The organism is Microbacterium sp. LWH10-1.2 (genome assembly GCF_038397765.1).
GTDB lineage: Bacteria > Actinomycetota > Actinomycetes > Actinomycetales > Microbacteriaceae > Microbacterium > Microbacterium natoriense.
On sequence record NZ_CP151638.1, the window covers coordinates 3,547,555 to 3,604,735 of the forward strand.

Sequence of the window (57,181 nt, forward strand, 5' to 3'; positions counted from 1 at the left end):
ATCGGAAACGACCTGTCGGTCATCCGGTCGTACGACGACAGCGAGTTCGGTCGGGCAGTCGACGCGAGCGTGGCCGATCAGGTCACCGCCGCCATGGTGGCGAGCGTCGCTACGGGAGCGGCACAGGGTGCAAGAATAGACGGGATCGACGTGGCCGGTAAGACCGGTACCGCAGAGAACGGAAACAAGCCGCACACGTTGTGGTTCACCGGCTTCGCGCCGGCGGACGACCCCGCGGTGGCAGTTGCGGTCGTCGTCGAAGACGGCGGCGGAAAAGGGCAGTCCGGAAGCGGTGACACCATCGCCGCTCCGATTGCGAAGAAGGTCATAGAGGCGGTGCTGGGCAGATGAGACCGACGCAGGGTGTGTCGTTCGGTGGTCGCTACGAGCTGCAGTCGCGTATTGCGATCGGCGGCATGGGCGAGGTGTGGGAGGCGACGGATCACGTCATCGGACGCACCGTCGCGATCAAGATCCTCAAGGACGAGTACATGGGGGACCCCGGGTTCCTCGAGCGGTTCCGCGCGGAGGCGCGCCACGCCGCTCTCGTCAACCACGAGGGCATCGCGAGCGTCTTCGACTACGGCGAGGAGAACGGCAGCGCCTACCTCGTCATGGAGCTCGTGCCCGGCGAGGCTCTGTCGACCATCCTCGAACGCGACGGCGCGCTGAGCGCCGACAAGACGCTCGACATCGTCGCGCAGACGGCATCCGCTCTGCAGGCCGCGCACGCGGCCGGCCTCGTGCACCGCGACATCAAGCCGGGAAACCTGCTGATCACGCCAGACGGCCGTGTCAAGATCACCGACTTCGGCATCGCGCGCATCGCCGACCAGGTGCCGCTCACCGCCACGGGCCAGGTCATGGGCACCGTGCAGTACCTCTCTCCGGAGCAGGCCTCCGGCCACCCGGCGTCTCCGGCGACCGACACCTACTCGCTCGGCATCGTCGCGTACGAGTGCCTCGCGGGCAAGCGTCCCTTCACGGGCGAGTCGCAGGTCGCGATCGCGATGGCGCAGATCAACGAGCAGCCCCCGCCGCTGCCGCCGACCGTGCCGATCCCCGTGCAGAACCTCGTCATGGCGATGATCGCGAAGAAGCCGGCGGATCGCCCGTCGTCCTCCGCGACCGTCGCCCGCGCCGCACAGGCGCTGCGACGGGGCGACCTGAACTCGGCCGCCATCGCCGTTCCCGCCATCGCGAACGGCGGCATCGCCGACGACGCGACCCGGATGCTGACGGCATCCGGAGACGACGGCACGACGCGCATCCTGCCCACCACGGCGACCCTCCCCACCGGCGACGAGGTTGCCGAGGAGGAGGAGGGGAAGAAGAAACGCAGCCCCTGGACGTGGCCGCTGATCGCGCTCATCGCACTGCTCGTCATCGTCCTCGGTGGTGGACTCTGGGCGCTGTTCGGCCCGAAGGGCGGCGGAGACGCCGACCCGTCGAAGTCGCCTTCGACCTCGGCGAGCCAGACGCCGAAGCCCACGAAGACGCCGCCGACACCGACGCCCACGACGGCCCCGGTCGACGTCGCCTCTCTGGGCCTCATCGGTTTGAGCTGCGACGAGGCGATCGGGATCGCCACACAAGCGGGACTCGTCCCGTCGTGCGACGTGGGGACGACCCCCGCTCCCACTGCTGAACAGGTCGGCACGGTCGAGCAGGTCAGCCCCAGAGGTCTGCTGGAGCCCGGATCCGCGATCAGCATGACCGCGTACGCAGACCAGACGCCGATCGGCCAGCCCAAGAACGCTCCGACGTTCTCGGCCGCGACGACGATCATCGAGGGCGGCACGGCCACGCTGAACTGGACGAACTTCACGTGCCCGTCCGGCACCCCGAACCTGTCGTCCTACGAGGTCACCCTCACGAACGGCACGTTCACGGGCGGCAAGACGACGAGCAGCTTCGACCAGAACACGCGCAGCACCACGTTCACGGTCGACACCGGCAAGGCCGGTCAGGTCGTGACCGCGACGTATCGCGCGTTCTGCGGAGACCGTCCCTCCGACGTCTCGCCGCAGGGCCAGTCCACCGTGATCCTGCCCGCGGCGGAGACCGGCGGCAGCGATTCAGCAGGTTGACGGCTAGCGCATCGTAGGCTGAGAGCAGTTTCATCAGGTCGTATCAGGGGGTCAGTACGTGTCCACAGAGCCACGTGTTCTCGCGGGTCGGTACCGCGTCGACGAGCTCATCGGGCACGGCGGCATGGCCAAGGTGTACCGCGGCTATGACCTGACGCTCGGTCGCGACGTCGCGATCAAGATCCTCGACCCCGAGCTGGCGCGCGACACGGCGTTCCGCACGCGGTTCCGGCTCGAGGCTCAGGCCGCATCGCGCATGTCGCACCCGTCGATCGTGCGCGTGTACGACGCCGGAGACGAGACCGAGGGCGACGGCTCGCTCGTCGTGCCGTACATCGTCATGGAGCTCATCAGCGGCACGCTGCTGAAGGACATCATCTCCGCAGGCCCTGTGCCCGTGGACGACGCGGTGCGCTACGCCGACGGCATCCTCGAGGCCCTGGACTACTCGCACCGCGCCGGTGTCGTGCACCGCGACATCAAGCCGGGCAACGTCATGGTCACCGACAAGGGCCAGGTCAAGGTCATGGACTTCGGCATCGCGAGGGCCGTATCCGACTCCTCGTCGACCGTCGCCGAGACCACGCAGATCATCGGCACCGCCGCCTACTTCTCGCCGGAGCAGGCCAAGGGCGAGCCCGTCGACGCCCGTGCCGACCTGTACTCGACCGGCGTCGTGCTCTACGAGCTGCTCACCGGACGTCAGCCGTTCCGCGGTGAGTCCCCCGTGGCCGTCGCCTATCAGCACGTCAGCGAGACCCCCGTGCCGCCGACCGAGGTGAACGAGGACTCCCCCGGCGCCCTCGACCCGATCGTGCTCCGCGCCCTCGCGAAGGACCCGTATCAGCGCTACCCGGATGCCGCGCACTTCCGTGCCGCGCTCGACGCCGCCGTCGCGGGCCGTGCCCCGAGCCGCAAGGAACTCGGCGCGCTGACCAGCGAGCTGTACGGACCGAGCCCGAAGCAGGCGCAGGAGACCGCGCGTTCGCTCCGCCAGCTCAGCACCGACACCACGATGGCCCGCACGCAGTCCGGACCGCCGGTCGCGTGGATCTGGGCCGGGGTCGCGCTGCTCGCCGTGCTCCTGGCATCCATCCTGTTCTGGGTGATCACGATCAGCCGCACCGACGACACCCCTGTGACGGCGCGCACCGTGCCGAACCTCATCGATGTGGCCTCGGAGCGCGCTCAGGATGCACTGAGCGATCTCGATCTGACAGCCAAGGTCGTGCTCGAATCGAGTTCCGAGATCGCCGAGGGCAACGTCATCCGCACCGATCCCAAGGCGGGAGTGGCCGTCGCCGAGGGCGACGAGATCACGCTCTACGTCTCGTCCGGCAAGGAGACGGTCGTCGTGCCGACCCTGAAGGGCCTGTCGCTCGCGGCCGCGAAAGACGCCCTGTCCGCTGCCGGCCTGCAACTCGGCACGGTGATCCAGCGCAACGACAAGAGCCTCGCCGCCGACACGGTGATGGAGGCCAGCGAGAAGGCCGAGTCGGAAGTGGCCCCCAAGACCGTCGTGAACCTCGTGGTCGCGAGCGGTCGGGTCACGCTCACCGATGTCACCGGCTGGACCCTGGATGCCGCGAAGACGCAGCTCGAGCAGATCGGACTGACCCCGACGGGCGTCGAGCTCTCCGACTGCCCCGCGACGGATCCGCCGACGGTCGTCTCGATGTCCTCCGCGCCCGGTGACGTGGCCGTCGGCTCGCCGATCGAACTGCGCTACTGCACGGGCTCCGCGGGCTGATCGCGCTGCCATGACCGGTCGCTGAGCGAGCACACCTGCAGACGCGGCGCCTCAGCGCGAGGACTGCGGATGCAGCAGTTCGGCGCTGGCGACGGCATCCGCGTCGCCGAGCGAGGAGAGCCAGTTCGCGAGCAGCCGGTAGCCGCCCTCGGTGAGCACGCTCTCGGGGTGGAACTGCACGCCGACGATCGGCAGCGCGACATGGGCGATCGCCATGACCGTCCCCGAATCGGCGTGCGCCATCGCCCGCAGTTCACGGGGCAGTGCGGACTCCGCCACGGCGAGCGAGTGATAGCGCCCGACGTCGAACGGAGAGCGGATGCCGTCGAACAGCGCCGAGCCGTCGTGCACGACCGGCGACACCATGCCGTGCATGAGCTCCGGGGCCTCCGTGACCGGCGCACCGAAGGCCTCGGCGATGCACTGGTGCCCGAGGCAGACGCCGAGCAGCGGCATCCCCGTCTTCGCGGCGATGCGCACGGCGTCGATCGAGGCGCCGGCGTCGGCGGGCGCACCGGGCCCGGGGGAGAGCATCACCCCGTCGAACGCGAGCATGAGCGACTCGAGCCCTGCCGCGTCGACCGCGTCGGCCTCGATCATCTCGACGTCGGCGCCGAGCTCTCGCAGGTAGCCGACGAGGGTGTGCACGAAGCTGTCGTGATTGTCCACGACGAGCACGCGCGTCATTCGACGTCGACCTCGCCCGGGGTGATGAAGGGGCTGACCCACGGGAACACGAACCAGAACAGCGCGTACAGGACGGCCGCGACGAGCACGAGCAGGATGAAGAGCCTCAGCCACCACGGACCGGGCAGCAGGCGCCAGAGTGCGGCGTACATGATTCCTCTCGTTCCCTACACCGACGGCGCGGCCGGGGGCGGCGGCGGATCGGTCAGAGCCTTGGGCGGACCCTCGGCGCGCGGCTGGAAGCTCTCGAAGACACCGTAGGCGACGATGCGCTCGGCGAGCGAGTACAGAGGGGAGCAGGCGGTCAGCGTGATGTACTGCTCTCCGGTCTCGACGCCGGGCACCTGCGGCACGTCGAGCAGCACGTCCGTCTGCGTCGGCTTGACGTACTCGAGCGTGCGGAAGCGGTAGGTGAACCAGCCGTCGGGCGTCTCGACGACGATCGCGTCGTTCAGCTGCAGCTTGTCGAGCTGGTTGAAGGGCTTGCCCCACGTGGTGCGGTGCGCGGCCATTGCGAAGTTGCCGATCTCACCCGGCATCTTCGAGTCGGTGTAGACGCCGATGCCGAGCTTGTCGAGGGTTCCCGCGCGGGTGGTGCCGCCGTAGATGCCCTTGTTGTAGTCGGCGCCGAAGCGCGGGATGTGCATCTGACCGAGCTGCTCGGTGTTCGCAGGCTTCGCGGGTACGACAGGCGCGTAGACGGTCGTGCCGTCATCCTTCTCCACGAGCGGCGGAAGCTCGGGAGCCGGCGCCTCCGCCCATTCCTTGGAGATCGCCGCGCCCTGATCGTTCTTCTCCGCGCTGATGATGATGTCGCCGATCCACATCTGCCAGGCGACGAAGAGCAGCACGAGGACGCCTGCGGTGAGCAGCAGCTCACCGAGCACGCTCGTGAACGTGGCGCGCGAGCGGGGACGGCGATGACGCCTGCGTCGCTCCCCCGAGACGACGGATGCACTCATGCCGCTGATACTATCCGTGATTCCTGTGCGGATGCCGCGCTCTCGCCCCCCGGATTCTCGGCGCTGCGAGGAGTCGTGGGTAGAATGACGGCATGGCACGAGACCGCAAGACAGAAGAACCCGAAGTGACGCGCGCCGAAGGCGACGCTGCGCCCAACGCGGTGTGGTTCAAGCCCGTGATGATCGGCTTCATGCTGCTGGGTCTGGCCTGGATCCTCGTGTTCTACATCTCCGGCATGGCGTTCCCGATCCCCGGTCTCGGCAACTGGAACCTGGCCATCGGCCTCGGCATCGCGCTGATCGGCTTCCTCATGACCACGCGGTGGCGCTGACCGCATCCTCTTCCTGAGAAGAAGGCCCCCTCGATGACGAGGGGGCCTTCTTCGTTTCCGCCCGACCGCCCGAGCACGCAGCGCCGCCCGCATGCGTGTGCGTACCGACGCTGAGGAGTCACAAACTGCCGCATCCCGGCACCTAGACCCGACACTTCACGACCCCTCACCCGATCTCCCCACGCGAGCAGGCGAAGCGATGCGTCCCCAGCGAGCGAGTGCAGCGATGCGGCGTAAGGGCGCAGGGATGTTCCCGGAGCGAGCATCGGGAGGGGCCCGCCAGGCGGGAGGGATCCCGCTCTGCGAGCGAAGGGAACATCCCTGCGCCCGTCCCCCGCAGAACTCAGGAGTGAGAGTTATCCACAGATCTCTCCACAGCTGGGGAGAATTACACCGGTGTTATTCACAGGGGTTAACAACCCTGTTAACAACTCTCGATCAGGCCAAAAGCACGAGCGGTGGAACGATGAACACCACAACGATCAACAGAATGGTGATAACTGCGAGCAGAACGATCTGCCATACGCGCTGCTCGCGGCGACGCGTCCGCGTGTACACGAACGCGACGAGAGCGCCGATGATCGCGCCGCCCAGGTGCGCCTGCCACGCGATGCCGCCGACGAAGAAGCCGAAGGCGAAGTTGACTCCGAGGATGATCAGAATGCCGGTGACGTTGGCGCCGATGTGGCGCCCGACGATGAGCAATGCGGCCATGAGGCCGAAGATCGCTCCCGAGGCACCGACGGTATAGATGCCGGGTGCGATGACCGCGACAGCGACCGAACCGCCGAGTCCGCTGATCAGGTACAGCGCCAGATAGCGCGCTCTGCCGAGCATCGGCTCGAGGATCTGCCCGAGCATCCACAGCGCGAGCATGTTCAGCGCCAGATGGATGAAGCCGCCGTGGGCGAAGACCGCGGTGAGCAGACGCCAGGGCTCGAAGGGGAAGACCGACAGGTTCGGGTAGAGGTAGACCGCGTTGAACCGCAGGGCCTCGGTGATCTGGGGACCGAGGCCCGGGATGAGCTGCAGCAGCCCGATGAACGACGTGACCGCGAGGAGCGCGTAGGTCACGACCGGCCTGCCGCTGCGGGTGGCGGTCGCGATCGCGCCGCCTCCGCCCCAGCGCCGCGCAGCCTTCTTCTGCGCGGGGGTGCGGTTCTTGCGATCCTCTTTCATGCACTCGGGGCAGATGACCCCGACCGCGGCCTGGGTCTGGCACTCGGGGCAGACCGTGCGCATGCACCGCTGGCAGAGCACGAAGCTCTGCCGATCCGGATGCCGATAGCAGTAGTTGTCGCGATTGCTCGTGAACTCGGAGCTCGTCATCCGGATCGGCTCGCTCGGCGTCAGGCCGCGACGATGTCGATCGACTGCAGCACGACCGGCTCGATCGGGCGGTCGCCCGCTGCTGTCGGCACGGCGGCGATCGCGTCGACGACGGCCTTGGAGGCGTCATCGGCGACCTCGCCGAAGATCGTGTGCTTGCCCTGCAGCCACGGCGTCGGGTCGGTGGTGATGAAGAACTGCGAGCCGTTGGTGCCCTCGACCTCGCCGGTGATGGCGTTGCGGCGCAGGCCGGCGTTGGCCATCGCGAGGATGTAGGGCTCGTTGAAGTTGAGCTCGCCGTTGATCTCGTCGTTGAAGTTGTAGCCGGGACCGCCGACGCCCTGACCGAGCGGGTCGCCGCCCTGGATCATGAAGTTCGGGATGATGCGGTGGAAGATGACGTCCTTGTAGAGGGGACCCTCGCCCGGCTTGCCGGTGGCGGGGTGCGTCCAGTCCTGGGTGCCGTCGGCGAGGCCGACGAAGTTCTTGACCGTCTTCGGAGCGTGGTCGCCGAAGAGGTTGATGACGATGTCACCGTGGTTGGTGTGGAGGGTTGCGACATGAGAAGCGTGAGCCATGCCCATATTCTCGCAGAGCTTCCGGTGAGTTTGCCCGGGTTTCATGCCGCTTCCAGCATGGCGTGGCAAGATGGTGAACCCGTACTCCAAACGACAGGAGAGCATCGTGAGCCTCAGCCGCAAGCGGAAGAAGGAACTGCGTCGTCTTCAGAACGACGCGAACCAGCTCTGGGAGAACCAGCAGGTGCTCGTCGGCCACGCCGCCGACGTCGCCCGTGAGGCCGGTCGTCAGCTCGGCAACTTCAATCGCGAGCAGGTGGTCCCCGTCGTTCAGGACACGTACAACCGTCGCGTCGCACCGGTCGTCGACCAGGGTGTGCGCTTCGGCAAGCACGTCGTCGACGACAAGGTCGTCCCGATCGTCGGCGGAGTCGTCGGCACCGCTCTGAGCGCCTGGGATGTCGCGAACGCGAAGCGTCACGGCCTGAGCGCCCCGCGCGGCCGCGCCGTCGTCGTCACCGAGAAGAAGGGCCCGGGTCTCGGCTCGGTCGTCGCCCTGATCCTCGGCGCCGCAGCAGCCGTCGGCGTGCTCTACGCCGCATGGCAGGCGCTGCGCGCAGACGACGAGCTGTGGGTCGCCGACGACCCGCTGTCCGCTCCCGACGCGTGACTCGGACAGGTCGTTGAGCGAGGACGCCGCAGGCGACCGAGACGAAACGCCCCATTCCCGGGTGCGGGATGCCGCGGCATCCCGCGGTCTCGACATCGAGATCCGTGAGCGCCCGCAGGCGAAGAGCCTGTTCGAGGCTGCGGAGCTGCTCGGACTCGACCCTTCGGGGATCGTGAAGACGCTGGTCGTGAAGCGGTCGGACGACACCTACCTCTTCGCCCTGGTGCCCGGCGGCCGGTCGATCTCGTGGCCGAAGCTGCGCGCCGTCGTGGGCGTCAACAAGCTGCGACTGCCGGAGCCCGAACTGGCTCTGGCCGCCACCGGATACGAGCGCGGCACGATCGTGCCCATCGGCAGCACCACGGACTGGCCGATCTACGCGGACGAGTCGATCGTCGGCCGACGCATCGCGATGGGTGCGGGCGCCCACGGCTACAGCCTGTTCGTCGAGGCTGATGACCTCATCTCCGCGTACGGCGCGACGGTCGCCGACATCACCGTGCCGGAGGAGCCGCGCGGCTGATCGGCGCGGGGAGTGCGTGTCGTCTCGCTGCGCTCGCTCAACGACGAGGGAAGGCACCACTGGTCGTTGAGCGAGAGAGCGCCAGCGACCGAGACGAAACGCCTCACCCGTCCGCGCGACCTCGGAAGGCGCTCAACGACGGGTCAGAGGATGCCGGCCATCCTCAGCGCGATGTCGACGAGCTTCACCCGCTGGAGCCCTGCGACGGCGTCACGGGGGAACCACTCCGCCATGTCGGTCGAGCCCTCGGTCTCGAAGCGCAGCTTGCCGCCGGTGACGCTCGCGCGGTAGACGATGCGCAGGGTGTGCAGCGGCGAGTCCGACTTCTGCACACGCTGGGTGGCGGGGATCACGCGGGAGTGGATGCCGAGCAGCTCGCCGACCTTGACGGAGTACCCGGTCTCCTCGCGGAGCTCGCGGCGCACGGCCGCCTCGGGGTCCTCTCCGGCTTCGAGTCCGCCGCCGGGCATGGTCCACGCGACGCGGCGTCCGTCGATCCAGCGCGCCAGAAGGATCCGGTCATCGTCATCGGTGACGACCGCGTATGCCGCGACGCGCATGTCCATGGCTCACACCCTATCCGCTCGTCGACCGGGCCAGCCGTGAGAAGTCGCACCCGCGACCTCGTCCGTCTGCGCACGCCTCGACCGCCTGCGTGATCGATCAGGAATCGAGAAGCGCAGCCCTCGTCGGCATCCCTACGCTGAGGTCATCACCGATCGAGAGGACACTCCCATGGCCGACAACGAGAAGAACTTCACCGCCGAGGAACGCGACGCCATGAAGGCGGCCGCCGCCGAGAAGAAGACCGCGCGCTCCCGTGCGAAGAAGACGCCGGAGGAGGCTCGGGCCGAAGGGGAGGCCGACCTGCAGGCGGCGATCGCGAAGCTCTCCGACGACGATCGGGTGATCGCAGAGGGCCTGCACGCCCTGGTGTTCGAAGCCGCTCCTCACCTCGTGCCGCGGACCTATTACGGCATGCCCGCGTGGGGCAAGGACGGCAAGGTGCTGTGCTTCTTCCAGCCCGCGAGCAAGTTCAAGACCCGCTACGGCACGTTCGGCTTCGAGCAGCCCGCACAGCTCGACGACGGCACGATGTGGCCGGTGGCCTACGCCGTGCTCGAGCTCGACGAGGCCAACCGCTCGTTCCTCGCCGAGCGGATCCGCCTCGCCGCCGGATGACCTCTCCGCATGGGGTAGGGTCTTCTCCATGACCAATTGGTATGCGTATTTCGAGTCGGCTCTGGAGGGGCCGTCGCGACACTGACGCGTACCGACACCTTCAGAGCCGACAGGGCAGAGCATCCGCTCTGCCCTTCGCCGTTTCGGCGGGCTCTGCATCGGGTCCGCCCTTAGTGGACAGGACCCACCCCGTGAACGACACCACCACCGTCGACGCCACCGCCGACCTGCACGTCGCGAGCTTCACCACCATCCCCGCGCCCGGCGAGATCGCCGCGGAGCTGCCGGTGGGCGACGAGCGCTCCGCCCTCGTCTCGCGCACTCGCGACGAGGTTCGCCGCATCATGACGGGGGAGGACGACCGTCTGCTCGTCGTCGTCGGCCCGTGCTCGATCCACGACCCCGACGCGGGGCTGGAGTACGCCGGACGTCTGGTGCGCGAGGCCGAGAAGCACAGCGGGGAGCTGCTCGTCGTGATGCGCACGTACTTCGAGAAGCCGCGCACCACGGTCGGATGGAAGGGTCTGATCAACGACCCGCACCTCGACGGCAGCCACGACATCGAGGCCGGACTGCGGATGGCGCGGGCCTTCCTGCGCGATGTGACGGCGCTGGGGATGCCGTGCGCCACCGAGTTCCTGGAGCCGATCAGCCCGCAGTACACCGCGGACCTGGTGACCTGGGGCGCGATCGGTGCGCGGACCACCGAGAGCCAGATCCACCGCCAGCTGGCATCCGGGCTGTCGATGCCGATCGGGTTCAAGAACGGCACGGACGGCGGACTGCAGGTCGCCCTGGATGCTGCGGCCGCGGCATCCGCTCCGCAGGCCTTCCTCGGGATCGGCGCCGACGGACGTGCGAGCCTCGTCACCACGACGGGCAACCCCGACACCTCGGTGATCCTCCGCGGCGGGGCGGACGGACCGAACTACGAGGTGGAGCACGTGCGGCGCGCGTCGGAGCGGCTGGCGGCATCCGGACTCACCGACAGGCTCGTGATCGACGCCAGCCACGGCAACAGCGGCAAGGACCACCTGCGCCAGGCCGAGGTCGTGACCGAGCTCGCCGCGCAGATCGCCGCCGACGGGCGGGCGATCGCCGGCGTGATGCTGGAGAGCAACCTCGTCGCGGGCGCCCAGAAGCTCGACGTCGCCGCCGGTCCTGCCACCCTGGTGCGCGGTCAGAGCGTGACGGATGCGTGCATGGGCTGGGACGCCACCGTCACGGCCCTCGCCGAGCTGGCCGCCGGCGTGCGAGCGCGCTGATCGGGTGCTCCCGCCGGCCTGTTCCGGTCGCAGACCCGGTCGCGAACTGCGCGGATTCGGGACCCGGTTTGCGACCGGAGCAGCCTGCGAGTCGAAGGAGAGGCGTCAGGCGACGCGGACGTTCAGGAGCTGCCAGCCCTCCGGCACCTTCGCGTGCAGGGCGTCGAGGTCGTCGGCCTGCACTTCGGTGACCTGGTCGCGGCGAGCGAACGTCCCGACGGACTTGAGCACCGCCGCCCCCTTGATCATCTCGACAGGGGAGGAGATCAGATCGAAGCCGGCGGGCCGGTGCGCCTCGAGCAGAGTCTGGATCTCGGCGAGGTCGGCGCCCTCCACCCGGACGGAGGTGGTTTCGACGGGACGCATCAGACCGATCAGCACCCTCTGATCCTACGTCGCGAGAACCACGGGGCCGCACCCGCCGCGCACCGTGAGGAGTGCGCGGCCGGGTACGGCCCCGAGCCTCCCGCTATGCGCGCCTGCGTCGGACGACGATGAGCGCTCCCGCGGCCATCAGCGCCAGAGCGGCACCGGCGACGCCGGTCCAGAGACCGGCATCCGTCCCGGTAGCGGCGAGGCCGCCTGAGGTCCCGCCCGCCTGACCCGGCGTCCCGGGGTTCGACGTGCCAGGGCCTGGGGTGCCCGGCTGCGAGGCGGCGGTGACCGTCAGGACGGCCTCGGATCGGAGATCGCCCTGGGTGAGCGCGATCGGATGGTCGCCGGGCGCGACGCCCGCGCGGCGGAGGGTGAAGGAGACGGAACCGCTGGCATCCGCGAGCGCGGCGCCGACCTCCTGACCGTCGAAGAGGACCGCGACCGCCTGACCGGGGGTGAACCCGGTGCCCGCGAGCTGAACACCCGTGGCGGCCAGCGAGTCGGTCGCGATCCGCGAGACGCTCAGCACGAGTCCGGGGGATGCCGGATCAGCGGTGACCTGCAGTTCGGCCTCGCCGAGGACGTCTCCCGGTGCGAAGGCGGCGAGCGCCTCGCCCCGCGGTGCGAAGCCCGGCCCCTGCACGAGCTGCACGGTGTGCCTGCCCGGTGCGACATCGGGCACCGTGAACGACGCCGAACCCGTGCCCGTGGCGGAGGCGGTGAACGTCGCGACCTGGGTGCCGTCGAACAGGACGCGGACCGGGACCTCAGCCGGCAGGCCCTCGGCCGTGAGCGCGATCCCGTCGGCCTCCAGCGCACCGCTCGCGATCTCCGACGGAGTGAGGGTGACGTCGGCCGGATCGATCGGGTCGGCCGTGACGACGACCGTGTCGGATGCCTGCCACTGACCGCTGCGCACGAGCACCGTCGATGTGCCGGCCGCGACGCCAGAGCGGAGGACGGACGTCGCGACCGCTCCGGTGTCGCTGGTGATCGCGGTCGTGACCACGGCGCCGTCGAAGAGCACCTCGACCGGCGCGTTCTCGGGGAAGCCACTGCCCTGCACCTGGATGCCCGCCGACGCGAGCTCCGACTGCGAGATCGTGTCGGGGGTGACGAGCACCGCCGGGTGGTAGACGACCGGGTCGGCCTCGACGGTCAGCACGGCGGATGCCGACCACTGCCCGCTGGTCAGTGTGATCGTGTGAGCCCCCGGTGCGACGGCTGCGCGGGAGAGCGCGTAGCCGACAGAGCCGTCTGCGCCGCTGTCGACGGTCGCGACGGTGGTGCCGTCGAACGCGATGGTGACCGCCGCGGACGGCGGGAACCCCGCGCCCGTGACGGAGACGCCGGCGCCGGCGAGCGCGGAGACCGTCGTGGTCGACGGGCTCACCGCCGCCGTCGGCGTGTAGGTCGGGTCTGCCACGACGGTGAACGTCGTCTGGGCCGTACGCGCTCCGCTCGTGAATTTCACGACGTGGTCGCCGACCGTGGCGTTCGGCCAGTGCAGGATGACCTCGACGGACCCGTCGGCGCCCGCCGTGCGCGTCGCCGCCTGCTGGCCGTCCACGAGGAGAGCGACCGAGCTGTCCGGTGCGAAGCCGGTGCCCGTGAAGCGCACGACACCGGCCGGATCGGTGATCTGCGACAGCGTCGCGGGGTTCGGATTCACCGTGATCTGCGGCGCAGGGGTGCCGTCGACGGCCGCGTCGTAGGTGAACTGCGTGCCCGTGCACTGCAGCCCCGCGCCGACCATGTCGGCGGCGTTCGATCCGGAACTCGTGACCGTGCCGTCGTCGTGGAAGGTCCCGCCCAGCCAGTACTCGGCGTGATAGTCGGCATCGATCTGATAGGTCCAGTTGGCCTGGAAGGTGCCGTCCGCGCCGATCACCGTGTCGGGGATGTCGTTGAACGTGAGCGGAGAGGGGATCGGAGGGTTGAGTCCGCAGAAGATCGTTGAGGTGGTGGCGACGTCCGTCACCTTGCCGTCCGACACCGTGATCGTGATGTCGTACCCGTGGCTGTTCTCCCCGACGTAGACGCCGTCCTGTGTGGCGGCCTGGGCGGGCGCCGCGATCACGACGGCGCTGAGGCCGACGGCGAGGGCGATGCCGGTGCCCGCGCCGAGGAGGCGCCTGAGGCGTGTGCGTAGCTGCGATGTCATCGAGTGGTTCCTGTACTGGGGTCGGCGGACACAATCATGCACAGGCTATGAATCGGGCTGAAGAGCGCGCATCCGTAGAAACACGGCAATTGATCGAATGGTTCGAGAAAAGCCCCGTGGGAAGCGATATCCCACTATTCTCATTCTGTGCGCGGAGGGGAGAGCACATGTTCATCGGACGTCGAGACGAGCTCGATCGCCTGATCACGCACGCCGAGACGTCCGCCGACGCTCCCCACCGGATCATCCTCATCGAGGGACCGATCGGGATCGGCAAGACCGCTCTCGTCGGAGAGTTCCTGCGTTCGGGTCCTCCTCAGCGCACGCTCTTCGCCCGCCCTGATGAGATCGCGACGAACATCCCCCTCGGCGGCATCCGAGCGATCGTCGAGGATCTCCTGCAGGCCGACCTCGCCCTGCTTCTCGCCCGGCGCGCACCGCGTGCCCTGCAGCGCGATGTCCGCGACGCGCTGTCGAGCTCACCGACCGTGCTGGTGATCGACGACGCCCACTGGCTGGACGACCCGGCCGCAGAGCTGATCGAAGGGCTGCTGGCCGACCCCACGACGACGGGTCTCGTCCTGGTGCTGTGCTTTCGAACCGGCACCGTACCGGACACGCTGCTGCACGCGGTCGCACGCGGAGGCGCCCAGGTGCACCGCATCGGCCTCGCACCGCTCGCCGACGACGAGGCCGCTGACCTCCTCCGTCAGCACGGCGCCGATGACGATGCCCTCGTGGAGCTCGCCGGCGGGAACCCGCTGTTCCTCCGCCTGCTCGCGGATGCCGCGCGGGATGCACCCGCCCGGACCGACGCGCGCGAACCGCTCGAGATCGGCGACGCTCTGCGCGGGGAGTTCAGCACACTGGATGCTCCCGCGCTGACGCTGCTGCATGCCCTTTCGCTCACCCCGGCGGTCGCCCCCGCCGCGCTCGCACGACTCGTCCGGATGGATGGCGCTTTCTCTGGCGACTCCCCGACCGATGACGCCCTCGCCGACGCGGCTGACCGCCTGGCCCGCCGCGGCCTCATCGACGCGGACGAGCTGAGGATCGTCCATCCGTTCATCCGTGCGGCCGCCTATCGCCACATGCGGGCCGGCGCTCGGCGGCGAGCGCACCGCCTCGCCGCCGAGAGCGCGTCTGACCTGCTGGAACGCGCCTCCCACCTGCAGCAGCTCGGCTCGCATCTGACCGCGGACGAGATCCAGACGATCGTGGATGCCGCGGAGATCGTGACCTCGACGTCTCCGCGCAGCAGCATCGCGATGCTCATGCGAACGACGAGGATCCCGCATCGCGCACGGGACCTGGGGCTGGCGCGTGCGCTGCTGCTCGACGGGCGGCCCGTCGAGGCCGAGCGGGTGCTGCGCGAGGCGCACGTCTCCGAGCAGCCGACGGGGGAGGCCCTCTCCCTTCTGATGCAGTCGCTGCGCATCCAGGGCCGACCCGACGAGGCGTTCGAGCTCGCGCGGGACATCGGAGCGGCGACGCTCGCCCCCGAGGTGATCGTCGAGCTGGCGACCCTGGCCGTCATGCACGACGGCGACTACGAGATCGATGCCAGGGCCTGGCTCAGAGAAGACGACGAGCGGCCGGGGCACGCCACCGCCCTCGCCGGGCTGCGCGCGCTGTCGCACCTCAGGGTGGGGGATCTCGATCGCGGCCGGGAGGCATACCGCATCGCCAAGGACGGCTTCGAGACGCTCACCGCGTCGGAGCTGCTGCCCGTTCTCGACGTCGTCACGGCGATGGGGTGGTGCGCGCACTTCCTGGCCGACTTCGACGACGGGGCTCGCCTCGTGGAGCGCGGCATCCGCCTCGCCGAGTCGCACGGGCGCTTCCACGTGCTGCCTCACCTCTACCTGATCCTCGCCTTCCTCTGCATCCCCCTGGATCGGTGCGCCGAGGCCGAGGAGCTCAGCGAACTGGCGATAGCGGCGTCGGAGAAGTACAACTGGCCGGATGCCGTTCCGCTGGCGCTCACCGCGTCGCTGGTCGCCGCGCCCGGTCGGGTGAGCGCGGAGGAGTTCGCGACCCGCTACCGGAGACTCGTGGAGGCGGGGCTGCCGCAGATCCTGTGGTGGCGTCGTGTCGTGCGCCTGTTCATCTGCCGCGGTTCGATCGTGCTCGGCCAGCCCGCCGATCTCGAGGCTCTGGAGATCGACCGCCACGACATCTTCGCCTCGCAGAAGCACATCGGTCTCGGTGAGCTCGCCGTCGCGCGGGGCGATCTCGACGAGGCGCTCGCTCACGCCGAGGCGGCCATCGAGTGGGGGAGACGCGCGGACCACCCGTCCCAGAGCGGGCACGGAACGATGTTCCGCGCCCAGCTGCGCGTGCGCCAGGGCAGGATGGCGGATGCTCTCGCCGACGCCCGCGAGGCCGCGGACCTGTTCGATCGAGCGGGCGCCGTGCTGTATCGGCGCTTCGCGGAAGCCGCGATCGCCCGGTTCGGCGCTCCCACGGCCGAGGAGGATGTTCCGCTCGACGCGCTCACTCCGCGGGAGCAGGACGTCGCGGAGCTCGTGGCCGACGGACACACGAACCGCATGATCGCCGAACGGCTGCATCTGAGCCCTCGCACCGTGGAGAGCCACGTCGCACGCATCCTGCAGAAGACGGGGCTGCGCTCGCGCGCGGGCATCGCACGCCATCTCGATGGCGCGCAGCCTTCCGTTCCGCCGGGCCGACCTGCGCAGTAGCGTTGACGTCGTGAGCACAACGCCGTTCCCCGCCTCCGTGTACGCCGACCGACTCGACCGGGCTGCGGCCCTCGCCGCGGATGCAGGGATCGACGGCATCGTCGTGGGCCCAGGACCCGACCTGCAGTATCTGGTCGGGGTGGAGGGCGACACGATCGAGCGCCTCACCGCCCTGGTGGTGCGTCCCGGCGCCGCCGCGACCATCGTCGTGCCGCGCATGGAGCTCGCCAAGGTCCGCAGCACCGCGGTCGGCGAGCTGGGGCTGGCCGTCGCCGACTGGGTCGACGGCGAGAACCCCTACGACCTCGTGGCCTGGGCCCTGGGCGCGGTCTCGCGGGTGGGGGTGTCGGATGCGCTGCCCGCACTGCACGTGATCCCGCTCGCCGAACGCCTGGGGGTTCGGCTCGAACTCGCCACCCCGGTGCTGCGCGAGAGCCGGATGATCAAGGATGCCGCCGAGATCGTGGAGCTGCGACGTGCCGGCGCGGCGATCGACGCGGTGCATCGGCGGGTGCCGGAGTGGCTGCGCGCAGGTCGCACGGAGCGGGAGGTCGCCTCGGACATCGCGGAGGCGATCATCGCCGAGGGGCACCGCACCGTGGAGTTCGTGATCGTCGGCTCAGGGCCGAACGGGGCGGATCCGCACCACGAGGTGTCCGACCGCGTGATCGAGGACGGCGATGTCGTCGTGGTCGACATCGGCGGCGCCGTGCCCAGCGGCTACAACTCCGACAGCACCCGCACCTACGTCGTCGGACGTCCCTCGTCTCCCGACGCGGCCGAGCGGATCGCCGTGCTCGTGCGCGCCCAGCAGGCCGCCGTCGACGCGGTGCGACCGGGAGCGACGGCCCAGCAGGTGGATGCCGCCGCGCGCGACGTGCTGACGGATGCCGGCTTCGGCGAGTCCTTCCTGCACCGCACCGGACACGGCATCGGCGTCTCGGTGCACGAGGAGCCGTACATCGCCCCCGGCAACGACCTGGTCCTGCGCGAGGGGATGGCCTTCAGCATCGAGCCGGGCATCTACTTCGCCGGGTCCTGGGGCGCGCGCATCGAGGACATCGTCATCGTGACCGCCGACGGCGGCGAGCGCCTCAACCTCGCGCCGCACGACCTGCGCTCGGTCGGCGGCTGACGCCGGGCGTCCCGGCGGGGCCGATCGAGCTCGCCGGGTGCGCGGATCGAGGCCCGTCAGACCCCCATGCGGTCGAGCGCGGCTTCGAGCCGTGCGACCGCGCCGTCGACGTCGGTGAGCTTGTCGAGGCCGAAGAGCCCGACCCGGAAGGTCGAGAAGGCAGCGGGCTCGCCGCAGTGCAGGGGCACCCCGGCGGCGATCTGCACGCCCTCCGCGCGGAAGCGCGCGCCGCTGCGGAGCCCCGGGTCGTCGGTGTGCACGACGACCACGCTCGGTGCGGCCACCCCCTCCGCCGCCACCGACGGCAGACCCCGTGCGGCCAGGAGCGCCCGCACTCTCGCTCCGAGCTCGCCCTGCGCGTCTCGAAGGGCGGCGAAGCCGAGCCCGCGCGTCTCGATCATCTGCGCGAGGTTGTGGGCGATCGTGTCGGTCGGCATCGTCGCGTGATACCCCGCTGTTCCGTCGCGGTAGCCGTCGGAGATCGCGAGCCAGCGCCCGAGGTCCAGAGCGAAGCTCGTCGTGGCGCCGGCGGCGACGGCATCCCGTCCTCGCTCTCCGAGCATGACGTAGCCGACGCCGGGGGATCCGCTCCAGCCCTTCTGCGGGGCGCTGATCAGCACGTCGACGTCGAGCGCCGTCATGTCGACCCACATGGCCCCAGAGGCGATGCAGTCCAGCACGAGCACTCCGCCGACCTCGTGCACGGCGTCGGCGAGGGCTCTGACGTACGAGTCGGGCAGCATCATGCCCGCGGCCGTCTCGACGTGCGGGGCGAACACGACGTCCGGCCGGGACGACCGGATCGCGGCGACGACCTCGTCGATCGGCGCGGGGCTCCACTCCGCCTGCGCATCGTCGCCGTCGGGGCGCGCCGTGCACACGACGACGGATGACGCGATGCCACCGGTCTCGAGGATCTGCGACCACCGATAGGAGAACAGCCCGTTGCGGACGATGAGCGCGCGGCGCCCCGTCGCGAGCTGCCGCGCCACCGACTCCATCGCGTAGCTGCCGCCGCCGTTGACCACGACCGCGTCCTCCGCGCCGTACGCCTCGCGCAGGATCTCGAGGGTCTGCTGCATGACCGCGACGAAGCGGGCGGACATGTGGTTCAGCGACCGATCGGTGAAGACCACCGAGTACTCCAGCAGTCCGTCCGGATCGATGTCGTCGTGAGGAAGGCTCATCGCCCCAGTGTGTCAGGTGGGCTGCGCGGAGGGGAGGGGAGAGCGGATGCCGCGGCATCCGCTCTCCGTCGCCGTCGCGTCCGACGTTGTTGCTATCGTGGCGGCGTGCGATGGCTTGCGAGCGAGGCGGGTGGTTCACGCGGTGAGCCATCCTCTCCGGGGATACCCCGGGGCACGCAGGCCGATCTGGAACGAACGCCGCAGGCGCCTCCCTGCGCTTCGCGCAGTACGGTGCCCGCACTGATGGACGAGTCGCGCGCAGGCCATCGCACCCTCTTCACCGTCCGACGAGCTGATGGCCGGACGGTCTCCACACGATGACGGAGGCGCCGACGCCCGCGACGCGCGTGCTCGCCCGGACGCCCCGCCCTGAGGCCTCGGCGATCGCCACGGCGTTGGCTGACGCCTTCCTCGCTGCGGACGCGTGGACGGCTCCGCACCTCGTCGACGCAGGATCCTTCGTCCTCGGCGCGCGCCGACGCTGGCTCCCGCGGGTGGTCGACGACGTCATGGTCGACTTCGTCAGAGCACCCGTCGATTCCCCCCGGTTGCTGATCACGGTGATCGGCGATTCGCCGGCGTTCCGCGCAGCGATCGAGAAGGCCGACGCCGCCAGGACTCCGATCCGCATCCACCACCACGTCGTGGCGACGACGCGCTCGCGGGAGCCCGCAGCGGGGCTCCCGCGCATCGACGACATCGCCGCCCTCGCGAAGCTGCTCGAACTGACCGATGGGCAGCTCGCGTGGTTCGCCGACACGAAGCGGTGGAACCGTCGAGCGCGCCCCGGTCCGCTCCACCATTACCGCTACGAATGGCGATCGCGACCGGGGCGCGTCCCGAGACTGCTGGAGGTCCCGGAGGAACGGCTGCGCCGGGTCCAGCGACGCCTGCTGGAACGCGTGCTCGGCCTCATCCCCGCGAACGATGCGGCCCACGGCTTCATGCAAGGACGGAGTGCCGTCACGGGCGCCGCTCGGCACGTGGGTGCGGACATCGTCGTCTCGGTCGACCTCACGACGTTCTTCGCCCGCGTGTCGGCGGGGCGCGTCTACGGCACCCTCCGCCAGTCCGGGTACTCGGAGTCCGTCGCTCACACGATCGCGGGGGTGTGCACGAGCGCCGTGCCTCCTCGCGTGCTCGCCGCGATGCCTCCCGGCGGGACACCGGAGGAGCGATTCGCTCTTCGTCGGGCTCTGGCCGCGAACCATCTCCCCCAGGGAGCCCCGTCGTCTCCGATGATCGCGAACCTCGCCGTGCGCCGGCTCGACTCGCGTCTGACCGGTTGGGCCGCCGCCGTCGACGCCGCCTACACGCGCTACGCCGATGACCTCACGTTCAGCGGCGGACCCTCGCTCGCCGCGCGGCCGGACGCCTTCATCCGCGGAGTGCGGCGGATCGTCGAGGGCGAGGGGCATTCCCTCAACGAACGGAAGACCAGGATCAGGCGACAGGCCACGAGGCAGGCGGTCACCGGGATCATCGTGAACGAGCGCCTCAACCTGGTGCGGGGCGACTACGACCGGTTGAAGGCCATCATCCACAACTGCATCCTGCACGGACCGTCGTCGCAGAATCGTGCCGGGGTCGCGGACTTCCGGGCCCACCTGCGGGGGCGCATCTCCTGGGTCGAGTCCCTGAATGCTCAGCGAGGGGCGAGGCTCAGGGCGGAGTTCGCACGCATCGTCTGGGCCTGACGCGCTTCTCCGGCATTCAGTCCGCGGACGGAGAGCGGATGCTGCGGCATCCGCGGCTCACAGCACGACCGCCCTCCCCGGAGTGCGGGGAGGGCGGTCGTGGGGATCCTGCGGGGGTCAGGACTCCCTGCGGCGGCGGGTCACGAGGACTCCACCGGCCGCGAGCAGCACCAGCAGCGCCACGATCAGCACGATCGGCACCGCTCCGCCCGTTCCGGCGAGACCACCGCCGACGACAGCCGCGGCCGTCACCTGCAGCGCGGCCTGGGCGGTGAGGCCCGTGTCGGCGCCGGTGGCGACGACGGTGTGCGCGCCGACCGGGGCGTTCGCGGGCACGGCCACCTGGATGCGGAAGGAACCCGCACCGTCGGCGACCACGTCCGCGAGGTGGATCGGGTCGGAGTGCAGCACGATCGAGACCTTCTCGCCCGCGCCGAAGCCGCGGCCGATGAGCTCGAACGAGCCGCCCTGGACGACGCTCTTCACGCCGACCACGATCTCCGCGTCGAGCACCGGGGTGCTGCGCACGTCGAGCGTGAGCGGGGCGGACGTCGAGCCGAGGTAGGCCTTCGGATCCGACGGCACGAAGCGCGCGATGTAGGTGTGCGCACCCGAGGTCTCGATGCGGATGTCGGCCGTCGCCGCTCCCGCCGAGACTCCGGCGGATCCGACCACGACATCGCCCTCGAGGAACTCGACCTGACCCGCCGCGCCTGCCGGCTTCACCGTGGCGGTGAGGGCGACGGACTCGCCGGCGACCGGATCGGTCGCCGTGGTCGAGAGCACGACGGTCGTCGCCGTGGCGCCGGTCGATCCGGTGACGACAAGCACCGTGGCCCGCGCCTCGACGTTCGAGACGCTGCCGAGGGCGATCACGGGGTGAGCGCCGTCCACGGCATCCGCGGGGACCGTGACGTCGGCCGACACCGTGCCGTCGTCGAGGGCCTTCACGACCACCGGCTCCTCGTCGTCGATGCGGATCGAGACGCTCTCACCCGGCGCGAAGCCCGTGCCGGTCACGTGCACCGTGTCACCCGGCTCCACCTCGGCGCCGTCCACCGTGATCACGGGCTCGTACTCCGGTTCCGGCTCGGCGACCACGATCTGCAGCTGCGCGTCGGCCGACTTCACGCCGTCGTCCGCCGTGACCGTGACCGTGTAGGTGCCGGCCGCGGCGTAGGTGTGCGTGCCGGTGACGGCGCCCGAGGCCACGTCGACCGTGGACACGGGAGACCCGTCGCCCCAGTTGACCACCGCGGTCGCCTCGCCGGAGCCGCCCGAGACCGCGGCCAGCGCGGCCTCGAACTCCTCGCCGGCGATCTGATCGGCCACGGTCGAGGCGGTCACCGCCAGCGGAGCGGCGGCGGCGCGGTCGCCGTCGGAGGCGATGGCGAACACGTGCACGCGTCCGTCGCGGAGCGTACCTGCCTCCTTCGGCATCGTGAGCGACTCCACGACCTTCGGCTTCCCGTCGGCGTCGAGGTCGATCGTGATCGGCGCGGTCGCGTAGATCGCGGTGTTCTTCACACTGGACTCCGCGCCGGTACCCGACAGGCGTCCCTCGGAGACCGCGACCACCGAGTTGCCGAACGCCGGGCTGCCGGATGCTCCCACCCAGTCGCCGAACGAGATCTGCACGCGCTGCTCGGTGCCGTCGGTGAAGTGCAGCACCGCCTCAGGCTGACGCGCCTTCTCCGTCGCCGTGCCGACGAACGCGAGCTGCGTCGCGCCGGTGCCGAGGTCGAGGCGGATCGTCTGACCCTCTCCGGTGAGGTTGTCCGGAGCGCCGGGGGCGACAGCGGGCAGATCGTAGGTGAGGGAGGAGCCGGGGAGCGTCAGGGTCTGACCCTGCACGAACCCGTCGGCGGCGAGCTTGTCGCGGTAGTACCCGTAGCCCTGGTCATCGCAGTTCGCGGCGGTCAGGTTGAGGTCGCCGATGCACACGCCGTTGAAGCTGCCGACGAGCGTCTCATCGCGGTAGACCGTGACGGTCGCCGCACCGGATGCCGTGGCGCCCGTCGAGTCGCGCACCACGACCGTCGCCGTGTACGTGCCCGGGGCGTCGAAGGTGTGCGGGGCGCTCACCTTCCAGCCGCCGAGATCGTCGCGAGTGAGCTTCACGCTCGGAACCGGGGTGCCGTCGCCGTAGTCCACCGTGACGGTGTAGCCGGCGGCATCCGTCTCCTCGCCGATGATGGTCCCGAGGCTGCCGGTGAACGACGTTCCCGCCGCGACCCGCTGCGGGGCGGCCGGGGTGATCGAGAGTCCGTCGGCCCCTGCGGCCTTCGCGAACAGCTCGACCTCGGACAGCGACAGGGCATCGCCCGCACCCGTGAGGCTCAGCTTGATGCTCGTGTAGCCGCCCTCGCCGTTCGCCGTGAACGGCCGGGTCTGGGTGTCCCACGCGAACGTCTCGCCCGTGCGTGAATCGAGCTCTGTCCAGTTCACGCCGTCGGTGGAGCCCGAGAGCGTCCAGCTCGACGGGGCGCTGCCCTTCGCGGCATCCGTCAGCGTGTATTGCCCGATCGAGACCGGACCGGACTGCGAGGTCCAGACCAGCTCGGCGGTCGCGCCCGCGAACGTCGTCTTCGAGTTCATGTTGTCGTCGACGAGCGCGCCGACCGGAGTGCCGTCGGCGGCCGTGAGGATGCCGCGTCCGGGCTTGGTCGCATCGACCAGGCTCGTCGGCACCGCGAGCGGCTCCGTGAGGTCCTTCGCACCCCACGCCGAGGGCTGCGCGCTCATCGTGAAGTCGAGCGTGCCGCCCGCACGGACGAGGTCGCCGTCGAACGTGGTGTCGGAGACGGCCGTGCCGTTGATGCTGACGCCGGCGACGTAGTCCTTGCCGCTGGACGCCCCGGGGGCGTTGATGACCAGGTCGGTGTCGCCGATCGAGAGCGTCGCGCTGTCGAACAGGGGCGTGCCGACCGTGTAGTTCCCCGATCCGACCTCCATCGGGTAGAACCCGAGGGCCGAGAACACGTACCAGGCCGAGAACTCGCCGTTGTCCTCGTCGCCGGGGTAACCCTGGCCGATGTCGGAGCCCACGAAGAGGCGGTCCTGGATGTCGCGGATCAGCTTCTGCGCACCGGACGGGTCGCCGGCCTCGGCGAGCACGTAGGGGATGTGGTGGGAGATCTGGTTCGACATGCCCAGCATCCCGAGGCGCACGTCGCGCGCCTCCCGAGCCTCGTGGATGCCGGAGTAGTCGGCCTTCTCACGGGTCGTGAGGAACTGGTGCAGGTTGTCGAGGAGCCCCTGCCTGCCGCCGTAGAGCGCGGCGAGTCCGTCGACGTCGTGGGGAGCGTGGTACCCGAAGGTCCAGGCGCTCGCCTCGGTGAAGGCACCGCCCCACGCCTTCTTGTCGAAGTCCGCGCCGGACGTCCAGGAACCGTCGGCGTTGCGCGAGGTGAACGTGCCCGCCTCGGGGTTGAACATCTCGACGTAGTGCTCGGCGCGGGCCTCGAAATAGGTGGCCTCGTCCTTCAGCCGCTCGATGCGATCGGCCGGGGTCTTCGGGTCCTCGGACAGCGCCTTCGCCATCTCCGCGATGCCGAAGTCGTTGATGAAGCCCTCCAGGCCCCACGATGCGCTCTCGTGCGTCGTCGCCTCGGTGTATCCGAGGAAGATCGACTGCGCGATGCCCTTGCGGCCGACGTCGTTCGAGGGCGGCAGCACGGTCGCGTTCTTGACCGCCGCGTCATAGGCCTCGAGGGCCGTGTCGGTGTCGAGGGATCCGGCGAGGTACGCCTCGGCGAACGCCACATCGGAGCTCGTGCCGGTCATCAGGTCGGCGTAGCCCGGAGACGACCACCGCGCCACCCAGCCGCCGTCGCGGTACTGCTGCACGAAGCCGTCGACGAGGTCCTCGGTGACGTCGGGATACAGCAGCGAGTACAGCGGCCAGGCCGTGCGATAGGTGTCCCAGAAGCCGTTGTTGACGTAGATCTTTCCGTCGACGATCTTGGCGTTGGTCTGGGTGTCGGTCGCGGATCCCGTCGTCGGGGAGACGGGGCTCGCGTACTTGTAGACCGGATCGGCCGCGCTTCCCGTGTTCTCGAACTGCGAGTTCGGGTACAGGTTCAGGCGGTACAGGCTCGAGTAGAGGTTGACCAGCTGCGCGTCGGTCGCGCCCTTGACGTCGTGCACGACGCCGAGGCGGTCGTTCCATGCGGCTTCTACGGCGGCATGGGCCTTATCGAAGGAGACGCCGGAGAGCTCGAAGTCGAAGTTCTTGCGCGCCTGATCCTGCGAGATGAACGAGGTCGACAGCCGCAGCTCGACGGTGCGGTCGCCCGAGGTGTCGAACGCCGCATAGCGTGCGGTGCCGTTGCGGTCGCCCTTGGTGGTGGCGCCGGATGCCGTGGGCTGGCGGTCGAACGTGCCGTACACGAACATCCGCGTGCGCCCCGGCCAGCCGGAGCCGCCGTCGACCCAACCGGTCACGGTGTCGCCGGTGACCGAGAGCTTGGAGGAGTTCACGAGCTGGTCGATGACGACCGAGCTCGCGTCGCCCGTGAACTCGAAGCGGTAGATGGCGCCGTGGTCGGTGGCGGTGACATCGGTCTGGATGCCGTTGTCGAAGCCGACGCTGTAGATGTCGGGACGGGCGATCTCGTTGTCGTGGCTGAACGCGAGCTTGCGGTCGTTCAGCGAGGACGTGGGGTTGCCGTTCGCGGCGGGCATCACGGCGAGCGAGTTGCGGTCGCCCATCCAGATGCTCGGCTCGTGCGAGATGCCGATGCCGTTGAGGGTCGGCTGGTTCTGCGCGTTGTTGGCGCGCTGGTACTGGTACAGCGTGCCCGCGTTGTCGGCGTTGGTCATCGGGGTGATGAAGTTGAAGCCGTTCGGCCAGGCCACCGCCGGGAAGTTGTTGCCCCGGGAGAAGCCGCCGGTCGAGTTCGTGCCGCGACGGGTGTCGACGAACGACACGAGGCCGTCGGAGATGTCGCGGGGCGCGACCTCGGCGATGGAGATGTCGTCGAGCCAGCCCGTGAAGGCCGTGCCCGCCGTGGGCACCTCGACGGCGTGCACGTCGGAGCCGGGGTGGTCGTAGGTGAAGAGGACGTCGTCGACCGTGCGGCCGGCGAACTGGCCGAGATCGACGGTCACCCTGTTCCACTGGTTCGGCCACAGGCTGTTCGACTGCCCCTTGGCCTTCGCGTTCGCCGCGTAGCCGTAGGAGTCGACGGCGCCGCTGGTGGAGAGGGTCGTGCCGTCGGTGAACCGCAGGTCGACCGCGACGAACGTGGCCGCGTACGTCTGCTCGCCGTCGAGCACCGGGAAGACGGCGTACGAGAGGGCGGTGTCGTCGGCGACCGCGATGTCGACGTCGCTGTACAGGGTCGAGGTCGAGGAGGCGGGGCCCGCCTCGAGGGTGCGGCCCGTGTACTGCAGGGCCTTCACGCCGGTGAAGCCGACGCCGGTCTTGGCGGTGTCGGAGCTGGCGGGACCGGACCCGGTCGCGAGGAAGAGGTCGCTGGGCGGGGGCGTCGCGCCGTCGACGGCGATGGGCTCCCAGCCGGCGAGCTGCAGGATGTTCTTGCTGGGGTCGCGCACGGCCTGCACGTCGAGACGGTAGTAGGTGTACGCCGGGCTCGGCGTCGCGAGCGTGAAGCTGCGGGTCTCGCCGCGACCGGTGAAGAGCTCGCCGCTGCGCTGGTCGACCGTGTCCCAGTCGGTGCCGTTGTTGGAGCCCTGCACCCGGAAGTCCTTGGGGTCGCGCTCCTGGGCGTCGCCGCCGGAGGTGAGCGTGTAGCGCACCATCGGCTGCGGGGTGCTCAGCTGGTACTGCACCCACCCGGTGTTCTGGAACGCCAGCCACTTCGTGCCCGCGTTGCCGTCGGCGACGTTGGCGGCACCCTCGTTGGGGGTGTTCTGAGCGGATGCCGTGACCGCCGACACCTGGCCGAGCACGCTTCCGGGGGTGAAGCGGTCGCCGGTGACGTTGACGGCGGCGCCCGTGCCGGTGAGCACGGGCGCGGCATCCGTCGTCTCGAACGACGAACGGAACGTCGTGCCGCCGGCGGCGATCGCCTGCATCGGGGTCAGCATGGCGAGGGTCACGGCGAGGGCGACGCCTCCCGCCGCCCAGGCGCGACGGCCGGGTCGTGCGTTCCTCGGGGATGGAACGGTCATGGTTGCTCCTTGAACTCCACTGCGATGTGTCGTCTGCGGCCGACGGGTGTGCTGCCGCCGCGCCGTCCACTTCATGACAGCGCTGTCATATGATGAGGACGCTACCACAGCGACGGTGGAGCGCGGAAGACATGATCGACGCATCCGCCGCGATAATGGGGATGCCCGCCGACGACCACAGGGGAGACGATGACGAGATCGGATGCAGAGCAGCCGGCGCGTCCGACGCTCGCCCAGGTCGCCGAGCGCGCGGGAGTGAGTCTGAAGACGGCATCCCGCGCCCTGGGCGGCGAATCGTATGTGAGCGAGAAGACGCTCGCCGTGGTGCTCGACGCGGCGAGGGAGCTCGACTATCAGCGCAACTCCGCCGCCAGCCTCCTGGCCTCCGGGCGACTCGCCGACTCGATCGGACTGATCACCGGCGACTTCACCAACCCGTTCTACTCCGCCCTCGCGCAGGGAATCGAAGACGAGATCCGCCCGCGGGGGATGCACCTCTCGGTGACCAACTCCCGTGAATCGGCCGAGCAGGAGCGACGGGTCGCGCACGACCTCGCCGACCGGCAGACGAAGGCCGTGATCACCGTCTCGGCGATGCCCGACCACCGCGACTACGCATCGCTGCAGGCCCGCGGCATCCCCGTCGTGTTCGTCGACCGGCCGGCCGAGCAGGTCGAGGCCGACTCTGTCGTGTTCGACAACCGCGAGGGCGGACGGCTCGCCGCACGGCACCTCATCGACGCCGGGCATCGTCGCATCGCGTTCATCGGCGACTACGCGTGGCTCCCCACCTACCGGCAGCGCATGGCGGGCATGGGCGACGTGCTCGATCCCGCGGGCTCCGACTGGCGCGAGCTGCTGCGCGCCGACGCGCACGACGTGGTCTCGTCACGCGCCTGCGTGCGGGAACTGCTCGCCCTCGCGCATCCGCCGACCGCGATCGTCGCAGGGAACAACCGGATCCTGCTCGGCGCCATGGAGGAGCTCGCGGGGATGCCGGCATCCGCCCGCCCTGCCGTACTGGGCTTCGACGACCCCGAGTGGGCGCAGGTGCTCGGCATCACCGTCGTGACCGGTGAGGTCGAGGCGCTCGGGCGTCAGGCCGCACGCCTCGCGGTCGCCCGACTCAGCGACCGCTCGCGCCCCTTCGAGAACGTCGTGCTCCCGATGCGGCTGATCTCCCGCGGCTGAGCCCGCCCGCGCCGTCATAGGCCGCACCGCCTCGGTGAAGGGTCAGGAAACGTCGAGTCCGAGGGCTCAGACCCGACGTTCCGTGACTCCTCAGCCCCGAGCGGCGCATGACCTCTGCGTGACTGACCTACCGGACGCATGAACGTGGACCTGGCACGATGTGAACCATGGAGTCCTTCAGCATCCCGCACGTGATCGTTCTGCTCGTCGTGTTCCTCGTGTTCGCTGCGGTGGTCGTGCTGTTCATCCGCGCGGTCATGGGGATCATCAACAGCCGTGGAACCGGTGTGGAGAAGGCGGTGTGGATCCTGATCGTGCTGGCCTTCCCGATCCTCGGCCCGATCATCTGGCTCGTCACGAACAAGAACGGCTCCACGACCACCTGATCTGCGCCCCGCGCACGGCGTTGAGGGGTCACGTATCGTCGTGTCCGAGAGCGCTGACGCGACGTTAAGTGACTCCCCAGCACCGAGCGGCGCGAGTGACGCCGGATCAGGCGAGGGATGCCGCGCTGCGGAGCTCCTGCTCGCGCATCGCGCGCTCGACAGCCTCCACATCGCGCACCGCGCCGCGGTCGGCCGAGGTCGCCATCGCCGCGTACGCCCGCAGCGCGAGTGACACGGGGCGCTGCCGATCGACCGGGCGGTAGCCGCCGGCATCCAGCAGCCGCTCGCGGCGACGCTCAAGCTCCGACTCGTCGACGCGCAGGCTCATCGACCGGGAGGGGATGTCGATGTCGATGATGTCGCCGTCCTCGACCAGGGCGATGACGCCGCCCGCGGCCGCCTCGGGGGAGACGTGGCCGATCGAGAGTCCCGACGTGCCGCCGGAGAAGCGGCCGTCGGTGATCAGCGCGCAGACCTTGCCGAGTCCACGGCCCTTGAGGAAGGACGTCGGGTGGAGCATCTCCTGCATGCCGGGTCCGCCCTTGGGCCCCTCGTAGCGGATCACGACCACATCGCCCGGCTGCACCTTCTTGCCGAGGATCTTCGCGACCGCTTCCTCCTGCGACTCGCACACCACTGCGGGGCCGGAGAACACGAGGATCGACGGGTCCACGCCCGCCGTCTTCACCACGGCGCCGTCCACGGCGATGTTGCCGCGGAGCACCGCGAGGCCGCCGTCGACCGAGTAGGCGTGGTCGATGTCGCGGATGCAGCCGTTCTCGGCATCCTCGTCGAGAGTCGCCCAGCGCTCGGACTGCGAGAACGCACTCGACGACCGCACGCCGCCCGGAGCCGCGAGCCACAGCTCCTTGGCGGTCTCGGTGGCCTTGCCGCCGCGGATGTCCCAGTCGTCGAGCCAGTCGGCGAAGGAGGCGGAGTGGATCGTGCTGACGTTCTCGTCGAGAAGTCCGCCGCGGCGGAGCTCGCCGAGCACCGCCGGGATGCCGCCGGCCCGGTGCACGTCCTCCATGTAGTACATGCGGCCGTAGGCGGGGTTCGGGGCGATCTTCGCGAGGCAGGGCACGCGGCGCGACACGGCGTCGATCTCGTCGAGGCCGAAGTCGATGCCGGCCTCGTGCGCCGCGGCGAGCAGATGCAGGATCGTGTTCGTCGAGCCGCCCATCGCGATGTCGAGGGCCATCGCGTTCTCGAAGGCGGCGAAGCTCGCGACCTCGCGCGGCAGCACCGAGCGGTCGTCCTCGTCGTAGAAGCGATGCGTGATCTGCACGGCGACTTCGCCGGCCTTCTCGTACAGCGCGCGGCGGGCGGTGTGCGTCGCGAGCACCGAGCCGTTTCCCGGCAGGGCGAGGCCGAGCGCCTCGACGAGGCAGTTCATCGAGTTCGCGGTGAACATACCCGAGCACGAGCCGCACGTCGGGCAGGCGTTCTCCTCGATGCGCTGGATGTCGGCATCCGACACCGTGTCGTTCGCCGCCTCGGAGATCGCGTCGACGAGGTCGAGCGTGCGCACGCTGCCGTCGACGAGGGTCGCCCGGCCGGACTCCATCGGTCCGCCGGAGACGAAGACCGTCGGGATGTTGAGGCGCAGAGCGGCCATGAGCATGCCGGGGGTGATCTTGTCGCAGTTCGAGATGCAGACCAGGGCATCGGCCTGGTGGGCGTTGACCATGTACTCGACCGAGTCGGCGATGAGGTCGCGCGAGGGGAGGGAGTACAGCATCCCTCCGTGTCCCATCGCGATGCCGTCGTCGACCGCGATCGTGTTGAACTCGCGCGGGATGCCGCCGGCCGCGGAGATCGCGTCGCTGACGATGCGTCCGACCGGCTGCAGGTGCGTGTGACCGGGGACGAACTCGGTGAAGCTGTTCGCGACGGCGATCATCGGCTTGCCGAAGTCGGCGGCGTTGACGCCGGCGGCGCGGAAGAGCGCGCGGGCGCCGGCGGCGTTGCGTCCGTGCGTGACGGTGCGGGAGCGAAGAGGCGTGGGCATTCTTCCACCCTGGTGGCATCCCGATGTCGTCGGAAGACGGCGCTGATACTAGTAGTGAGAGCACTAGGTTTGATGCATGACCACCGACGACCAGCAGCGCACCGAGCTCGGCGCCTTCCTGCGCGCCCGACGGTCGCTGCTCGACCGGGCGGCGTTCGGTCTGCCCCCCGCGGGTCGCGGCCGCACGGTCGGCCTGCGGCGCGAGGAGATCTCCTTCCTCTCCGGCGTGAGCGTGACCTGGTACACCTGGCTCGAACAGGGCAGGGACATCAACCCGTCGAGGCAGGTGCTGGATGCGGTCGCCACCGCGCTGCACCTCACCGTCGCGGAGCACGACTACGTGCTGACGCTCGCGGGATTCGCCCCCAGTCGCCCGGGCTCGAGCGTCGCCGTCGAGACGGCTCCCGCTCACGTGCAGCGATTCCTCGACGCGCTCGACGAGCACCCCGCCTACGCGCTCGCCCCGGACTGGGGCATCGCCGGATGGAACAGCGCCTACGAGCGGCTGTACCCCAACGTCGCCACGACGCCCCCTGAGCAGCGCAACCTGCTGTGGCTCATCTTCACCGACCCCGCGGTGCGGTCGCTCCTCGACGACTGGGACGACACGAGCCGCCGGTTCCTCGCCGAATTCCGAGCCGAGGCCGGACCGAGGCTCGGCGACCCGCGCTACCGCGACGTCATCGGCCGGCTGATGGACGCGAGCCCCGAGTTCCGCGAGCGCTGGGAGAGCCACGGGGTCGGCGGCTTCGAGTCGCGCGAGCGGGTGTTCCTGCATCCGACCCTCGGCCGCCTCGTGTTCGAGCACCACCAGCTGCGTCCGTCTGACCTGACCGACGTGCAGCTCGTCGTCTACGTCGCCGATGCGCAGACGCGGGAGAGGTTCGCCGGGCGGCCGTCCGCAGAGTGATCCTGGTGCGGATCCGCGGCGGACCTAGACTGAGGCGAAATGCCATCAACCGGGGGTGTCGATGCTGTTCACACTGACCTACGAGCCGGATGAGGACGTCGACGCGACCGTCCTCGGCTACCTGCTGCACAAGCATCCGGCGAAGGTGCAGACCTTCTCCGCCCCCGTCGGTGACATCCACGTCTTCTATCCGGAGGCGACGGCCGAACGCACGACCGCGGCGGTGCTCGTGGAGGTCGATCCCGTCGGACTCGTGCGGAACAAGCGGTTCCGGGGCGACGCCGGAGCACTCGACCACTACGTCAACGACCGCCCGTACGTGGCGTCGAGCATGCTGGCCGTCGCGATCGGCACGGTGTTCCGCACGGCGATGACCGGCCGCAGCGACTCGTATCCCGAACTCGCCGAGTCACCCCTGCCGCTGCGCATCGACGTGCCGGTGGTCTCCACCCGCGGCGAGGAAGACGACCTGGTGCGTCGCATGTTCGAGCCGTGCGGCTGGGATGTCGTCGAGCAGAGCATCCCGCTCGATCCCGCCCACCCGGACTGGGGCGACTCACGCTACAGCTCGGTCACCCTGAGCGGGCGTGTCCGGCTGGCGGACGCCCTGCGACAGCTCTACGTCCTGCTTCCGGTGCTCGACGACACCAAGCACTACTGGGTCGGCGATGATGAGATCTCGAAGCTGGAGCGCGCGGGAGAGGGGTGGCTCGCCGATCACCCCGAGCGCGAGCTGATCACACGACGGTATCTCGTGCACCAGCGATCGCTGCTCGCCCAGACAGCAGACGAGGACGACGCCGTTCGGGAGACGCCGCTGCGGGTGCATCGAGCGGATGCCGTGATGCAGGCGCTCAGGGATGCCGGCGCACACCGCGTCGTCGACATGGGATGCGGTCCCGGTGCGCTGCTCTCGCGGCTCGCGAGCGATCGGTCGTTCACGAAGATCGTCGGCGTCGACGTGTCAGCGCGGTCATTGGAACGAGCGGCACGGATGCTGCGCCTCGACGCCGCGTCGGATGCCGAGCGGGAGCGGATCGAGCTGCTCCACGGCTCCGTGGTCTACCGGGATGACAGGCTCCGCGGCTACGACGCGATGGTGCTGATGGAGGTGATCGAGCACGTGGAGCCGCCACGGCTGCGCGCGCTCGAGGATGCGGTCTTCGCGGGTGCGGACCCCGCCTCGGTGATCGTGACGACGCCGAACGCGGAGTACAACGCGCTGTATCCGACGTTGGGATCCGGCGGTCACCGCCACGACGATCATCGGTTCGAGTGGACGCGTGAGCAGTTCCGCGGCTGGGCTGACGCCGTCGCCTCCCGCCACGGATACACGGTCGAGTATCGCCCGATCGGAGAAGAAGACGCCGTGCTCGGATCACCGACTCAGCTCGCACTCTTCCGACGGGAGGTGGCCGCATGACCGTGCTCGACATCCCCGCTGCATCGCTCGTCGTGCTCGTCGGCGCCTCGGGGTCGGGTAAGTCGACCTTCGCGCGCGACCACTTCGGCCCCTACGAGACCCTGTCCAGCGACTCGTTCCGCGGTCTCGTCGCGAACGACGAGACCGATCAGTCGGCTACGGCGGCGGCATTCGATGCGCTGCAGTACGTCGCCGGCAAACGGCTGGCCGCCGGACTTCTCACCGTGATCGACGCCACGAGCGTGCAACCTGACGCGCGTCGCAAGCTCGTGGAACTCGCCAAAGCACACGACGTGCTCCCCGTCGCCATCGTGTTCGACCTGCCTGAGTCGGTGAGCAGCGCGCGCAATGAGATTCGCGCGGATCGATCGATTCCGGCCGGTGTCGTCAAGCGGCAGACCGATCAGCTGCGCCGCGGCCTGCGTCACCTCGCGAAGGAGGGATTCCGCAAGGTGCACATCCTCCGCACTCCCGAGGATGTCGCGTCCGTGACGATCACGCGCACCCGGCTGCTCAACGATCGTTCGGATGAGCACGGCCCCTTCGACGTCATCGGCGATGTGCACGGATGCCGCAGCGAGCTCGAGACGCTGCTGGGGGCGCTCGGGTACGCGCTCTCCCGTGATGAGCAGGGCCGGCCCGTCGATGCGACGCACCCCGAAGGACGTCGCGTGGTCTTCGTCGGCGACCTCGTGGACAGAGGACCCGACGTCGTGGGTGTGCTCCGTCTCGCGATGGGGATGGTCGCATCCGGCACTGCGCTGGCCGTGGCCGGGAACCACGAGGCCAAGCTCGTCAAGGCGCTGCGTGGTGCCAAGGTCACGATCTCGCACGGACTGGAGGAGACGCTCGCCCAGCTGGCCGGTGAGTCGGAGGGGTTCCGGAACCGGGTCGCGACGTTCTGCTACGACCTCATCTCCCACCTCGTGCTCGACGACGGTCGCCTCATCGTGGCGCATGCCGGTCTCAAGGAGCAGTACCACGGCCGGGCGTCGGGTCGGGTCCGAGCGTTCGCCCTCTACGGCGAGACGACGGGGGAGACCGACGAGTTCGGTCTGCCCGTGCGCTACCCGTGGGCGCAGGACTATCGCGGCAAGGCCGTCGTGCTCTACGGTCACACCCCGGTGCCGACTGTCGAGTGGATCAACAACACGGCGTGCCTCGACACCGGCTGCGTCTTCGGTGGCGCCCTCTCGGCGATGCGGTACCCGGAGCGCGAGGTCGTCTCGGTTCCCGCGGAGCAGGTCTGGTACGAGCCGATCCGCCCCCTGGCGGCCGAGACCCCTGCGAGGGAGCCTGGCGTGCTCAGCCTCGCCGACGTGCAGGGCAAGCTGATCATCGAGACGGGCACCCACGGCAAGATCGGCATCAAGGAGGAGCAGTCCGCGGGCGGACTCGAGACGATGAGCCGGTGGGCGACCGACCCGCGGTGGCTCGTCTACCTTCCGCCGACCATGTCGCCGCCGAGCACCTCGGCGCGGGAGGGGTATCTCGAGCATCCCGCTGAGGCGTTCTCCTCCTTCCGCGACCAGGGCGTGACCGATGTGATCTGCGAGGAGAAGCACATGGGCTCACGCGCGGTCGTGCTCGTGTCGCGCGATCCCCGCAGGTTCGATGCTCCCGACGACTGGCGCGGGGTCATCCACACACGGACCGGACGGCCGTTCTTCGACCCCGTGACCGAACGGAGCTTCCTCGAACGGCTCGACACGGCACTGGAGCACGCGGGGGTATGGGACCAGGTCGCCGCGGACTGGGTGCTTCTCGACGGGGAGATCCTGCCCTGGTCGCTCAAGACGGGCGATCTCATCCGTGAACAGTACGCCTCGGTGGGCGCGGCAGGGGTGACCGCGATGAGCGCCGCCGAGTCCGTGCTGGCTCAGGCCGCGGCATCCGGCATCGACGTCGCCGAGCTCGCCGGTCGGACGCGCGCACGCGTCGAGGACATCGGTCTCTTCCGGGACGCATACCGGCGCTTCGTCGGCGACCCCGGGGAGGTGCGCTTCGCACCGTTCCAGCTGCTCGCAGCGGGGGATTCGACGTTCGAGACCCGCGACCATGACTGGCACCTCGCGATCGCCGACCGTCTCGTCGCGACCGCCCCGGACCTCATCACGCCTACTGCTCGGCTCCGTGTCGACCTCGGCGACGCGGATGCGACCGCGCACGCGATTCGCTGGTGGGAGGATCTGACGGCGGCCGGTGGTGAAGGCATGGTCGTCAAGCCGTTCGCGAACCTGAGCCGCACCGAGAAGGGTCTCGTGCAGCCGGGCATCAAGGTGCGCGGACGGGAGTACCTCCGCATCATCTACGGACCCGACTACACCGAGCCCGCGAGCCTCGCGCGCCTGCGCGACCGCGACACCGGCCGCAAGAGGTCCCTCGCCGGTCGTGAGTACGCTCTCGGGCTGGAGGCGCTGCGGCGTTTCACGTCCGGCGAACCTCTCTGGCGGGTCCATGAGGCGGTCTTCGGCGTGCTCGCGCTGGAATCCGACCCGATCGACCCCCGACTGTAGACGGCAGCTCCGCCCGATTTCCCGCGGGTGAGGGCGGCTCCGGAACGGATTCCGGAGCCGCCCTGCGGCCGCGACGACCGCACTCTCGCCTGCGGTTCAGTCGGCGTTCTTGCGCTGCCAGACTCCGAACCGGTTGCCCGCCGGATCGGAGAGGTGCGCGAAGATGATCGCACCGTTGTCCACCGGGGGCAGCACGATCTGAGCCCCGTTCGCGGTCGCCGCGGCGACGCTCGTCTCGACGTCTGCCACCTCGACGTAGAACACGGCCCACGTTCCGGATCCGATCCCGCTGGTGTCCCACAGGCCACCGGCGTTCCCGTTCACCATGGCGTATCCGGCGGGTCCGGCCGGTCCGAACTCCCAGCCGAAGACCTGTCCGTAGAAGGCCTTCGCCGCCTCGGGGTCCGGCGTGCCGACCTCGAAGTAGTTCACGGTGTTCATGCTCGACTCGCTCATCTGCGATCGTCCTTCCGGTCCGTGAGTATCGCCCGCTGCGATGCTCTCGGATCGAGTCTGAGATCTACCACTGTGCGAGGGTCAAGCCACGAGAGGCTGACCCCTCTGACGGGTCAGCCGATGGGGACGTTGACCTCGGTCACCCACTTGTCGGGGTCCGGCTCGCGACCCGGCCCGACGACGTAGACGGTGAAGAGAGGACCGACCTGCGTGCGACCCTGCGTCGCGATCCACGCGCCGATCGATTCGGTCGCCCGATGGATGCCGTCGAACCCGCCGTGGTGGGTCGTCCACGCCACCCTCTGTGCGGGAAGGTCGACCACCTCGAATCCGCCCTGCGGTGTGAAGGAGCCGCGATAGTCGCGCCAGATCGCCATCTCCACATCCTCGTCGCGATACTCCTCGTCGAAGTAGGTCGCGCCGACCAGGTCACCGAACCCGGAGGGGTCGACGCCGGCCGCGGAAGCCATCAGAGTCCGCAGATCCGCCCACAGCTCGCCCTCGGCCGGATAGCAGGCGACGGTGCGACGCAACTGCAGCACCCGCGCGGACGGGAACATCCGCTCGCTCACCACCGATCCGGTCGATCCGAGGTCTGCGGCCAGACTCAGCGCGAGGTCTCTCTGCGCCGCGAGCTGACGAGCAGCCTCCTCGAGACCGGCGATATGCACGTCGAGCCGATCCCGGAGCACCGCGGGAGACTCCTCGTACAGGGGCAGCAGCTCCATGATCAGCGCGATGCCGCACCCCGCATCGCGCAACGAACGGATGCGCCCCGCGATCCGCAGCTGTTCGACGGTGTAACGCCGATACCCGGTGAACGGATCGACCACGGCCGGGATCAGCACGCCCCGATCGTCGTAGTGCCGCAGCATCCGCACGCTCAGACCGGCGTACCGGGAGAAGGCCCCGATGTTCAGCAGCGGGGCCGAGCCGTCGTGCTCCGGCAACCGCACCCGATGCCGTGTCGCGTCGGCGTCTTCGTACCCGGTCATGGCTTCATGATGCCAGTCGTGGGGATGACGGGGCACCGCACGTCCGGGAGGAGAACGCACGCTCGGACGGAGAGATGACGCACGAACCTCAGCCCGAGCGTGAGATCTCCTCCCGTCGGGAGGAGAAGGTGCTCCGTGTGGAGCGGCCGAGGAGACTCCGTGTGGGGGGAGCCTAGGAGACTCCGCCCTTCCGCTTCGCTCCAGGGCTCCCCGAATCACTCAACCCGATAGATGCGAGAAGGCCCCCGGGCTGCGCTCGGGGGCCTTCTCGCATCTGTGGAGCCTAGGAGATTCGAACTCCTGACATCCTGCTTGCAAAGCAGGCGCTCTACCAACTGAGCTAAGGCCCCTCATGGGGATTTCTTGAGTTAAGGGTGGGGCTACCAGGACTTGAACCTGGGACCTCTTCATTATCAGTGAAGCGCTCTAACCGCCTGAGCTATAGCCCCGTCAACCTCCAAGACTTTACCGGAAGATCCGACAAAATCCGAATCGAGGCAGGTGTGCGGCGGATGCCGGGCGTTTCGGCCCGGCATCCGCCTCTCGATCATCTGCCCGGACGCAGCGTGACCGTGCCAGCGGCGAGGGTCACATCGATCGAGTTCCGTGAGCTCGAGGAGTGGTCGAGCCTGTTATCGAGCGTTCCCGCGCTCACGTTCTGGGTGATGTTGTACTCGCCGACGGGGACGGTCAGGTCGAGACCGCCCGCGCTCACGTCGATCGAGGTCTCGCTCGGAGCCGCACCGGTGAGCTCGACCGAGAGGTCACCGGCCGATACGGCGAAGTCGGCCTCGCGCACGCCGTCGAGGAGGATGTCGGCGCTGCCGGCGCTCACGTCTGCGTCGAGCGACGACGCCGACCCGGAGATGGTCAGGTCGCCCGCCGACAGCTCGGTGTCGAGCTCCCCGAAGCGCCCCGTGACGTCGAGGCTGCCCGCGCTCAGAGTGAAGGACGCGTCGAGCCCCTGCAGTTCGGACGGAAGGGTCAGCACGACCGAACGGTCGTCGTCGAACCAGCCGCCGAACCACCAGCCGAACACCGTCTCCGGTCCGCGGACGAGCAGCTCGTCCTCGTCGCGCTGCAGCGTCCATGCGCCGCCGCGGCCGCCGGTCACGGCGAGCTGCGCCTGGTCGACGTCGCCGAACTCGACACGCACATCGCTCGCGCTCGCGTTGAGGTCGAGTTCCGAGACGCCCGTCACGTCGAGCTCCAGCACGGTGTCGCTGCGAGACAGATCTCCGGATGCGGCGACCGCTGCCGTCGCCCCGGTGCCGGCCAGCGCGAGCCCGCCGATCACGGCGAGCGTGACGGTGATCCAGCTCGTCCCGCCCGGTCGCGGAGCCGCAGCCTGAGGCTGGGCCGGAGCCGGAGCCGGCGCCGGAGCCGGAGCCGGAGCCGGGGTCGATGCGGGAGGGGGAGTGAGGGGGTTCTGTTCGGTGCTCATCGTGCGGCTCCTGTCTGGCCTGCGGGCGGCGTCGGGCCGCCGGTGTTCTCGATGTGGGCGAGGGCGGCGAGCACACGGCGGTTGCCCGACTCGTCCGGCTCGAAGCCCAGCTTCTGGAAGATGGAAGTGATGTGCTTCTCGACGCTCGCCTCCGAGAGGAAGAGCAGCGCGGCGATCGCCTGGTTCGACTTTCCCTCCGCGATCAGCGCCAGCACGGTGCGCTCGCGCTCGGTGAGCCGCAGCATCCGGTCGTCCTTGTTGCGTCTCGTGAGCAGCTGCGCGACGACCTCGGGGTCGAGCACGGTCGCGCCCTCGGAGATGCGGGTGACCGATTCCAGGAACTCCGACACGTCGGCGACCCTGTCCTTCAGCAGGTAGCCGAGGGGGCCGCCCTGTGCGGCGATGAGGTCGGATGCGTAGCGCTCCTCGACGTACTGCGACAGCACGAGCAGAGGCAGCGCGGCGTCGGTGGCCCGCAGCGCGAGCGCGGCGCGGATCCCCTCGTCGGTGAACGTCGGCGGGAGGCGCACATCGAGGATGCACAGCTCGGGCGCGGCATCCGCCACCGCCTCGGCGAGGCCATCGGTGTCGGGGAGAGCGGCGACCACCTGGTGGCCGGCGTCCTCGAGCAGTCGCACGAGTCCTTCGCGCAGCAGGACGGAGTCCTCGCAGATCAGGATGCGCATGGCACGTTCACCTCCAGGCTGGTGGGTCCGCCCGCAGGGCTGTCGAGGCGGAACGTGCCCCCGGCGGCGAGGATGCGGTTGGCGATGCCGTCGAGTCCACCGCCGGGCTGCACCTGCGCGCCGCCCATACCGTTGTCTTCGACGCGAGCCCACAGCGTATTGCCCTCGCGAAGCCGCACGGTCACCCGCGCCTCGCTCGCACGGGAGTGCTTGGCGGCATTGGTCAGCGACTCGGCGATCGCGAAGTACACGGCGGCCTCGGCCTCACGGCTGCAGCGTCCGTCCATGCGGACGTCGAGATTCACGGGGATGTGGGAGCGGCTGGCGAGGGCCGACAGTGCAGCGTCCAGTCCGCGGTCGTCGAGGACCGAGGCGTGGATGCCGCGGGCCAGCTGCCGCAGCTCGGTGATCGCCGCCTTCGTCGAGGTGTGCGCCTCGGCGATGAGGTCCTTCGCGGCTGCCGGATCGTCGTCGATCTTCTGATGCGCGAGTCCCAGCGTCATGCCGACGGAGACGAGCCGCGGCTGGACGCCGTCGTGCAGGTCGCGCTCGATGCGGGTGCGTTCGAGGTCGGCCGCCCGCACGGCGCCCTCGCGCTGCGCGGTCGTGGTGCGGACGCGCTCGGTGAGCTCGGCCTCGCGGCTCTGCGCCACGATCGCGAGCGACAGCGTGCGGTGGAGCAGGGCGAGACCGACGATGCCGGCGGCGCTCAGCACGACGCCGAGCGCACCGATCACCGGAGCCCATGCCGCATCCACGAGGGACCCGAACGGACCGTCCACCTCTCCGTCGCCCGCGAGCGGTGCGAAGGAGATGATGCCCGACCAGACGAGGGTCCAGAACAGGCGCAGCACGATCACACCGGCGATGCACGCGAGCGCGAAGTTCGCGAGAGCCCTCCACATCCGGCCGTCGATGACCTGACGCCCGAGGGAGCGGGCCCATCCGCTGAAGCCGGGGCGGTCGCTCGTGCGGCGACGCAGCGGCGCCACCGGCACGCGGTACAGCGAACCGACTCGCGCCACCTCGAACCAGCCGAGGCCGAAGAGCGCGTAGACGAGGCCGATCAGCAGGAAGATGCCGATGCCGAAGGCGAAGAGGAGCCCGAGTCCGGCGCCGAACAGGCCGGTCAGCATTCCGAAGATGCCTGCGCCCAGAACGCCGAGCGCGGCGAGATGGAGGATCGTCAGGAGGATCCGCAACGGCGGTCTCGCCGTGTCCTCCTGCAGTGGGGTCGCAGTCTGTGTGGTCATAGTCCCAAGGTACGGTGACGCCGCGACCCGCGACACGGAGGCACCCGGACACTCGGCTTCGGGTTTTCCCTACCCTGTGCCGTCGACCTGTACACGGGTCTCTGGTTCACTGGCCTCATGACCACTCATGAAGGCGAAGCGCACGGTGCAGGACTCGGCCAGCGGCTGAACTGGCTGCGAGCGGGGGTGCTCGGGGCGAACGACGGCATCGTCTCGGTTGCGTCGCTCGTTGTCGGCGTCGCCGGCGCCACGACCGACAACGCGGCACTGCTCACGGCGGGGATCGCGGGGCTCGTCGGCGGCGCCATCTCCATGGCGCTCGGGGAGTACGTGTCGGTCAGCAGCCAGCGCGACAGCGAGCGCGCGCTCATCGCGAAGGAGAAGGAGGAGCTGCGCACCCTCCCCGAGCAGGAGCTTGCCGAGCTCACCTCGCTCTACCGGGAACGGGGTCTCAGCGAGGAGACCGCCCGCAAGGTCGCCGAGGAGCTGACCGCCCACGACGCGCTCTCGGCGCACCTCGAGGTCGAGCTCGGCATCGACCAGGACGATCTGGTCAACCCCTGGCACGCCGCCATGTCCTCCGCCATCGCCTTCACGCTCGGAGCCCTGCTGCCGCTGCTCGCGATCCTGCTGCCGCCGCCGGCATGGCGGGTTCCCGTCACCTTCGTCGCCGTGCTCGTCGCCCTGGCCGTCACGGGTGCGGTGAGCGCGAGGATCGGCGGGTCGAAACCGGTGCGCGCCTCGGTGCGTCTCGTGATCGGCGGCGGTCTCGCCCTCGCCGTGACCTGGCTGATCGGCACCCTGCTCGGCACCACGGGCATCGCCTGAGAACGACGAAGGGCGGATGCCGCAGCATCCGCCCTTCGTTCTCTGTGAAGATCAGTTCGACATGAAGCCGACGAGCAGTCCGCCCGTGACCTTGACCGCCAGGTTGTAGATGCCGGCGACGACGGCGCCGAGCACCGTCACGACGATCAGATTGAGGATCGACACGACCGCGGCGAAGGCCATGACCTGCGGGAGGCCGGCGACCTCCGACAGACGGACGCTGTTGTCGGTGAAGCTCGAGACGAAGCCGTCGACCTGAGCGAGGACGTTGGTCGCCTGCAGCACCATGTAGATCAGGAAGAACGACACCATGGTGACGATCGCGAGCGCGACGGCCGCCAGGAAGGAGAGCTTCACGGCCGACCAGAAGTCGATGTAGACCAGGCGCAGGCGGACCTGCTTGCCGCTGGTCTTGCGCGTGGACTTCTTCGCCAGCTTGTCGGCTACTGTGCTCATGCGTTTTCCTCAGGGGTGTCTGTCGTCTCGGGAGCCGCGGGGTCGGCATCCGTCTCGGCCTCGTCCTCGCCGAGTCCTCGTTCGCCGTTGCGGGCGATCGCGAGGATGCGGTCTGCGTCCGTGGTCCGTGCGAACACCACTCCCATGGTGTCGCGGCCCTTTGCGGGGACCTCGGCCACGGCAGAGCGTACCACCTTGCCGCTGGACAGAACCACCAAGACCTCGTCGTCCTCCGCGACCATCAGACCACCCGCGAGAGTGCCCCGATCGTCGTTCAGCTTGGCGACCTTGATGCCGAATCCGCCGCGTCCCTGGACCCGGTACTCGTCGATCGCGGTGCGCTTCGCGTAGCCGCCGTCGGTGACCACGAACACGTACTGGCCGGGGGCGGCGACGGATGCCGAGAGCAGGCTGTCGCCGTCGCGGAACTTCATTCCCTTGACGCCGGCGGTCGCACGGCCCATCGGGCGGAGCGCCTCATCGGTCGCGCTGAAGCGGACCGACATGCCCTTGCGGCTGATCAGCAGGATGTCGTCCTCGGCGTTCACCATGAGCGCCGAGACCAGCTCGTCGTCGTCGTTCAGACGGATCGCGATGACCCCGCCCTGACGGTTGGTGTCGTAGCTCGACAGGCTCGTCTTCTTGACCAGGCCGTTGCGCGTCGCGAGCACCAGGTACTCGGCGACCTCGTAGTCGCGGATGTCGAGGATCTGCGCGATCTTCTCGCCCGGCTGCAGCGCGAGCAGGTTCGCGACGTGCGTGCCCTTCGCGTCGCGCCCCGACTCCGGCACCTCGTAGGTCTTGGAGCGGTAGACGCGACCCTTGTCGGTGAAGAACAGCAGCCAGTGGTGCGTCGTCGTCACGAAGAAGTGCTCGACGATGTCATCCGCCCGCAGCTGCGCGCCCTTGATGCCCTTGCCGCCGCGGTGCTGCGAACGGTAGTTGTCGCTGCGCGTGCGCTTGATGTACCCGTCACGGGTGACGGTGACGACCATCTCCTCCTCGGCGATGAGGTCTTCCATCGAGACGTCGCCGTCGAAGCCGTGCAGGATGTGCGTCCGACGGTCGTCACCGAAGCGGTCGACGATGCCGGTGAGCTCCTCGCGGATGATGTCGCGCTGCAGCGCCTCGTCGGCGAGGATCGCGTTGTACTGCGCGATGAGCTTCTCGAGCTCCTCGGCCTCGTCGAGGATCTTCTGCCGCTCCAGAGCCGCAAGACGACGCAGCTGCATCGACAGGATGGCGTCGGCCTGATCGTCATCGATGTCGAGCAGCGCCTTCAGCCCCTCGCGTGCCTCGTCGACCGTGGGGGAGCGGCGGATGAGCGCGATGACCTCGTCGAGCGCGTCGAGCGCCTTCAGGTACGCACGCAGGATGTGCATGCGCGCCTCGGCCTTGGCCAGGCGGAAGCGGGTGCGACGGACGATGACCTCGAGCTGGTGGGTGATCCAGTTCGTCACGAACCCGTCGATCGCGAGGGTGCGCGGCACCCCGTCGACGATCGCGAGCATGTTCGCGCCGAAGTTCTCCTGCAGCTGCGTGTGCTTGTAGAGGTTGTTCAGCACGACCTTGGCGACGGCATCCCGCTTGAGGACGACGACGAGACGCTGACCCGTGCGGTCGGAGGATTCGTCGCGGATGTCGGCGATGCCGGTGATCTTGCCGTCACGGGCGAGGTCGCCGATCTTCACCGCGACGTTGTCGGGGTTGACCTGGTACGGGAGCTCGGTGATGACGAGGCAGGTGCGACCCTGGATCTCCTCGACGTTGACGACGGCGCGCATCGTGATCGAGCCGCGACCGGTGCGGTACGCCTCGTGAACGCCCTTGGTGCCGAGGATCTGCGCGCCGGTCGGGAAATCAGGACCGGGGATGCGCTGGATCAGTCCCTCGAGGAGCTCCTCACGGGAGATGCCGGGGTTGTCCAGCGCCCAGAGAGCCGCGGCGGAGATCTCGCGGAGGTTGTGCGGCGGGATGTTGGTGGCCATGCCGACCGCGATGCCGACCGAACCGTTGACGAGCAGGTTCGGGAAGCGGGCGGGGAGGACCGTCGGCTCCTGGGTCTGACCGTCGTAGTTGTCGGTGAAGTCGACCGTGTCCTCTTCGATGTCGCGCACCATCTCGAGCGCGAGCGGGGCCATCTTGGTCTCGGTGTACCGGGGGGCTGCGGCGCCCATGTTGCCGGGGGAGCCGAAGTTGCCCTGGCCGAGGGCCAGCGGATACCGCAGCGACCACGGCTGCACCAGACGGACGAGGGCGTCGTAGATCGCCGAGTCGCCGTGCGGGTGGTACTGACCCATGACCTCGCCGACGACGCGCGCGCACTTCGAGAACGACTTGTCGGGGCGGAATCCGCCGTCGTACATGCCGTAGATCACGCGGCGGTGCACCGGCTTGAGGCCGTCGCGCACGTCGGGGAGCGCGCGGCCGACGATCACGGCCATCGCGTAGTCGAGGTAGCTGCGCTGCATCTCCGACTGCAGGTCGACCTGGTCGATCTTGCCGTGTTCGTGTTCCGGCTCGGGGCGGATGTCGTCAGTCATGGTTCTCGTTCGATTCTTTTGTGGCTACCGGACTCCGGGATGCCGCTTCGCTCGCAGAGCGGGGATCCTCCCGCTTCGCGGGCCCTCCCGATGCTCGCTCCGCGGCATCCCTGCGTCCTCACGTCATGCGTGGCGGTAGCCTCCGATTCGCGTGTGTGTGTATGTGGGGATCAGATGTCGAGGAAGCGGACGTCCTTGGCGTTGCGCTGGATGAAGCTGCGTCGGGACTCGACGTCCTCACCCATCAAAACGCTGAAGATCTCGTCGGCCGCCGCGGCGTCCTCGATGGTGATCTGCTGGAGCGTACGCGTGGAGTGATCCATCGTGGTCTCCCACAGCTCCTTCGGGTTCATCTCGCCGAGACCCTTGTAGCGCTGGATGCCGGCATCCTTCGGGATGCGCTTGCCGTTGTCGAGGCCGTGCTTGAGCAGGGCGTCGCGCTCGGCGTCGCTGAAGACGTACTCGTGAGCCGAGTTCGACCACTTCAGGCGGTACAGCGGCGGCATCGCGAGGTAGACGAATCCCGCCTCGATGAGTCCGCGCATGTAGCGGAACAGCAGCGTCAGCAGCAGCGTCGTGATGTGCTGGCCGTCGACGTCGGCATCCGCCATCAGCACGATCTTGTGATACCGCGCCTTCTCGATGTCGAACTCCTCGCCGATGCCCGTGCCGAAGGCCTGGATCATCGCCTGGACTTCCTTGTTGCCCAGGGCCTTGTCGAGACGCGCGCGCTCGACGTTGAGGATCTTGCCGCGCAGCGCCAGGATCGCCTGGGTGTGCGGGTCGCGACCCTGCACGGCCGAACCACCTGCGGAGTCACCCTCGACGAGGAAGATCTCGCTGATCGACGGGTCCTTGCTCGTGCAGTCCTTGAGCTTGTCGGGCATCGCGGCCGACTCGAAGACGCTCTTGCGACGGGCCGTCTCACGCGCCTTGCGGGCGGCGAGACGAGCGGTCGCGGCGTCGATGGCCTTGCGGATGACGTTCTTCGCCTGGTTCGGGTTGCGTTCGAACCAGTCGCCGAGCTGGTCGCCCACGACCTTCTGCACGAAGGCCTTCGCCTCGGTGTTTCCGAGCTTGGTCTTGGTCTGACCCTCGAACTGCGGCTCGCCGAGCTTGATCGAGATGACCGCGGTCAGCCCCTCGCGGACGTCGTCTCCGGAGAGGTTGTCGTCCTTCTCCTTGATGATGTTGTTCGCCCTGGCGTACTTGTTCACGAGGGTGGTCAGCGCCGCACGGAAGCCCTCCTCGTGCGTGCCGCCCTCGTGGGTGTTGATCGTGTTCGCGTAGGTGAACACGTTCTCGGTGTACGAGGTGGTCCACTGCATCGCGACCTCGAGGGAGATCTTGCGCTCCGTGTCCTCCGACTCGAAGGCGATGATCTCGTCGTTGACGACCTCGGCGTGACGCACCCGGTTCAGGTACTCCACGTAGTCGACGAGTCCGCGCTCGTAGAAGAACACGTCGTTCGGCTGCTTCGTGACGGCCTGCCCGTCCTCCTCCGTCTCGTACGCGGAGTCGGGCCGCTCGTCGCTCAGCTCGATGCGGAGTCCCTTGTTCAGGAACGCCATCTGCTGGAAGCGGGTGCGGAGCGTGTCGTAGTCGAAGTCGACCGTCTCCTGGAAGATCTCGGCATCCGGCCAGAACGTGATGCTCGTTCCGGTCTCGTCTGTCGCCTCGCCCTTCTCGAGCTGCTGCTGCGGCACGCCGCCGTTCGCGAAGCTGTGGCGCCAGGCGAAGCCCTTCTGCTTGACCTCGACGTCGAAGCGCGTGGAGAGCGCGTTCACCACCGAGGAGCCGACGCCGTGCAGACCGCCGGAGACGGCATAGGCGCCGCCGCCGAACTTTCCGCCGGCGTGCAGGATCGTGAGGACGACCTCGACGGTCGACTTCGACGGGTCGGACGAGTGCGGGTCGACGGGGATGCCGCGGCCGTTGTCGACGACGCGGACTCCGCCGTCGCCCAGCAGCGTCACGAAGATCGTGTCGGCGTACCCGGCCAGCGCCTCGTCGACGGAGTTGTCGACGATCTCGTACACCAGGTGGTGCAGACCACGCGGACCCGTGGACCCGATGTACATGCCGGGGCGCTTGCGGACCGCCTCGAGACCCTCGAGGATCTGGATCGAATCCGCGCCGTACTCACCGGGCTGCTGCGCCTTGGGTGCGGGTGCAGTGGTGCCCTCGTTCTCGGGGGTTCCCCCGTTGGTCGATTCCGTCTCGTCAGCAGGGGATTCAGGCGTCATCAGAGGGCATTCTCCACATCGATATTACGAACTCCCATTCTAAGGGGTTTTCGTCTCGATATGTGCGCTAGAACGCCGTGTGTGCCCTTCTGAGCGATTCGGACCCCATATCTGGTCCCCTACCCGTAGGTATCGCGTGGACCCCGCCCTGGAACGGCTCTGGGACCCCATTTCCAAGAGGGGACGTCCGGTCCGATGAAGCGGAGGTTCTGGACGCCGGCATCCGGGTACCTCCTGCCGATCTCGGTCAGGATGGTCGCCCGCATGTACTGGAGGTTCTTCGCCCACGCCGTCGAGTCGCACTTCACGGTGAGGAGCCCGCGCTCGAGAGACACCGGTTCGGAGTGCTTGGCCGTGTCGGACCCGGCGAGCTCGGCCCACTGCAGCACCAGGTCTTCACGGGCCAGGGTCGTCTGCCAGCCGGAATCACGGGTGAGCTTGTCGAGCACCGCGCCGAGCGAACCGGGGTCGCGACCCGGCGTGAACGGCGCGTTCTCGTCGTCGTCCGCGATGCGCCGCTTGCGCTTCCAGTTCTTCGCGCTGGGCTTGAGGCCCCGCAGCCGCAGATAGGTGGCGACGGTCTCCGGAGTGTCGGATGCCGCGGCGATGTCAGTCATGGCTCTCCTCCCGCTCGTCGCTGATGGTCCCTGCGGTGATGCGCACCACGTGCGCGTGCAGCACCTCGGGGATATCCTCCTCCACGGCCGCGGTGACCACCACCTGCTCGTAACCGGACGTGAGGGAGGCCAGCCGTTGACGCCGATCGGCGTCGAGCTCGGCGAACACGTCGTCGAGGATCAGCACGGGGTCCCCCGCGGGCGATTCGTTGCGGAGCAGCTCGGCCGAGGCGAGACGCAGGGCGAGGGCGACCGACCAGGACTCTCCGTGCGAGGCGTAGCCCTTCACCGGTAGGTCGCGGACGCGGAGGACGAGGTCGTCGCGATGCGGTCCGGTCAGGGTGAGTCCGCGATCGAGTTCCTGCGTGCGCTTGGCCGCGAGAGACGCGCGGAACATCTCCGATATATCGCCGGTGGTCTCCGTGACGGCATCGTCCTGCCCGTCTTCGGGGTCGCCTCCGCGCACGGAGAGCGCCCATTCCAGCTGGGGACGGTGGTCGGCGCCGGCGATCGCCGCGTATGCATCGGCCACGGGCTGCTGCAGATCGGTCGCGAGCCGCTGGCGCGCGACGATGATCTCCGAACCGAGGGAGACCAGCTTGTCGTCCCAGACATCCAGGGTCGTGAGGGCCTCCCCGCGGATGCCGCGGGCCCGCGCCGATTTCAGCAGTGCGGTGCGCTGCTTGAGCACGCGGTCGTAGTCGGCGAGCACGGCGGACATGCGGGGCGTGCGCTGGATGAGGAGCTGATCGGCGAATCGGCGCCGCGACGAGGGGTCGCCGCGGACGATCTGCAGATCCTCCGGCGCGAACAGCACCACGTGGGCGTACCGCGGCAGCTCGCTGGTCTTCGACGGCGACCCGTTGATGCGCGCCTTGTTGGATCCCTGCCTGTTCAGCTGGACCTCGGCGAGGACCTTGCGCTCTCCGTGGGAGAGCCGGGCGCGGATGATCGCGAACTCCTGGCCGTCGCGCACCATCGGCGCATCCGACGACACCCGATGCGAACCGAGCGTGGCCAGGAACACGACCGCTTCGGCCAGATTCGTCTTGCCCTGTCCGTTGCGGCCGACGAGCACGTTCGGTCCGCGGTGGAGGGTGAGTTCTGCGGTCGCGTAATTGCGGAAATCGACCAGACTCAGGTGCTCCACAATCACGGAGTCAGCCTAGTCGCCCCTACTGACAGCGACTCCGGATGCTGCGCGGCGGCCGCCCCGACCTCGGCCAGGGCGACCGCCGCGCTCGATCACGGAAGCGGTCCGTACAGCGCGGGCGCCGTCCGGGCCGACGTCGCCTGCTCGAATGCGTACGCGAGGCCGAGCAGCGGTCCCTCGCCGAAGTCCCTCCCGAGAAACTCGAGGTTGACTCCGCTGCCCGGTGCCGTCTCGCCCGCGACCGTCTGCCCCATCGGCACCGTGACGGCCGGCATTCCGGTGTTCGGGCTGAGGCGCATGTTCGTGCCCTGCGTCCCGTACGCGTTCGTGCTCGGGTAGATGACCGCGTCGAGGTCGAGGTCGTCCATCATCGTCGTGACGAGCTCCTTGCCCGCCGCGAGCTGGAGCGTGTGCGATCCGCTCGGCCCGGCCCAGGCGTCGTAGACCTGTGGGGTCACCGCGGCGCGCGCGTCGTAGACCGACTTCCGCGACGTGACGTAGTTCCCCGTCGCGAGGATGTCGGGGAGTGTGCGCGCCTGGACATCCGGCCCGAGATGGGTGGCGATGTACTCGTCGAGGTCGTGCAGGAACTCGTTCGTGGACCCCGATCCTTCATTCAGCACCGCGGCGAAGCCCTGGGGCGGAGTGACCGGCACGACCGTCGCGCCCTGGGCCTCGAGTGCCGCCTTCGCCTGAGCGAACAGGCGGACCGTTCCCGGGTTGGATCCCACCATCGACTCCACGTAGCCGATGCGGGCGCCGGCGAGAGCGGTCGGGTCGAGGAACGACGTATAGGAATCCGGAACGAGGCCGGTCTGACGCGCGGTCACGGGATCCGCTTCGTCGACGCCCACCACGGCGTCGAGTGCAACGGCCGCGTCCATGACGGAGCGGGCCATCGGACCGCCGGTGTCCTGGGAGAGTGCGAGCGGGATGATCCCGTCGCGACTGGCGAGCCCCACGGTGGGCCGCACGCCGACGAGCTGGTTGTACGACGACGGGACGCGGATCGAGCCGCCCGTGTCAGTGCCGAATCCGACGGCGGCCAGGTTCGCCGAGACCGCCGCACCGGTTCCGCCGCTGGATCCACCGGCCGTGCGTGTCGTGTCATACGGACTCGCCACCAGCAGCGTCGACCCCGGCGCCTGGAAGGACGAGAACTCCGAGACGAATCCGTACGCGAACTCATCGAGACTCGCCTTGGCGAGGATCACGGCGCCGTCGGCTCTCATGCCACGGATCATCGCGGCATCCGTCGACGTCTGGTTCGTGTTCCAGCATCCGCAGCCGCCGGTGGTGACCATGTCGATCGTGTCGTAGTTGTCCTTTACCGCGATGGGGACCCCCAGCAGCATGCTCGTCATACCTTGCGTTCGTCGCGTCTCGTCCGCCGCGGCCGCCGCCTCCAGGGCATGCGCGCTCACCGTGATGATCGAGTTGAGGGGGCGGGATCCGCCCGGCACCACCACGCGGTCGTAGGCGGCGATCCGATCCAGGTACTCCTGGGTGATCTCCACCGACGTGACGACTCCGGCGTTCATCGCGGCCTGCATGTCGACGAGCGATGCCTCGACGAGCTCGAAGGGTCCGTCGTCGTAGATGATCCGGTGAGAGAGCGCCGACAGATCCGTGATCGTCAGCTCCTCGTCGTGGTCGACGTCCAGAAGTGAGAGTCGCGCCCAGTCCGGTGAACCCGACGTGATTCCGAGCGCGGCAGCGGCGACCCCGAGATCCTCCGTCGTCACTCTGGCATCGCCGGTGACGTCGAGCGCGGTGTAGTACGGCGCCAGCATGGGCGCCGCGGGTGCCGTCGCTGCGCCGGCAGCGGTCGAGAACGCTCCCGTCGCGACGACCAGTGTCGCGGCGATCGCGACGGTCGAACCGACTCGGATGGCGGTGGTTTTCACAATCGTGCCTCTCATGGTCTCTGCGTGCGTGCGGTGTCTCTGCGTGGTCACCGTGTCCTCCGTCGGAAGACGAACACGCTGCCGATGACGATGGCTGCGACGGCGACGCCGCCCATCACGAGCCAGGGGGCGGCATCCGCTCCGGTGGACGCGAGATCCTCACCCGTCTGGGGAGAACCGCCGCCCGTGCCCGTGCCTGATCCGCTGCCCGATGCTCCCGCACCGCCGGTTCCGGTGCCGGGGTTCTCGGTGGCCGCGATGGTGACCGACGCGGTGGTTCCCTCGGCGGTCGTGTCGATCGCCGTGGTGCCTCCGGCGGAGTCGACGATCTGGCCCGAAGCGAGAACGATCCGGGCATCTCCGGCGGCTCGCGCGGTGAAGCGGAGCGAGACGAGTGTCTGCGTCCCCGTCAATCCAGGAGACGTGCCGAGCCTCGACGCGACGGCGGTGATCTCCGTGCCGTCATCGGTCGCGGATCCGAAACCGCCCTCGGGCAGGATCGCGGTGTCGTCGACGTACTCGACGAGTTGCGGGTCGTAGCTCAGCGCCAACTGGTACGCGTAGGCGTCGACCACACCGGTGGCGGCGACGGTCACCGTGATGGTGTCGCCCACGTCGACCGAGGCTGGGTCGGCGGTCACGGTCATCGTGTCGTACGTCGCGTCGGCAGCGGATGCCGGGGCGGCTGAACCGATCAGGCTGACTGCGGATGCGAGGAGCGCGATGCTCGCCGCGAGGTATCGGGGTATGCGGACAGGGGGATTTTCCGGCATGCGAGTCGTCTTTCGTCGGGGAAGACGAGCGCGGCTGCACGGCTGTGCGGAGCAGCCGTGCTCTTTCGGGTACGGCTGACTCTCGCAGTCAGATGTTTCGGCTCGAGTGCGCGGCTATTTCCGGCACGTAACGGCGCAGAGCGGCAGAACTCAGCGCAGGAGAAGGTTCGGCTGGAGCAGGTACTTGAACGAGTCGAGTCCGGCCTGGTCGACCGAGGTCTGGCTGGTGATGAGCACCGGGCTCAGCTTGTTCGCGTTGTCGCTGGACGTGAACGTGACCCGCACGAACTCGCTCTTCACCGCGCCGAGCGCCTCGATGAGGTACTGCGGGTTGAGTCCGAGGGTGACCTCGTCGCCACCGTGCAGGATCGCGTCGACCGACTCCGATGCCCTGGCGTGCTCGCTGCCGGACGCGTCCATCGTCACGCTTTCGCTCGAGAAGGTGAAGCGCAGCGGAGCGGCACGGTCGAGCACGAGCGACACACGACGAACGGCCTCGATGAGGTCGGCGGTGTTGACGACCGCGTAGTGGTCGGTCTGCTCGGGGAAGAGGCGGCGGACCGGCGGGAAGTTGCCCTTGATCAGCAGCGACGTGACGGTCTTGTTGCCCGCGGTGAAGGCGATGATCTCGCGGTCGCCCGCTCCGGAGAACGCGACCTGGATCGTGCCGGCATGACCGAAGGTCTTGCCGACCTCGACGAGCGTGCGAGCAGGGACGAGCGCAGTGCTCTCGACCTCGGCGCCGTCCCACGGGACGTCGCGGAGCGAGACGCGGTACCGGTCGGTGGCCACGAGGCTGAGGATCTGGCCCGAGACCTCGAGCTGCACACCGGTGAGGACGGGGGTGACATCGTCGCGGGATGCCGCGAAGCCGACCTGCGAGATCGCGGTGCCGAAGTCGTCGGCCGGCACGACACCGGAGGAACCGGAGACCTCCGGGATCGACGGGTACTCCTCGACGGGCATGGCCGCGAGGGTGAATCGTGCAGAACCGCAGCTGACGGTGATCCCTCCGTCATCCTCGACGGCGATCTCGATCGGAGCGTTCGGGAGACGGCTGGCGATGTCGGAGAGCAGTCGGCCGTGCACGAGGATCGTGCCAGGCGTGTCGACGGTGGCCTCGATCGTGGTGCGGGCGGATGCTTCGTAGTCGAACGCCGAGAGCGTGAGACCGGATCCGTCGGCTTCGATCAGCACACCGGCGAGGATCGGCTGAGGGTTGCGCTGCGGGAGCAGCTTGACCACGAAGGAGACAGCCTCGCTGAAGACATCGCGGTTGACCTGAAACCTCACGGGTGCTCCTCGTCGTTTCTTGATGACTCGGTCGTTCTTGACAGCCACATCGTCGTCGAATGACAAGACGTGATCGCTCCTGCCGGTGCAGGGCTTCCCATGCTAGCCCCACAGTCGAACACTTCCCTACGACTTGTGATTCGCAGGGCCGCCGCGGCTTCTCCGCACCGTCTGGTGATCGGATCGCGCTTAAGACGGGTTAACTCCTTAACGGTGTTAACAGCTGTGGATACTGTGGATAACTCGGTGGAAAGCAGTCGCGAGTAAGGAACTACACGCTTGTCACTTGTGGAATCCCTGAGGAATCCGCGGGTTCGCAGCATCCGTCGACCTGTGGACACTCCCCTAGTTATCCACAGGTTCTCCCGTTAACCCCACATCCGTCCCGACCGAAACACGATTCATCCACAAGTTATCCACATGTGTGAAAACGTGATATCCGATCGCTCAGAGGGCTGTCAAGTCGGCAAAAAGGGGGACACAGCGTCCGAACGGATGCCGTGTCCCCCTTTTCGTCGGAAGACGTGTGTCGAGGCCGTCAGCGGCGGCCGAGCTGCGTGGTGATCTCCGTCACCTGGTTGTAGATCGAGCGCCGCTCCTTCATGAGCTCGCTGATCTTCTTGTACGCGTACATGACGGTGGTGTGGTCGCGGTTGCCGAACAGCTGCCCGATCTTCGGGAGCGAGAGGCTCGTGCGCTCACGGCACAGATACATGGCGATCTGCCGTGCGGTCGCGATCTGCTGCGATCGACTCGAGCCGTAGAGGTCGTCGACGGTGAGCTTGAAGTACTGCGCGGTGGCCGTGATGATGTCGGTCGGCGAGATGACGTTGTCCTCCGCCGTGTCCACGATGTCGCGCAGCACGGTCTGGGCGAGGGAGATGTCGAGCGCCGAGCGGTTGAGGCTCGCGAACGCCGAGACGCGGATGAGTGCGCCCTCCAGCTCGCGGATGTTGGAGGAGACGACGGTCGCGATGTACTCGAGGACCTCGTCGGGTATGTGGAGGGACTCGCTCTGCGCCTTCTTGCGGAGGATCGCGATGCGCGTCTCCAGGTCGGGAGCCTGCACGTCGGTGATCAGACCCCACTCGAAGCGGCTCCGCATCCGGTCCTCGAAGCCCGTGAGGAGCTTGGGCGCGACATCGCTGGTGATCACGACCTGCTTGTTGTGGTCGTGCAGCGTGTTGAAGGTGTGGAAGAACGCCTCCTGGGTCTCGGCGCGACCCTGCAGGAACTGGATGTCGTCGATGAGGAGGATGTCGACCTCGCGGTAGCGCGCCTGGAACGCGGCTCCGCGGTTGTTCGCGATCGAGTTGATGAAGTCGTTCGTGAACTCCTCGCTGGAGACGTATCTCACCTTCACCCCGGCGTAGAGGGACTGCGCGTAGTCGCCGATCGCGTGGAGGAGGTGGGTCTTGCCGAGCCCGGAGTCCCCATAGATGAAGAGCGGGTTGTAGGCCTTGGCCGGAGCCTCCGCGACAGCGACCGCTGCGGCATGGGCGAAGCGGTTGGACTGGCCGATCACGAAGTTGTCGAAGGTGTACTTCGGGTTCAGGCGCGATTCGTGGCGGAGCGGTGTGGGCTGCTCCATCGGCGACTCGGGGCGCTGAGACTCCTGACGCCCGTAGTCGGGGACCGCGATGGGTGCCGTCGGCTGCTCGGCGAGCTCGTGGTTCACCACGACCCGGTACGAGGTGACATCCTCGCCGACGTGGGCGAGGGCCTCCATGATCGGCAGCCGCAGACGCTTGTTGATCTGGGCGGCGGTGAGGTCGTTGGGCACCTCGAGATAGAGGGTCGCGGCCATGACGCCCGCCGGCACGGCGAGGCTGAGGAATCCCTGCAGCTGCGGCGTGACCCGGTCGTCCGCCTCCAGCAGATCCTGCACCGTGGTCCAGATCGGAACGTCGGGCTGGGCAGGTGAGGACATGACGCTCCGGGCAGGGGATCGAGGAGGGATGCTCGGAATCGCGTCCCCCCTGTGGATAACTTCGGATGCCACGGTAGTCACCTGGGCTGAGAACGGCAACCTGCCCTTGAAAATCCGCGGGCGTGTTGCGTCTCGCGAGGACGCACAGGTTGTGGATAATAGCTGTGCGGATCGTGGTCGCACCTTGGCCTCTGAGCGCGCAGATTTGCTCTGCGCGCCGTCAAGACGTACCCTTAGTCGGTTGACTTATGCCTGAACGGCAGTTCCCTATGTCTCCGGTCGAAATGGTTCCGGTGACAGCATTCCCGGAGTGATCCCATGAGCAAGCGCACCTTCCAGCCCAACAACCGCCGCCGCGCCAAGAAGCACGGTTTCCGTGCCCGCATGCGCACCCGTGCCGGCCGCGCGATCCTGTCGGCTCGCCGCGGGAAGGGCCGCGTCGAGCTCTCCGCGTAACCCGCTGTGCTCGCCCGCCCCTTTCGGTTGACCCGCGGGAGCGACTATCGACTGGTCGTTCGACGCGGATCCCGTTGTGGCGGGTCCCGAGTCGTGACGTCCATGTTGTCGACGGGCGAGAGCAGAGCCGCGAGGTTCGGATTCATCATCAGCAAGCAGGTGGGTGGCGCCGTGGTGCGCAACACCGTCCGTCGCAGACTCAAAGCAGTCTGCGCTGAGGCCCTGCCGCTGGTTCCAGAGGGCACGGATGTCGTCATCCGTGCCCTTCCTGCATCCGCGACGGCGAGCTACGCGGAGCTCAGCACCGAAGTGAACCGCTGTCTCGGACGCCTGAACCGGGTGACGGCATGAGCGCGCTTCCCGCCTCGTCGATCGGATCGGCGCACTTCGATGCGCATGACCTGATCCGCAGCATCCCGTTGATCCCTCGGAACCTCGTGCTCGGGTTCCTCACCGGATACCGCAGGGTGATCTCACCGATGTACGGCGACGTGTGCGCGTACTACCCCTCCTGTTCCGCCTACGCTGTAGGTGCGGTGCAACAGCACGGCGCCGCGCGGGGAACGCTCCTCTCGGCATGGCGCATCCTCCGCTGCAATCCCTGGACTCGCGGCGGCGTCGACGACGTTCGTCCGCATGAACACTTCCGCTACGACCTGACTTCACACGGTTTCGTCGTCCCTGCCCGAAAGGACTGAACAGTGGGTCTTGACCTCCTGCTCGCTGCGGCCACGCCGTCGCCGTCTCCGTCAGGAGCTGCGTCCGGCGGCTTCGACCTGCTCGGCACGATCCTCTGGCCGCTGAAGTGGCTCGTCGAGCTCGTGCTCGTCGCCTGGCACTGGCTCCTCACGACCGTCGGACTCCCCGCGGCATCCGGTCTGACCTGGGTGCTGTCGATCGTCGGACTCGTGATCGTCGTCCGCGCTGCTCTGATCCCGCTCTTCGTGAAGCAGATCAAGAGCCAGCGAAAGATGATGGAAATCGCTCCTGAACTGCGAAAAGTGCAGGAGAAGTACCGTGGCAAGAAGGACCAGCTCAGTCGTGAGGCGATGAGCCGCGAGACTATGGCGCTGTACAAGAAGCACGGCACGACGCCGATGTCGAGCTGTCTTCCGCTCCTCGTGCAGATGCCGGTGTTCTTCTCGCTGTACTCGGTGCTGAGCGACGTCAAGAAGCACGCCGAGGCCGGTCTGGGTGGTGTCGGTCTCCTCAGCCCGGAGCTGACGAAGGAGTTCTACGACGCCAAGCTCTTCGGTGTCGCGTCGCTGCACGAGACGCTCGGCAACGCGTGGGAGAACCAGAACACCACGGCGATCATCATCCTGGTCACGCTCGTCGTGCTCATGATCGGCTCGCAGTTCTTCACTCAGCTGCAGATCATCTCGAAGAACCTGTCGCCCGAGGCCAAGACCGGCCAGGCGTACCAGATGCAGAAGATCATGCTCTACATCCTGCCGCTGGGCTTCATCTTCTCGGGTGTCTTCTTCCCGCTCGGTGTGGTCGTGTACTGGTTCATCTCGAACCTGTGGACGATGGGTCAGCAGTTCCTGGTCATCCGTGAGATGCCGACGCCCGGTTCTGAAGCGGCGAAGGCCCGCGAGGAGCGACTGGCCCGCAAGGGCAAGGCGATCGACTCTTCCGGCAAGGTCGTTCCCATGGCGGTGTTCGAGGCGGAGCAGCAGCGTCTCGTCGAAGAGGTCGAGAAGGCCAAGGCCGAAGCCCCGAAGAGGCAGCAGCCCGTGGGTAAGAAGCGTGCGAAGAAGAAGGGATCCGGCGCATGAGCGAGAACCTGACCGAGGCGGTCGAGCCGACCGTCGCTCAGCTGGAGAACGAGGGCGACGTTGCTGCCGACTACCTCGAGGAGCTGCTGGACATCGCCGACATCGACGGTGATCTGAACCTCGACGTTCGTCAGGGCCGCGCCTATGTGTCGGTCGAGGCGGAGGGCGATGGTCTGTCGCTGCTCTCGGCCCCCGACACCGTGCAGGCTCTGCAGGAGCTGACCCGCCTGGCCGTGCAGAACAAGACCGGTGCGTTCTCGCGCCTGATCCTCGACATCGGCGGTTCGCGCGACACGCGTCGTCGTCAGCTCGAGACGCTCGTGAATGCCGCCGCCGCCAAGCTGGACGATGGGGCATCACAGGCCTCCCTGCCGGCGATGTCGAGCTACGAGCGCAAGCTCGTCCACGATATTGCCGCTGATCAGGGTCTTGTCTCGGAGTCGTACGGTGAGGGCGCGGATCGCCACACCGTACTGCGTCGTCGCTGAGACCTCACGTGATTCTGCGAGTCCAGTCATGAGTGACGTAGAGGTCGAGCCCGCGATCGCGGCCGAGCTGTTCGGCGATCGCCTCGATGTCGCCCGTTCCTTCACCGAGGCCCTTGCGCGTGAGGGGGAGGAGCGAGGTCTGATCGGCCCGCTGGAGCTCCCTCGCCTCTGGACGAGGCACATTCTGAACAGTGTGATCGCCGCACCGCTGTTCCACGGTTCGGTTGCGGACATCGGATCCGGCGCCGGCCTGCCCGGTGTGGTTCTCGCGATCGCCCGTCCGGATGTGCAGTGGACGCTCATCGAGCCGATGGAGCGCCGCGTGACCTGGCTCAACGAGCAGGTGTCGTCACTGGGCCTCTCGAACGTAGAGGTGCTCCGCGCTCGTGCCGAGGACGTGCGCCGCCCAGAGGGTTTCGACGTCGTCACCGCCCGCGCGGTCAGCGCACTGCGAACGTTGATCCCGCTGACTGCACCCCTGGTGCGTGACGGAGGAGAGCTCACTCTCCTCAAGGGGCTCAACGCCGCGAACGAGATCGACGCGGCGCAGAAGCAGATAAAGAAGTTCCACCTGGCGGATGTGCGCGTTGAGGTCCTCGGAGAGGGCGTTCTCACCGAGACGACCCGGGTCGTTCGGGCTCGCGTTCGCTGATCAGCGTCGATGTTTCACGTGAAACATCGACGGCGTATGGGAGCTGCGGTTCTCGTCGGTGGAGGAACCACGGACTGC

General features: G+C 68.6%; 48 protein-coding genes and 2 tRNA genes (1 of these 50 cut by a window edge). 23 read left to right on the forward strand and 27 right to left on the reverse strand.

The features are described from left to right. The 3 genes in view from MRBLWH10_RS16560 to pknB are tightly spaced (at most 58 nt apart) and all read left to right on the forward strand, a layout consistent with a single transcriptional unit that may run on beyond the window. Positions 1–351: the end of a penicillin-binding transpeptidase domain-containing protein gene (locus MRBLWH10_RS16560; protein ID WP_341940767.1), read on the forward strand. 1,107 nt of this gene lie to the left of the window's left edge; 351 of the gene's 1,458 nt are visible here — the last part of the coding sequence; its start codon lies off the left edge, out of view; its stop codon occupies positions 349–351. Next, on the forward strand, positions 348–2,090 hold the full coding sequence (locus MRBLWH10_RS16565; RefSeq protein ID WP_341940768.1) for a protein kinase: 1,743 nt from the start codon (positions 348–350) through the stop codon (positions 2,088–2,090). The genes MRBLWH10_RS16560 and MRBLWH10_RS16565 overlap by 4 nt, the downstream gene beginning before the upstream one ends. Positions 2,091–2,148: 58 nt before the next feature. Beyond that, on the forward strand, positions 2,149–3,840 hold the full coding sequence (pknB, locus tag MRBLWH10_RS16570; protein WP_341940769.1) for a Stk1 family PASTA domain-containing Ser/Thr kinase: 1,692 nt from the start codon (positions 2,149–2,151) through the stop codon (positions 3,838–3,840). 51 nt (positions 3,841–3,891) lie between these two features. On the opposite strand, the gene MRBLWH10_RS16575 is transcribed toward pknB, so the two are convergent. From MRBLWH10_RS16575 to MRBLWH10_RS16585, 3 genes are read right to left on the reverse strand one after another with little or no spacing between them, the layout of a single operon-like run. Then, complete coding sequence (locus MRBLWH10_RS16575; protein WP_341940770.1) at positions 3,892–4,527, reverse strand: gamma-glutamyl-gamma-aminobutyrate hydrolase family protein; 636 nt, start codon at positions 4,525–4,527, stop codon at positions 3,892–3,894. Beyond that, positions 4,524–4,679: a DUF4175 domain-containing protein gene (locus tag MRBLWH10_RS16580; RefSeq protein WP_146114275.1), complete on the reverse strand. Its 156-nt coding sequence runs from the start codon at positions 4,677–4,679 to the stop codon at positions 4,524–4,526. Before MRBLWH10_RS16580 ends, MRBLWH10_RS16575 begins: the two co-directional genes overlap by 4 nt. Before the next feature lie 15 nt (positions 4,680–4,694). Next, entirely contained in the window at positions 4,695–5,489 is a 795-nt protein-coding gene (locus MRBLWH10_RS16585; protein ID WP_341940771.1) for a class E sortase, read from the reverse strand. 92 nt (positions 5,490–5,581) lie between these two features. On the opposite strand from MRBLWH10_RS16585, the gene MRBLWH10_RS16590 reads away from it, so the two are divergent. After that, a complete protein-coding gene (locus MRBLWH10_RS16590) occupies positions 5,582–5,821 on the forward strand; it encodes a cell division protein CrgA (protein WP_105673420.1) in 240 nt (79 codons plus the stop codon). 438 nt (positions 5,822–6,259) lie between these two features. Here MRBLWH10_RS16590 and MRBLWH10_RS16595 read toward each other — a convergent pair whose 3' ends face one another. Both MRBLWH10_RS16595 and MRBLWH10_RS16600 read right to left on the reverse strand, forming a co-directional pair. Then, entirely contained in the window at positions 6,260–7,150 is an 891-nt protein-coding gene (locus MRBLWH10_RS16595; RefSeq protein ID WP_341940772.1) for a rhomboid family intramembrane serine protease, read from the reverse strand. Between the two features lie 20 nt (positions 7,151–7,170). Continuing rightward, positions 7,171–7,728, reverse strand: a complete 558-nt coding sequence (locus MRBLWH10_RS16600) for a peptidylprolyl isomerase (protein ID WP_105673418.1) — start codon at positions 7,726–7,728, stop codon at positions 7,171–7,173. A 106-nt stretch (positions 7,729–7,834) separates the two neighbouring features. On the opposite strand from MRBLWH10_RS16600, the gene MRBLWH10_RS16605 reads away from it, so the two are divergent. Both MRBLWH10_RS16605 and MRBLWH10_RS16610 read left to right on the forward strand, forming a co-directional pair. Continuing rightward, positions 7,835–8,338 carry a DNA helicase gene (locus tag MRBLWH10_RS16605; protein ID WP_105673526.1) on the forward strand — a complete coding sequence of 168 codons (504 nt, stop codon included), beginning with the start codon at positions 7,835–7,837 and terminating at the stop codon, positions 8,336–8,338. Between the two features lie 61 nt (positions 8,339–8,399). Continuing rightward, on the forward strand, positions 8,400–8,861 hold the full coding sequence (locus MRBLWH10_RS16610; protein ID WP_181155854.1) for a YbaK/EbsC family protein: 462 nt from the start codon (positions 8,400–8,402) through the stop codon (positions 8,859–8,861). Positions 8,862–9,004: 143 nt separating this feature from the next. On the opposite strand, the gene MRBLWH10_RS16615 is transcribed toward MRBLWH10_RS16610, so the two are convergent. Next, positions 9,005–9,427: an NUDIX domain-containing protein gene (locus MRBLWH10_RS16615; RefSeq protein WP_105673417.1), complete on the reverse strand. Its 423-nt coding sequence runs from the start codon at positions 9,425–9,427 to the stop codon at positions 9,005–9,007. Positions 9,428–9,596: 169 nt separating this feature from the next. On the opposite strand from MRBLWH10_RS16615, the gene MRBLWH10_RS16620 reads away from it, so the two are divergent. Continuing rightward, on the forward strand, positions 9,597–10,043 hold the full coding sequence (locus tag MRBLWH10_RS16620; RefSeq protein ID WP_105673416.1) for a DUF1801 domain-containing protein: 447 nt from the start codon (positions 9,597–9,599) through the stop codon (positions 10,041–10,043). A 191-nt stretch (positions 10,044–10,234) separates the two neighbouring features. Further along, positions 10,235–11,308, forward strand: a complete 1,074-nt coding sequence (locus MRBLWH10_RS16625) for a 3-deoxy-7-phosphoheptulonate synthase (protein WP_341940773.1) — start codon at positions 10,235–10,237, stop codon at positions 11,306–11,308. Positions 11,309–11,413: 105 nt separating this feature from the next. Here MRBLWH10_RS16625 and MRBLWH10_RS16630 read toward each other — a convergent pair whose 3' ends face one another. Beyond that, the gene (locus tag MRBLWH10_RS16630; RefSeq protein WP_105673414.1) at positions 11,414–11,689 is read right to left on the reverse strand and encodes a hypothetical protein; all 276 of its coding nucleotides are present in this window, start codon (positions 11,687–11,689) and stop codon (positions 11,414–11,416) included. 88 nt (positions 11,690–11,777) lie between these two features. Further along, entirely contained in the window at positions 11,778–13,847 is a 2,070-nt protein-coding gene (locus tag MRBLWH10_RS16635) for an LPXTG cell wall anchor domain-containing protein (protein ID WP_341940774.1), read from the reverse strand. 167 nt (positions 13,848–14,014) lie between these two features. Between MRBLWH10_RS16635 and MRBLWH10_RS16640 the strand changes: the two genes are divergently transcribed. Together MRBLWH10_RS16640 and MRBLWH10_RS16645 are read left to right on the forward strand one after the other, a co-directional pair. Further along, complete coding sequence (locus MRBLWH10_RS16640) at positions 14,015–16,552, forward strand: AAA family ATPase (protein WP_341940775.1); 2,538 nt, start codon at positions 14,015–14,017, stop codon at positions 16,550–16,552. A gap of 10 nt (positions 16,553–16,562) precedes the next feature. Next, positions 16,563–17,687: a Xaa-Pro peptidase family protein gene (locus tag MRBLWH10_RS16645; RefSeq protein ID WP_341940776.1), complete on the forward strand. Its 1,125-nt coding sequence runs from the start codon at positions 16,563–16,565 to the stop codon at positions 17,685–17,687. A 56-nt stretch (positions 17,688–17,743) separates the two neighbouring features. Here MRBLWH10_RS16645 and MRBLWH10_RS16650 read toward each other — a convergent pair whose 3' ends face one another. After that, the gene (locus MRBLWH10_RS16650) at positions 17,744–18,874 is read right to left on the reverse strand and encodes an aminotransferase class V-fold PLP-dependent enzyme (protein ID WP_341940777.1); all 1,131 of its coding nucleotides are present in this window, start codon (positions 18,872–18,874) and stop codon (positions 17,744–17,746) included. A 317-nt stretch (positions 18,875–19,191) separates the two neighbouring features. Between MRBLWH10_RS16650 and MRBLWH10_RS16655 the strand changes: the two genes are divergently transcribed. Further along, on the forward strand, positions 19,192–20,571 hold the full coding sequence (locus MRBLWH10_RS16655) for a reverse transcriptase family protein (RefSeq protein WP_341940778.1): 1,380 nt from the start codon (positions 19,192–19,194) through the stop codon (positions 20,569–20,571). Positions 20,572–20,688: 117 nt separating this feature from the next. On the opposite strand, the gene MRBLWH10_RS16660 is transcribed toward MRBLWH10_RS16655, so the two are convergent. Next, a complete protein-coding gene (locus MRBLWH10_RS16660; RefSeq protein ID WP_341940779.1) occupies positions 20,689–26,709 on the reverse strand; it encodes a GH92 family glycosyl hydrolase in 6,021 nt (2,006 codons plus the stop codon). 189 nt (positions 26,710–26,898) lie between these two features. On the opposite strand from MRBLWH10_RS16660, the gene MRBLWH10_RS16665 reads away from it, so the two are divergent. Both MRBLWH10_RS16665 and MRBLWH10_RS16670 read left to right on the forward strand, forming a co-directional pair. Further along, entirely contained in the window at positions 26,899–27,900 is a 1,002-nt protein-coding gene (locus tag MRBLWH10_RS16665) for a LacI family DNA-binding transcriptional regulator (RefSeq protein ID WP_341940780.1), read from the forward strand. A gap of 167 nt (positions 27,901–28,067) precedes the next feature. Beyond that, a complete protein-coding gene (locus MRBLWH10_RS16670; RefSeq protein WP_341940781.1) occupies positions 28,068–28,286 on the forward strand; it encodes a PLD nuclease N-terminal domain-containing protein in 219 nt (72 codons plus the stop codon). 106 nt (positions 28,287–28,392) lie between these two features. Here the strand turns inward: MRBLWH10_RS16670 and ilvD are convergent, their stop codons facing one another. Next, complete coding sequence (gene ilvD, locus MRBLWH10_RS16675) at positions 28,393–30,297, reverse strand: dihydroxy-acid dehydratase (RefSeq protein ID WP_105673407.1); 1,905 nt, start codon at positions 30,295–30,297, stop codon at positions 28,393–28,395. A gap of 76 nt (positions 30,298–30,373) precedes the next feature. Between ilvD and MRBLWH10_RS16680 the strand changes: the two genes are divergently transcribed. The 3 genes from MRBLWH10_RS16680 to MRBLWH10_RS16690 all read left to right on the forward strand — a co-directional run bounded on the left by MRBLWH10_RS16680 (position 30,374) and on the right by MRBLWH10_RS16690 (position 35,146). Then, positions 30,374–31,207, forward strand: a complete 834-nt coding sequence (locus MRBLWH10_RS16680; protein ID WP_341940782.1) for a helix-turn-helix transcriptional regulator — start codon at positions 30,374–30,376, stop codon at positions 31,205–31,207. Positions 31,208–31,268: 61 nt separating this feature from the next. Continuing rightward, positions 31,269–32,630, forward strand: a complete 1,362-nt coding sequence (locus MRBLWH10_RS16685; protein WP_341940783.1) for a 3' terminal RNA ribose 2'-O-methyltransferase Hen1 — start codon at positions 31,269–31,271, stop codon at positions 32,628–32,630. Next, positions 32,627–35,146 carry a polynucleotide kinase-phosphatase gene (locus MRBLWH10_RS16690; RefSeq protein WP_341940784.1) on the forward strand — a complete coding sequence of 840 codons (2,520 nt, stop codon included), beginning with the start codon at positions 32,627–32,629 and terminating at the stop codon, positions 35,144–35,146. The genes MRBLWH10_RS16685 and MRBLWH10_RS16690 overlap by 4 nt, the downstream gene beginning before the upstream one ends. A gap of 96 nt (positions 35,147–35,242) precedes the next feature. On the opposite strand, the gene MRBLWH10_RS16695 is transcribed toward MRBLWH10_RS16690, so the two are convergent. From MRBLWH10_RS16695 to MRBLWH10_RS16725, 7 genes are all read right to left on the reverse strand, one after another. Next, on the reverse strand, positions 35,243–35,602 hold the full coding sequence (locus MRBLWH10_RS16695) for a VOC family protein (protein ID WP_341940785.1): 360 nt from the start codon (positions 35,600–35,602) through the stop codon (positions 35,243–35,245). A 113-nt stretch (positions 35,603–35,715) separates the two neighbouring features. After that, positions 35,716–36,597 (reverse strand): MerR family transcriptional regulator, encoded by an 882-nt coding sequence (locus MRBLWH10_RS16700; protein WP_341940786.1) that lies wholly within the window; start codon positions 36,595–36,597, stop codon positions 35,716–35,718. Between the two features lie 277 nt (positions 36,598–36,874). Further along, positions 36,875–36,947: transfer RNA gene (locus MRBLWH10_RS16705), tRNA-Ala, on the reverse strand. Between the two features lie 25 nt (positions 36,948–36,972). Beyond that, positions 36,973–37,046 (reverse strand) — tRNA-Ile (locus MRBLWH10_RS16710). Positions 37,047–37,144: 98 nt separating this feature from the next. Then, on the reverse strand, positions 37,145–38,041 hold the full coding sequence (locus MRBLWH10_RS16715; RefSeq protein WP_341940787.1) for a DUF4097 family beta strand repeat-containing protein: 897 nt from the start codon (positions 38,039–38,041) through the stop codon (positions 37,145–37,147). Further along, positions 38,038–38,727 carry a response regulator transcription factor gene (locus MRBLWH10_RS16720; protein WP_341940788.1) on the reverse strand — a complete coding sequence of 230 codons (690 nt, stop codon included), beginning with the start codon at positions 38,725–38,727 and terminating at the stop codon, positions 38,038–38,040. Before MRBLWH10_RS16720 ends, MRBLWH10_RS16715 begins: the two co-directional genes overlap by 4 nt. After that, positions 38,715–39,980 carry a histidine kinase gene (locus MRBLWH10_RS16725; RefSeq protein ID WP_341940789.1) on the reverse strand — a complete coding sequence of 422 codons (1,266 nt, stop codon included), beginning with the start codon at positions 39,978–39,980 and terminating at the stop codon, positions 38,715–38,717. Before MRBLWH10_RS16725 ends, MRBLWH10_RS16720 begins: the two co-directional genes overlap by 13 nt. A gap of 117 nt (positions 39,981–40,097) precedes the next feature. Here MRBLWH10_RS16725 and MRBLWH10_RS16730 point away from each other — a divergent pair, with 117 nt between their 5' ends. Next, complete coding sequence (locus MRBLWH10_RS16730; RefSeq protein WP_341940790.1) at positions 40,098–40,808, forward strand: VIT family protein; 711 nt, start codon at positions 40,098–40,100, stop codon at positions 40,806–40,808. Positions 40,809–40,859: 51 nt separating this feature from the next. Here MRBLWH10_RS16730 and MRBLWH10_RS16735 read toward each other — a convergent pair whose 3' ends face one another. The 9 genes from MRBLWH10_RS16735 to dnaA all read right to left on the reverse strand — a co-directional run bounded on the left by MRBLWH10_RS16735 (position 40,860) and on the right by dnaA (position 53,726). Continuing rightward, positions 40,860–41,264 carry a DUF3566 domain-containing protein gene (locus MRBLWH10_RS16735; RefSeq protein WP_105673400.1) on the reverse strand — a complete coding sequence of 135 codons (405 nt, stop codon included), beginning with the start codon at positions 41,262–41,264 and terminating at the stop codon, positions 40,860–40,862. Further along, positions 41,261–43,807, reverse strand: a complete 2,547-nt coding sequence (gene gyrA, locus MRBLWH10_RS16740; protein WP_341940791.1) for a DNA gyrase subunit A — start codon at positions 43,805–43,807, stop codon at positions 41,261–41,263. Before gyrA ends, MRBLWH10_RS16735 begins: the two co-directional genes overlap by 4 nt. Positions 43,808–43,977: 170 nt before the next feature. Then, positions 43,978–46,053 (reverse strand): DNA topoisomerase (ATP-hydrolyzing) subunit B, encoded by a 2,076-nt coding sequence (gyrB, locus tag MRBLWH10_RS16745; protein WP_105673398.1) that lies wholly within the window; start codon positions 46,051–46,053, stop codon positions 43,978–43,980. A gap of 119 nt (positions 46,054–46,172) precedes the next feature. Beyond that, complete coding sequence (locus tag MRBLWH10_RS16750; RefSeq protein ID WP_341940792.1) at positions 46,173–46,670, reverse strand: DciA family protein; 498 nt, start codon at positions 46,668–46,670, stop codon at positions 46,173–46,175. Then, positions 46,663–47,826, reverse strand: a complete 1,164-nt coding sequence (gene recF, locus MRBLWH10_RS16755) for a DNA replication/repair protein RecF (RefSeq protein ID WP_105673396.1) — start codon at positions 47,824–47,826, stop codon at positions 46,663–46,665. Before recF ends, MRBLWH10_RS16750 begins: the two co-directional genes overlap by 8 nt. A gap of 89 nt (positions 47,827–47,915) precedes the next feature. After that, positions 47,916–49,730: an amidase family protein gene (locus tag MRBLWH10_RS16760; RefSeq protein WP_341940793.1), complete on the reverse strand. Its 1,815-nt coding sequence runs from the start codon at positions 49,728–49,730 to the stop codon at positions 47,916–47,918. A gap of 47 nt (positions 49,731–49,777) precedes the next feature. Continuing rightward, positions 49,778–50,503, reverse strand: coding sequence for a cohesin domain-containing protein (locus MRBLWH10_RS16765; RefSeq protein WP_341940794.1), 726 nt, complete (start codon positions 50,501–50,503; stop codon positions 49,778–49,780). Between the two features lie 150 nt (positions 50,504–50,653). Next, positions 50,654–51,796 (reverse strand): DNA polymerase III subunit beta, encoded by a 1,143-nt coding sequence (dnaN, locus tag MRBLWH10_RS16770; protein WP_341940795.1) that lies wholly within the window; start codon positions 51,794–51,796, stop codon positions 50,654–50,656. 538 nt (positions 51,797–52,334) lie between these two features. Then, complete coding sequence (dnaA, locus tag MRBLWH10_RS16775) at positions 52,335–53,726, reverse strand: chromosomal replication initiator protein DnaA (protein ID WP_105673394.1); 1,392 nt, start codon at positions 53,724–53,726, stop codon at positions 52,335–52,337. Between the two features lie 318 nt (positions 53,727–54,044). Here dnaA and rpmH point away from each other — a divergent pair, with 318 nt between their 5' ends. From rpmH to rsmG, 6 genes are read left to right on the forward strand one after another with little or no spacing between them, the layout of a single operon-like run. Then, the gene (gene rpmH / locus MRBLWH10_RS16780; RefSeq protein ID WP_045257399.1) at positions 54,045–54,182 is read left to right on the forward strand and encodes a 50S ribosomal protein L34; all 138 of its coding nucleotides are present in this window, start codon (positions 54,045–54,047) and stop codon (positions 54,180–54,182) included. A gap of 6 nt (positions 54,183–54,188) precedes the next feature. After that, complete coding sequence (gene rnpA, locus MRBLWH10_RS16785; protein ID WP_105673393.1) at positions 54,189–54,533, forward strand: ribonuclease P protein component; 345 nt, start codon at positions 54,189–54,191, stop codon at positions 54,531–54,533. Next, positions 54,530–54,880 carry a membrane protein insertion efficiency factor YidD gene (gene yidD, locus MRBLWH10_RS16790; protein WP_223585472.1) on the forward strand — a complete coding sequence of 117 codons (351 nt, stop codon included), beginning with the start codon at positions 54,530–54,532 and terminating at the stop codon, positions 54,878–54,880. The genes rnpA and yidD overlap by 4 nt, the downstream gene beginning before the upstream one ends. 3 nt (positions 54,881–54,883) lie before the next feature. Further along, positions 54,884–55,963: a membrane protein insertase YidC gene (gene yidC / locus MRBLWH10_RS16795; RefSeq protein WP_341940796.1), complete on the forward strand. Its 1,080-nt coding sequence runs from the start codon at positions 54,884–54,886 to the stop codon at positions 55,961–55,963. Next, a complete protein-coding gene (locus MRBLWH10_RS16800) occupies positions 55,960–56,451 on the forward strand; it encodes a R3H domain-containing nucleic acid-binding protein (RefSeq protein WP_105673390.1) in 492 nt (163 codons plus the stop codon). The genes yidC and MRBLWH10_RS16800 overlap by 4 nt, the downstream gene beginning before the upstream one ends. 28 nt (positions 56,452–56,479) lie before the next feature. Next, on the forward strand, positions 56,480–57,103 hold the full coding sequence (rsmG, locus tag MRBLWH10_RS16805) for a 16S rRNA (guanine(527)-N(7))-methyltransferase RsmG (RefSeq protein ID WP_341940797.1): 624 nt from the start codon (positions 56,480–56,482) through the stop codon (positions 57,101–57,103). Positions 57,104–57,181 lie beyond the last annotated feature (78 nt).

Excerpts from the sequence above, each read along its gene's own strand:
- MRBLWH10_RS16565 (WP_341940768.1), top strand. The coding sequence starts at position 348 with ATGAGACCGACGCAGGGTGTGTCGTTCGGTGGTCGCTACGAGCTGCAG.
- MRBLWH10_RS16575 (WP_341940770.1), bottom strand. The coding sequence starts at position 4,527 with ATGACGCGCGTGCTCGTCGTGGACAATCACGACAGCTTCGTGCACACC.
- MRBLWH10_RS16580 (WP_146114275.1), bottom strand. The coding sequence starts at position 4,679 with ATGTACGCCGCACTCTGGCGCCTGCTGCCCGGTCCGTGGTGGCTGAGG.
- MRBLWH10_RS16585 (WP_341940771.1), bottom strand. The coding sequence starts at position 5,489 with ATGAGTGCATCCGTCGTCTCGGGGGAGCGACGCAGGCGTCATCGCCGT.
- MRBLWH10_RS16590 (WP_105673420.1), top strand. The coding sequence starts at position 5,582 with ATGGCACGAGACCGCAAGACAGAAGAACCCGAAGTGACGCGCGCCGAA.
- MRBLWH10_RS16595 (WP_341940772.1), bottom strand. The coding sequence starts at position 7,150 with ATGACGAGCTCCGAGTTCACGAGCAATCGCGACAACTACTGCTATCGG.
- MRBLWH10_RS16600 (WP_105673418.1), bottom strand. The coding sequence starts at position 7,728 with ATGGCTCACGCTTCTCATGTCGCAACCCTCCACACCAACCACGGTGAC.
- MRBLWH10_RS16615 (WP_105673417.1), bottom strand. The coding sequence starts at position 9,427 with ATGGACATGCGCGTCGCGGCATACGCGGTCGTCACCGATGACGATGAC.
- MRBLWH10_RS16620 (WP_105673416.1), top strand. The coding sequence starts at position 9,597 with ATGGCCGACAACGAGAAGAACTTCACCGCCGAGGAACGCGACGCCATG.
- MRBLWH10_RS16635 (WP_341940774.1), bottom strand. The coding sequence starts at position 13,847 with ATGACATCGCAGCTACGCACACGCCTCAGGCGCCTCCTCGGCGCGGGC.
- MRBLWH10_RS16640 (WP_341940775.1), top strand. The coding sequence starts at position 14,015 with ATGTTCATCGGACGTCGAGACGAGCTCGATCGCCTGATCACGCACGCC.
- MRBLWH10_RS16650 (WP_341940777.1), bottom strand. The coding sequence starts at position 18,874 with ATGAGCCTTCCTCACGACGACATCGATCCGGACGGACTGCTGGAGTAC.
- MRBLWH10_RS16655 (WP_341940778.1), top strand. The coding sequence starts at position 19,192 with ATGACGGAGGCGCCGACGCCCGCGACGCGCGTGCTCGCCCGGACGCCC.
- MRBLWH10_RS16660 (WP_341940779.1), bottom strand. The coding sequence starts at position 26,709 with ATGACCGTTCCATCCCCGAGGAACGCACGACCCGGCCGTCGCGCCTGG.
- MRBLWH10_RS16665 (WP_341940780.1), top strand. The coding sequence starts at position 26,899 with ATGACGAGATCGGATGCAGAGCAGCCGGCGCGTCCGACGCTCGCCCAG.
- MRBLWH10_RS16670 (WP_341940781.1), top strand. The coding sequence starts at position 28,068 with ATGGAGTCCTTCAGCATCCCGCACGTGATCGTTCTGCTCGTCGTGTTC.
- ilvD (WP_105673407.1), bottom strand. The coding sequence starts at position 30,297 with ATGCCCACGCCTCTTCGCTCCCGCACCGTCACGCACGGACGCAACGCC.
- MRBLWH10_RS16680 (WP_341940782.1), top strand. The coding sequence starts at position 30,374 with ATGACCACCGACGACCAGCAGCGCACCGAGCTCGGCGCCTTCCTGCGC.
- MRBLWH10_RS16685 (WP_341940783.1), top strand. The coding sequence starts at position 31,269 with ATGCTGTTCACACTGACCTACGAGCCGGATGAGGACGTCGACGCGACC.
- MRBLWH10_RS16690 (WP_341940784.1), top strand. The coding sequence starts at position 32,627 with ATGACCGTGCTCGACATCCCCGCTGCATCGCTCGTCGTGCTCGTCGGC.
- MRBLWH10_RS16695 (WP_341940785.1), bottom strand. The coding sequence starts at position 35,602 with ATGAGCGAGTCGAGCATGAACACCGTGAACTACTTCGAGGTCGGCACG.
- MRBLWH10_RS16700 (WP_341940786.1), bottom strand. The coding sequence starts at position 36,597 with ATGACCGGGTACGAAGACGCCGACGCGACACGGCATCGGGTGCGGTTG.
- MRBLWH10_RS16715 (WP_341940787.1), bottom strand. The coding sequence starts at position 38,041 with ATGAGCACCGAACAGAACCCCCTCACTCCCCCTCCCGCATCGACCCCG.
- MRBLWH10_RS16720 (WP_341940788.1), bottom strand. The coding sequence starts at position 38,727 with ATGCGCATCCTGATCTGCGAGGACTCCGTCCTGCTGCGCGAAGGACTC.
- MRBLWH10_RS16725 (WP_341940789.1), bottom strand. The coding sequence starts at position 39,980 with ATGACCACACAGACTGCGACCCCACTGCAGGAGGACACGGCGAGACCG.
- MRBLWH10_RS16730 (WP_341940790.1), top strand. The coding sequence starts at position 40,098 with ATGACCACTCATGAAGGCGAAGCGCACGGTGCAGGACTCGGCCAGCGG.
- MRBLWH10_RS16735 (WP_105673400.1), bottom strand. The coding sequence starts at position 41,264 with ATGAGCACAGTAGCCGACAAGCTGGCGAAGAAGTCCACGCGCAAGACC.
- gyrA (WP_341940791.1), bottom strand. The coding sequence starts at position 43,807 with ATGACTGACGACATCCGCCCCGAGCCGGAACACGAACACGGCAAGATC.
- gyrB (WP_105673398.1), bottom strand. The coding sequence starts at position 46,053 with ATGACGCCTGAATCCCCTGCTGACGAGACGGAATCGACCAACGGGGGA.
- MRBLWH10_RS16750 (WP_341940792.1), bottom strand. The coding sequence starts at position 46,670 with ATGACTGACATCGCCGCGGCATCCGACACTCCGGAGACCGTCGCCACC.
- MRBLWH10_RS16765 (WP_341940794.1), bottom strand. The coding sequence starts at position 50,503 with ATGCCGGAAAATCCCCCTGTCCGCATACCCCGATACCTCGCGGCGAGC.
- dnaA (WP_105673394.1), bottom strand. The coding sequence starts at position 53,726 with ATGTCCTCACCTGCCCAGCCCGACGTTCCGATCTGGACCACGGTGCAG.
- rpmH (WP_045257399.1), top strand. The coding sequence starts at position 54,045 with ATGAGCAAGCGCACCTTCCAGCCCAACAACCGCCGCCGCGCCAAGAAG.
- yidD (WP_223585472.1), top strand. The coding sequence starts at position 54,530 with ATGAGCGCGCTTCCCGCCTCGTCGATCGGATCGGCGCACTTCGATGCG.
- MRBLWH10_RS16800 (WP_105673390.1), top strand. The coding sequence starts at position 55,960 with ATGAGCGAGAACCTGACCGAGGCGGTCGAGCCGACCGTCGCTCAGCTG.
- rsmG (WP_341940797.1), top strand. The coding sequence starts at position 56,480 with ATGAGTGACGTAGAGGTCGAGCCCGCGATCGCGGCCGAGCTGTTCGGC.